At 61.1% G+C, this 56,398-nt stretch carries 51 protein-coding genes and 5 pseudogenes (1 of these 56 cut by a window edge); 32 read left to right on the top strand and 24 right to left on the bottom strand.

All coding sequences use genetic code 11. From position 1 onward, the window contains the following. Positions 1–458, top strand: a pseudogene (gene tnpC / locus KRX52_RS10330) (IS66 family transposase) (its annotated part extends 469 nt beyond the left edge of the window); the annotation flags it as partial. A gap of 17 nt (positions 459–475) precedes the next feature. On the opposite strand, the pseudogene KRX52_RS10325 reads toward tnpC, so the two are convergent. From KRX52_RS10325 to KRX52_RS10315, 3 genes and pseudogenes are all read right to left on the bottom strand, one after another. After that, positions 476–1,432: pseudogene (locus tag KRX52_RS10325) on the bottom strand (IS1182 family transposase); the annotation flags it as partial. A 119-nt stretch (positions 1,433–1,551) separates the two neighbouring features. Then, positions 1,552–2,811, bottom strand: coding sequence for a translesion error-prone DNA polymerase V subunit UmuC (gene umuC / locus KRX52_RS10320; RefSeq protein ID WP_217681656.1), 1,260 nt, complete (start codon positions 2,809–2,811; stop codon positions 1,552–1,554). A gap of 1 nt (position 2,812) precedes the next feature. After that, the gene (locus KRX52_RS10315; protein ID WP_217681655.1) at positions 2,813–3,241 is read right to left on the bottom strand and encodes a LexA family protein; all 429 of its coding nucleotides are present in this window, start codon (positions 3,239–3,241) and stop codon (positions 2,813–2,815) included. A 108-nt stretch (positions 3,242–3,349) separates the two neighbouring features. Here KRX52_RS10315 and KRX52_RS20750 point away from each other — a divergent pair, with 108 nt between their 5' ends. Both KRX52_RS20750 and KRX52_RS10305 read left to right on the top strand, forming a co-directional pair. Then, a complete protein-coding gene (locus KRX52_RS20750; RefSeq protein ID WP_367890531.1) occupies positions 3,350–3,559 on the top strand; it encodes an antitoxin Xre/MbcA/ParS toxin-binding domain-containing protein in 210 nt (69 codons plus the stop codon). Positions 3,560–3,584: 25 nt separating this feature from the next. After that, complete coding sequence (locus KRX52_RS10305) at positions 3,585–4,013, top strand: hypothetical protein (protein WP_217681654.1); 429 nt, start codon at positions 3,585–3,587, stop codon at positions 4,011–4,013. A gap of 49 nt (positions 4,014–4,062) precedes the next feature. On the opposite strand, the pseudogene KRX52_RS10300 reads toward KRX52_RS10305, so the two are convergent. The 12 genes and pseudogenes from KRX52_RS10300 to cadR form a co-directional block, all read right to left on the bottom strand. Further along, a pseudogene (locus KRX52_RS10300) lies at positions 4,063–4,245 on the bottom strand (helix-turn-helix domain-containing protein); the annotation flags it as partial. Between the two features lie 728 nt (positions 4,246–4,973). Then, positions 4,974–5,396 carry a hypothetical protein gene (locus tag KRX52_RS10295; RefSeq protein ID WP_217681652.1) on the bottom strand — a complete coding sequence of 141 codons (423 nt, stop codon included), beginning with the start codon at positions 5,394–5,396 and terminating at the stop codon, positions 4,974–4,976. Positions 5,397–5,587: 191 nt separating this feature from the next. Next, positions 5,588–6,373 (bottom strand): inositol monophosphatase family protein, encoded by a 786-nt coding sequence (locus tag KRX52_RS10290; protein WP_217681651.1) that lies wholly within the window; start codon positions 6,371–6,373, stop codon positions 5,588–5,590. A gap of 216 nt (positions 6,374–6,589) precedes the next feature. Continuing rightward, a pseudogene (locus KRX52_RS10285) lies at positions 6,590–6,781 on the bottom strand (type II toxin-antitoxin system HicB family antitoxin); the annotation flags it as partial. Positions 6,782–6,785: 4 nt separating this feature from the next. Next, positions 6,786–7,139: an AbrB/MazE/SpoVT family DNA-binding domain-containing protein gene (locus tag KRX52_RS20745; RefSeq protein WP_254797504.1), complete on the bottom strand. Its 354-nt coding sequence runs from the start codon at positions 7,137–7,139 to the stop codon at positions 6,786–6,788. A gap of 599 nt (positions 7,140–7,738) precedes the next feature. After that, positions 7,739–8,251: a hypothetical protein gene (locus KRX52_RS10275; protein WP_217681650.1), complete on the bottom strand. Its 513-nt coding sequence runs from the start codon at positions 8,249–8,251 to the stop codon at positions 7,739–7,741. A gap of 135 nt (positions 8,252–8,386) precedes the next feature. Continuing rightward, complete coding sequence (locus KRX52_RS10270) at positions 8,387–8,746, bottom strand: copper-binding protein (RefSeq protein WP_217681649.1); 360 nt, start codon at positions 8,744–8,746, stop codon at positions 8,387–8,389. Next, a complete protein-coding gene (locus tag KRX52_RS10265; RefSeq protein ID WP_217681648.1) occupies positions 8,743–11,916 on the bottom strand; it encodes an efflux RND transporter permease subunit in 3,174 nt (1,057 codons plus the stop codon). The genes KRX52_RS10270 and KRX52_RS10265 overlap by 4 nt, the downstream gene beginning before the upstream one ends. Further along, the gene (locus KRX52_RS10260) at positions 11,913–13,394 is read right to left on the bottom strand and encodes an efflux RND transporter periplasmic adaptor subunit (RefSeq protein WP_217681647.1); all 1,482 of its coding nucleotides are present in this window, start codon (positions 13,392–13,394) and stop codon (positions 11,913–11,915) included. Before KRX52_RS10260 ends, KRX52_RS10265 begins: the two co-directional genes overlap by 4 nt. Then, positions 13,391–14,647 (bottom strand): TolC family protein, encoded by a 1,257-nt coding sequence (locus KRX52_RS10255; RefSeq protein WP_217681646.1) that lies wholly within the window; start codon positions 14,645–14,647, stop codon positions 13,391–13,393. Before KRX52_RS10255 ends, KRX52_RS10260 begins: the two co-directional genes overlap by 4 nt. A gap of 91 nt (positions 14,648–14,738) precedes the next feature. Beyond that, on the bottom strand, positions 14,739–15,089 hold the full coding sequence (locus tag KRX52_RS10250; protein ID WP_217681645.1) for a hypothetical protein: 351 nt from the start codon (positions 15,087–15,089) through the stop codon (positions 14,739–14,741). Between the two features lie 87 nt (positions 15,090–15,176). After that, positions 15,177–15,659 carry a Cd(II)/Pb(II)-responsive transcriptional regulator gene (gene cadR / locus KRX52_RS10245; RefSeq protein WP_217681665.1) on the bottom strand — a complete coding sequence of 161 codons (483 nt, stop codon included), beginning with the start codon at positions 15,657–15,659 and terminating at the stop codon, positions 15,177–15,179. A 112-nt stretch (positions 15,660–15,771) separates the two neighbouring features. Here cadR and KRX52_RS10240 point away from each other — a divergent pair, with 112 nt between their 5' ends. From KRX52_RS10240 to KRX52_RS10200, 9 genes are all read left to right on the top strand, one after another. Continuing rightward, positions 15,772–18,171, top strand: coding sequence for a heavy metal translocating P-type ATPase (locus KRX52_RS10240; protein WP_217681644.1), 2,400 nt, complete (start codon positions 15,772–15,774; stop codon positions 18,169–18,171). Positions 18,172–18,232: 61 nt separating this feature from the next. Then, complete coding sequence (locus KRX52_RS10235; RefSeq protein ID WP_254797502.1) at positions 18,233–18,679, top strand: DUF2946 domain-containing protein; 447 nt, start codon at positions 18,233–18,235, stop codon at positions 18,677–18,679. Positions 18,680–18,813: 134 nt separating this feature from the next. Then, the gene (locus tag KRX52_RS10230; RefSeq protein WP_217681643.1) at positions 18,814–20,103 is read left to right on the top strand and encodes a TolC family protein; all 1,290 of its coding nucleotides are present in this window, start codon (positions 18,814–18,816) and stop codon (positions 20,101–20,103) included. A 30-nt stretch (positions 20,104–20,133) separates the two neighbouring features. After that, the gene (locus KRX52_RS10225; RefSeq protein ID WP_217681642.1) at positions 20,134–20,679 is read left to right on the top strand and encodes a hypothetical protein; all 546 of its coding nucleotides are present in this window, start codon (positions 20,134–20,136) and stop codon (positions 20,677–20,679) included. A 9-nt stretch (positions 20,680–20,688) separates the two neighbouring features. Further along, positions 20,689–21,798 carry an efflux RND transporter periplasmic adaptor subunit gene (locus tag KRX52_RS10220; RefSeq protein ID WP_217681641.1) on the top strand — a complete coding sequence of 370 codons (1,110 nt, stop codon included), beginning with the start codon at positions 20,689–20,691 and terminating at the stop codon, positions 21,796–21,798. Positions 21,799–21,812: 14 nt separating this feature from the next. Continuing rightward, positions 21,813–24,932: an efflux RND transporter permease subunit gene (locus KRX52_RS10215; RefSeq protein WP_217681640.1), complete on the top strand. Its 3,120-nt coding sequence runs from the start codon at positions 21,813–21,815 to the stop codon at positions 24,930–24,932. Between the two features lie 145 nt (positions 24,933–25,077). Continuing rightward, positions 25,078–25,404, top strand: coding sequence for a DUF2790 domain-containing protein (locus KRX52_RS10210; RefSeq protein ID WP_217681639.1), 327 nt, complete (start codon positions 25,078–25,080; stop codon positions 25,402–25,404). A 272-nt stretch (positions 25,405–25,676) separates the two neighbouring features. Beyond that, entirely contained in the window at positions 25,677–26,111 is a 435-nt protein-coding gene (locus tag KRX52_RS10205; RefSeq protein WP_217681638.1) for a disulfide bond formation protein B, read from the top strand. After that, complete coding sequence (locus KRX52_RS10200) at positions 26,108–26,782, top strand: DsbA family protein (RefSeq protein ID WP_217681637.1); 675 nt, start codon at positions 26,108–26,110, stop codon at positions 26,780–26,782. Before KRX52_RS10205 ends, KRX52_RS10200 begins: the two co-directional genes overlap by 4 nt. A gap of 138 nt (positions 26,783–26,920) precedes the next feature. Here KRX52_RS10200 and KRX52_RS10195 read toward each other — a convergent pair whose 3' ends face one another. Further along, positions 26,921–27,880, bottom strand: coding sequence for an arsenic resistance protein (locus KRX52_RS10195; RefSeq protein ID WP_217681636.1), 960 nt, complete (start codon positions 27,878–27,880; stop codon positions 26,921–26,923). A gap of 290 nt (positions 27,881–28,170) precedes the next feature. On the opposite strand from KRX52_RS10195, the gene KRX52_RS10190 reads away from it, so the two are divergent. Continuing rightward, positions 28,171–28,731, top strand: a complete 561-nt coding sequence (locus KRX52_RS10190) for a recombinase family protein (RefSeq protein WP_217681635.1) — start codon at positions 28,171–28,173, stop codon at positions 28,729–28,731. Between the two features lie 46 nt (positions 28,732–28,777). Continuing rightward, positions 28,778–29,143: a histone-like nucleoid-structuring protein, MvaT/MvaU family gene (locus tag KRX52_RS10185; protein WP_217681634.1), complete on the top strand. Its 366-nt coding sequence runs from the start codon at positions 28,778–28,780 to the stop codon at positions 29,141–29,143. A 50-nt stretch (positions 29,144–29,193) separates the two neighbouring features. Here the strand turns inward: KRX52_RS10185 and KRX52_RS10180 are convergent. From KRX52_RS10180 to KRX52_RS10170, 3 genes and pseudogenes are all read right to left on the bottom strand, one after another. Further along, positions 29,194–30,212 (bottom strand): annotated as a pseudogene (locus KRX52_RS10180) (type I restriction endonuclease); the annotation flags it as partial. Between the two features lie 58 nt (positions 30,213–30,270). Next, a complete protein-coding gene (locus KRX52_RS10175) occupies positions 30,271–31,656 on the bottom strand; it encodes a heavy metal sensor histidine kinase (protein WP_217681633.1) in 1,386 nt (461 codons plus the stop codon). Continuing rightward, positions 31,653–32,336 (bottom strand): heavy metal response regulator transcription factor, encoded by a 684-nt coding sequence (locus tag KRX52_RS10170; protein ID WP_217681632.1) that lies wholly within the window; start codon positions 32,334–32,336, stop codon positions 31,653–31,655. The genes KRX52_RS10175 and KRX52_RS10170 overlap by 4 nt, the downstream gene beginning before the upstream one ends. A gap of 204 nt (positions 32,337–32,540) precedes the next feature. Here KRX52_RS10170 and KRX52_RS10165 point away from each other — a divergent pair, with 204 nt between their 5' ends. The 9 genes from KRX52_RS10165 to tatA all read left to right on the top strand — a co-directional run bounded on the left by KRX52_RS10165 (position 32,541) and on the right by tatA (position 39,385). Further along, the gene (locus KRX52_RS10165) at positions 32,541–32,900 is read left to right on the top strand and encodes a co-regulatory protein PtrA N-terminal domain-containing protein (protein WP_217681663.1); all 360 of its coding nucleotides are present in this window, start codon (positions 32,541–32,543) and stop codon (positions 32,898–32,900) included. Positions 32,901–33,070: 170 nt separating this feature from the next. Continuing rightward, entirely contained in the window at positions 33,071–33,634 is a 564-nt protein-coding gene (locus KRX52_RS10160) for a cupredoxin domain-containing protein (RefSeq protein WP_217681631.1), read from the top strand. A gap of 147 nt (positions 33,635–33,781) precedes the next feature. Next, on the top strand, positions 33,782–34,303 hold the full coding sequence (locus tag KRX52_RS10155; RefSeq protein ID WP_217681630.1) for a cupredoxin domain-containing protein: 522 nt from the start codon (positions 33,782–33,784) through the stop codon (positions 34,301–34,303). A gap of 341 nt (positions 34,304–34,644) precedes the next feature. Continuing rightward, positions 34,645–34,851: a co-regulatory protein PtrA N-terminal domain-containing protein gene (locus tag KRX52_RS10150; RefSeq protein ID WP_217681629.1), complete on the top strand. Its 207-nt coding sequence runs from the start codon at positions 34,645–34,647 to the stop codon at positions 34,849–34,851. 198 nt (positions 34,852–35,049) lie between these two features. After that, the gene (locus KRX52_RS10145; protein ID WP_217681628.1) at positions 35,050–36,906 is read left to right on the top strand and encodes a copper resistance system multicopper oxidase; all 1,857 of its coding nucleotides are present in this window, start codon (positions 35,050–35,052) and stop codon (positions 36,904–36,906) included. An 11-nt stretch (positions 36,907–36,917) separates the two neighbouring features. After that, the gene (locus KRX52_RS10140) at positions 36,918–37,295 is read left to right on the top strand and encodes a hypothetical protein (RefSeq protein WP_217681627.1); all 378 of its coding nucleotides are present in this window, start codon (positions 36,918–36,920) and stop codon (positions 37,293–37,295) included. Next, positions 37,285–38,334: a copper resistance protein B gene (locus KRX52_RS10135; protein ID WP_254797501.1), complete on the top strand. Its 1,050-nt coding sequence runs from the start codon at positions 37,285–37,287 to the stop codon at positions 38,332–38,334. Before KRX52_RS10140 ends, KRX52_RS10135 begins: the two co-directional genes overlap by 11 nt. Positions 38,335–38,347: 13 nt before the next feature. Next, positions 38,348–39,085 carry a c-type cytochrome gene (locus KRX52_RS10130; protein ID WP_217681626.1) on the top strand — a complete coding sequence of 246 codons (738 nt, stop codon included), beginning with the start codon at positions 38,348–38,350 and terminating at the stop codon, positions 39,083–39,085. A gap of 81 nt (positions 39,086–39,166) precedes the next feature. Further along, positions 39,167–39,385 (top strand): twin-arginine translocase TatA/TatE family subunit, encoded by a 219-nt coding sequence (gene tatA / locus KRX52_RS10125; protein ID WP_217681625.1) that lies wholly within the window; start codon positions 39,167–39,169, stop codon positions 39,383–39,385. A 78-nt stretch (positions 39,386–39,463) separates the two neighbouring features. Here tatA and KRX52_RS10120 read toward each other — a convergent pair whose 3' ends face one another. Then, positions 39,464–39,796, bottom strand: a complete 333-nt coding sequence (locus tag KRX52_RS10120; RefSeq protein WP_217681624.1) for a DUF2790 domain-containing protein — start codon at positions 39,794–39,796, stop codon at positions 39,464–39,466. A 311-nt stretch (positions 39,797–40,107) separates the two neighbouring features. Here KRX52_RS10120 and KRX52_RS10115 point away from each other — a divergent pair, with 311 nt between their 5' ends. Next, positions 40,108–41,448, top strand: a complete 1,341-nt coding sequence (locus tag KRX52_RS10115) for a type II restriction enzyme NmeDI-related protein (RefSeq protein WP_254797500.1) — start codon at positions 40,108–40,110, stop codon at positions 41,446–41,448. A 45-nt stretch (positions 41,449–41,493) separates the two neighbouring features. On the opposite strand, the gene KRX52_RS10110 is transcribed toward KRX52_RS10115, so the two are convergent. From KRX52_RS10110 to KRX52_RS10095, 4 genes are read right to left on the bottom strand one after another with little or no spacing between them, the layout of a single operon-like run. Then, positions 41,494–41,988, bottom strand: coding sequence for a copper-binding protein (locus tag KRX52_RS10110; RefSeq protein WP_367890530.1), 495 nt, complete (start codon positions 41,986–41,988; stop codon positions 41,494–41,496). Beyond that, the gene (locus KRX52_RS10105) at positions 41,985–45,107 is read right to left on the bottom strand and encodes an efflux RND transporter permease subunit (protein WP_217681623.1); all 3,123 of its coding nucleotides are present in this window, start codon (positions 45,105–45,107) and stop codon (positions 41,985–41,987) included. The genes KRX52_RS10110 and KRX52_RS10105 overlap by 4 nt, the downstream gene beginning before the upstream one ends. Further along, positions 45,104–46,570 (bottom strand): efflux RND transporter periplasmic adaptor subunit, encoded by a 1,467-nt coding sequence (locus KRX52_RS10100; RefSeq protein WP_217681622.1) that lies wholly within the window; start codon positions 46,568–46,570, stop codon positions 45,104–45,106. Before KRX52_RS10100 ends, KRX52_RS10105 begins: the two co-directional genes overlap by 4 nt. Further along, a complete protein-coding gene (locus KRX52_RS10095; protein ID WP_217681621.1) occupies positions 46,567–47,829 on the bottom strand; it encodes a TolC family protein in 1,263 nt (420 codons plus the stop codon). The genes KRX52_RS10100 and KRX52_RS10095 overlap by 4 nt, the downstream gene beginning before the upstream one ends. 905 nt (positions 47,830–48,734) lie before the next feature. Here KRX52_RS10095 and KRX52_RS10090 point away from each other — a divergent pair. From KRX52_RS10090 to KRX52_RS10055, 8 genes are all read left to right on the top strand, one after another. Next, on the top strand, positions 48,735–49,391 hold the full coding sequence (locus tag KRX52_RS10090; protein WP_217681620.1) for a methyltransferase family protein: 657 nt from the start codon (positions 48,735–48,737) through the stop codon (positions 49,389–49,391). A 29-nt stretch (positions 49,392–49,420) separates the two neighbouring features. Then, positions 49,421–51,838, top strand: a complete 2,418-nt coding sequence (locus KRX52_RS10085; protein WP_217681619.1) for a heavy metal translocating P-type ATPase — start codon at positions 49,421–49,423, stop codon at positions 51,836–51,838. 10 nt (positions 51,839–51,848) lie between these two features. Next, positions 51,849–52,067 carry a hypothetical protein gene (locus KRX52_RS10080; RefSeq protein WP_217681618.1) on the top strand — a complete coding sequence of 73 codons (219 nt, stop codon included), beginning with the start codon at positions 51,849–51,851 and terminating at the stop codon, positions 52,065–52,067. Further along, positions 52,064–52,573, top strand: coding sequence for a hypothetical protein (locus tag KRX52_RS10075; protein ID WP_217681617.1), 510 nt, complete (start codon positions 52,064–52,066; stop codon positions 52,571–52,573). The genes KRX52_RS10080 and KRX52_RS10075 overlap by 4 nt, the downstream gene beginning before the upstream one ends. A 19-nt stretch (positions 52,574–52,592) precedes the next feature. Continuing rightward, entirely contained in the window at positions 52,593–52,958 is a 366-nt protein-coding gene (locus tag KRX52_RS21060) for a DUF2933 domain-containing protein (RefSeq protein WP_201487027.1), read from the top strand. Next, positions 52,955–54,310, top strand: a complete 1,356-nt coding sequence (locus KRX52_RS10065) for an MBL fold metallo-hydrolase RNA specificity domain-containing protein (protein ID WP_217681616.1) — start codon at positions 52,955–52,957, stop codon at positions 54,308–54,310. Before KRX52_RS21060 ends, KRX52_RS10065 begins: the two co-directional genes overlap by 4 nt. A 20-nt stretch (positions 54,311–54,330) precedes the next feature. Beyond that, positions 54,331–55,461, top strand: a complete 1,131-nt coding sequence (gene cfa, locus KRX52_RS10060; RefSeq protein ID WP_217681659.1) for a cyclopropane fatty acyl phospholipid synthase — start codon at positions 54,331–54,333, stop codon at positions 55,459–55,461. A 34-nt stretch (positions 55,462–55,495) separates the two neighbouring features. Beyond that, on the top strand, positions 55,496–56,398 hold a 903-nt coding region (locus KRX52_RS10055), incomplete at its 3' end, for a methionine adenosyltransferase (protein WP_217681615.1).

Raw genomic sequence — 56,398 nt, 5'->3', positions numbered from 1 at the left:
ACATCGAGCGCGAGGTGCGCGACCTGCTGCCCGATGAGCGACAGCGAATACGCCAGGAAAAAGCCAAACCCATCGCCGCTGCCCTGCACAGCTGGATGCTCGCCCAGCGCCAGTTGGTACACGAAGGCACGGCCATCGCCAAGGCGCTCGACTACAGCCTCAAGCGCTGGACGGCCCTGGTGCGCTATCTCGATGACGGCATGTTGGCCATCGACAACAACTGGTGCGAAAACCAGATCCGCCCGTGGGCCATCGGCCGCTCGAACTGGCTGTTTGCCGGCTCGCTGCGCAGCGGTAAACGTGCGGCTGCGCTGATGACGCTGATCCAGTCAGCGCGACTGAACGGGCATGACCCGTATGCCTACCTGAAAGATGTGCTGACTCGGCTACCGACGCAGAAGGCCAGTGAGCTCAGCGAGCTGCTGCCGCACAACTGGATCCCCGCCAGCAAGGTGTGATGCCCGCTCGCTTACGTCTTGGGTACGAAAACAGTGATTCCAGCTTCATGGCACGCCAGGATTTCTTCGCCTTTGAAATACCCTCTGTCTGCGACCGCCGAGAGCTCCTCGACGCCCATGGCTTCTCGGGCTTGCTTGGCCATTGAACTCAGTTGGTCTCGATCGACTCCGTCGTTCGTGACCTCATGCGTCACGATCAGGTGGTGCTTCGCGTCGACCGCCGCCTGCACGTTGTAGCCGACCATTCCGGTGCCACGCGTCTTCATTGAGCGGGCATCGGGATCGGTCAGGGAAATCTGTTTATCCGGTGCTTCGTTGAGCTGAACCTCGATTTCCTTGAGCTCCTGCATCTTGGTCTTCAAGGTCGCGATCTTGTCGTGGAGGCGTTCGGCTTTGACCTGAGCAACGGCAGGTTCCTGACGATCTGCGGTATCGAGCGCCGTCAGATAACGATTGATGCTGGACTCAATCTCCGCCATTCGCCGCTGAAGCTTGGCGCTGGTGAAGTTGCGGTCGCGATTGTTGACCGCCTTGAACTTGCTGCCGTCGATGGCCACCAGCGCTTCGGAGAACAAACCAAGCTGTTGGCACAGCACCACGAACTGCCGACAGACGCCGCGGATTGCCTTGCCGTTATCCTTGCGGAAGTTGGCGATGGTTTTGAAGTCCGGCATCAAGCGCCCGGTCAGCCACATCAGCTCGACGTTGCATTGCGCTTCGCGCTCGAGGCGTCGACTGGACTGGATCCGATTGAGGTAGCCGTAGATGTAAATCTTCAGCAGGACGCTGGGATGGTAAGCGGGCCGGCCGGTTTCCGCCGGGACGATACCCTCGAAACCCAGCCGGCCGAGGTCGAGTTCATCGACGAACACATCGACCACCCGCACCGGGCTGGTGTCCGCCACGTAATCATCCAGGCTCTCGGGCAGCAGAGTGCTTTGACCTCGACACTCTCCCTGGATGAAACGCTTCATGGGCAGCCCCCGCTATGAAACCTGCCGGCAGCATAGCAAGGTCTCTGGCCACGTTTTTACACACTCTGGGCCGATAGCAGCCTCTACTGACCAACAGCAGTCGATCCAGGCTGTGGTGGTCAGGTCACACAGCGCAACTCACTCCAGCGGCTCACGTAACCGGGCGATTTGAGCTCCTGACGCATCCCCCAGCCCGGCGTCGCTGGCACCCGTGCGAGGTGAATGGTGCCGCGGCCCATGCGCGCGTTGATGCGGTCGAGGGTGGCCATCAGCGCCTCGCTGCCAGGCCGTGGTGGCGGGGCGAACAGGTCGCCCTGGAGCCGGCCGGGGCTGGCGAATTCCATCAGCACCACGCCGGCCTTCTGGTAGCGGTAGCCGGGGACATAGATCGAGGCGAGTCCGGCGAGGGCGGCCTGCACCAGATCGCGGGTGTCGTGGGTGGGGCAGGCTAGTGGCACGCTCGCCGTTCGGCCATAGCGCGGTTCGTTGGGGTTGAAGACGCCGGTGCGGATGTAGACCTGCAGCAGCTGGCAGTAGTCGCCCTGGGCACGCAATTTCTCCGCGGCGCGGCTGGTGTAGCTGGCCACCGCCTCGCGAAGGTCCTCGAGGTCGGTGACCCGCTCGGAGAATGAGCGGCTGCAGGCGATCATCTGCTTGGGCTCAACGCTTTCACCCAGGGCCAGGCAGCTCTCGCCGCGCAGCTCGCGCACAGTCTTCTCGACAACGATGCTGAAGGCCTTCCGGATGAATGCCGGGTCCTGCTGGGCGAGGTCCCAGGCGGTGGCCACGTTCATGGCTTCGAGCTTCGCGGACAGCTTGCGGCCGATGCCCCATACCTCACCGACTGGAGTCAGACGCAGCAGCTTTTCCTGGCGTGCCGGATCGGAGAGGTCGACCACGCCGCTTCGGGTGTGCTTCTTGGCGCACCAGTTGGCCAGCTTGGCGAGGGTCTTGGTCGGCGCGATACCGACGCCGACCGGGATGCCGGTCAGGCGCTGAACCTCGGTCTTCACCTTACGCCCGAAGACCGGGAGTGGCTCGCGCAGGCCGGTGAGGTCGAGGAAGGCCTCGTCGATGCTGTAGACCTCGATGCGCGGCGCCAGGTCGCGCAGCACGCTCATCACGCGCGCTGAGAGGTTGCCGTAGAGGGCATAGTTGGAGCTGAACACCTCGATGCCGTGCAGGGCGATCAGCTCGCGCAGCTTGAAATAGGGCTCGCCCATGGCGATACCCAGCGCCTTGGCCTCGTTGCTGCGGCTCACCACGCAGCCGTCGTTGTTGCTGAGTACCACCACCGGCAGGCCGCGCAGGTCGGGCCGGAACAGGCGTTCGCAGCTGACGTAGAAGTTGTTGCAGTCGACCAGGGCGAAGGTCGGCATGTCAGCCTCCCAGACGGCGAACGGCGGCGACCACCACGCCGAACACCTCCAGCTCCTCGCCCGGTGCGATGCGGATGTCCGGGTAGCGCGGGTTCTCGGCGCGCAGGACGGGTTGCCCGGCTTTGGCCTCGAGGCGCTTGCAGGTGAAATCGCCGCGCACGGTGGCCACCACGATCATGCCGGCGCGCGGCTCGATGGAACGGTCCACCACCAGTACGTCGCCGTCGAAGATTCCGGCGCCCTGCATGCTGTCGCCGGCGGCGCGCAGCAGGTAGGTGGCGGCCGGGTGCCTAATGCACAACTCGTCCAGAGACAGTGTGGCTTCGATGTGGTCCTCGGCCGGCGACGGGAATCCGGCCGCGACCGGATTCGAGAACAGGGGCAGCCGCTGGACGGACGCGCACAGCGGGCCGAGCGGTGTCAAACTCATGATGATGGCCTCAAATAGTACTGTATTTATATGCAGTAAATCAGAGGCGGTGCCCGAGAGCAATGTGCAGAATCTGCACATTGCCGTGAGCGAGGAGGAGGCCCCGAAGTGGAGGACCGCGAAACCGAGTCCCGGGTTCGGGAGGTGCAGACCCTGGCCGAGAGTGTCTTTGAAAACCGCTCGATCGCGCTCGACTGGCTGGCCAGGCCCAACGCGGCGCTGGGGGATGTCACCCCGCTGAGTTGCTGTGCGACGGCGGCGGGGGCACAGCAGGTCAGGCGGATTCTGCGGGCCATCGAGTCCGGCGGGGTGGCTTGATCACGGCTGGAGCTGGAGGTGCGGCATGTGCGGAGGTGTCGAGGTGGCGGGCCGCTACACGGAAAGCGGCAAGCCGGTGCGGGTCTACTTCCCCAACCCGAAAGCGGCCCTGCCGATGCTGCAGGCCGACGGTTCGGTGGAGTGGCTGCCCTGGGGGCGGCGCCAGGAGCAGGAGGGAAAACTGCCGGCGACCGGCTGGGCGCGGGTGGACTCGATCAGTGCGGGAAAATGGGCGCGCTTCCATCCTCGGGAGGTGTGGATCGTGGCGGAGCGCTTCATGGAGAAGGATCCTGCCGGCGTCTCGCACTGGTTCGATCTGGAGGAAGGCCAGGCCATCGAAGGCTTGCTGGTGGCAGCCGGCGAGGAGCGACGGGTCTACGTGGTGACCTCGTTGCCGCCGCCGGGATGTGAGTCTATCCATGGCCGCTGGCCACTTGTTCGACTCGCTGAATGACTTCTGGCCTGGCTGAGTCACCTTCCGTTGGTCCATGCGGAATTTAGTCAATGATCTCGATGGGATCTGCAGGTGGCATCGGGTAGTGCTTGGCCTCGTACATCTCGATCAGCGACGACAGAGCATCCAGCTCATTGCCCTCGGGTGTACCGATCTCGGCCCCCCACAGCTGCTCCATACGGGCAAGGGCTGCAGCTAGGTCTTCCTCAGAGCGAATCGACTTGATGTTCATTGTCCTGCCTCCGCATCGATCTGGTCGTACTGGCCATACCTGCGATGGCGTCCGTGTATGGCCGCTCGCCAAAAATGGGGACCAGCTTGGATCGCCTGAGCATCAACGAAAGCGGGCCCGCATGGTTTCTAGGGATAGCAGCTCGGAGGCATGTACGGTGACTATACGATCACACGCAACACGCTCGATACGGAGATCCTCCAGCTCGTCGAGGAGCGCCTGGTAGGCCTCGGCGCTAAGGGGGACGGCTTCTTGCTTGGACTGGTCAGACATGGCTGCACACCCTGTTGGCCCCCGCGAGGCAACCTGCAGGCTCCATCGTTTTGCCATGGGCAAGAGCTGCCTTTATGAAGTGGCGTTGGTTGGGTGGAACACCGCCGCCCAACCGTAGGGCCTCTCCCGTGAATTTCGCGATCATGGCGTGCTTGTCAGAGACTTTCTTGTGCTTCATGCCTGCCTCATCCGGGGTTGTGTCCCGAGATGTTAAGTGTCACTGCGCGATCTCCGCCGAAGCGGGACGTGCACAGTACGCCGCGTACTCGGCTTAACCATCGAACCACTGCGGTTCAGTATGCCGTTGCCGGTCCATGACTTACTGGCATTGTCCCTATTGCAGGGTGCTGTCTGTGTTAGCCGGATCGCCGTGCTTTTGTGTGAGTATCACTCCCGCTTCAGCGGATCGCCCACCGCCGGACCGACAGCGTATCCAGCTCACCGTCGACCTCCAGTCACGGCCGATCCAAACGATATTCATGCAATTGCTCATGCTCGAGTCGCCAGAGCCTCAGGAACGTCCGCCAATCATCGACGTAGTAGCCTGGGAAAGCACTGCACATCGTCGAGCCGATGCTCGCTGTAGCCATACGGCTGCGCCATGGCTCGGGTATGTCGTCCGGTCGCACGACCTCGAGCGGCGGATTGTCACGCCGGGAGACCGGTACGAGACGAGCCACATCCCCCAGCGTCCAGGTTGCCGCTTCGCCAATCGGCGCCTCATGGTCCAGCCGTTCGATGAGATCGAGGCAAGCCAGCGCATGGGCCCGCCGCTCTCGATGGGTCATCGCCCAAAGGGCTTGGCGGCGTAGCTTTTCGCGCGAGTAACTATCGGCTTTGATGGCTGTCAGCTCGGCCTTGGTGATCAGCTCTGTCACTTGAAACCCCGCTCTTCCTGTCTGGTCGCATTCGACTTCAGCTCACGCTTCATGTAGTGGTCAAGCCACCCCGGACAGTGGGTTAAGTTTTTTTCTCGGTCACAGCGCTCTCTAGCTCAGTCTGGAAGTGTGTTTTTAGAGGTGCCCCAAGGCGGGTGGATTACCGTCATGCAACATGGGCGATCAGGGCGTCAGGAGATCGAAAGCTGCTGCCGCCAGGGGCGGGCGGCCAGGCGTTGACAGGCCGCCAGATTGCCACCGAAACAACTTTGGCACAGCGGCTTGTCCAGATCGTCGTAACTAATCGGCCGACCATCCTGGTCAAGCAGGTCGCCGCCAGCAGCCTTGAGCAGGGCATGGCCAGCGACCACGTAGTGTGGAGAAACGGGGTAAAGCGAAACCCCCGCAATGCCGTCGCCGGCGGCCACCCGGGCGAGGCGGTAGGCGATGCTGGGCATCGGGTTGAAGCGCGCTGGAGCACAGAGCGTGGTGTTCAGCTCTGGTTGCTGGTCGGCGGCCGTGCTGACGAACACCACCGAGTTAGCGTCGAGCTGCCGTGCGTCCAGGTTGGGGCAAATGTGTCGGCCATTGCGCAGCAGGCCAGTCATGCTGAGCTCCCAGGCAATGCAGTCAGGCCCGCGCGTGGTAACTGGCGCATAGACGACGCCCAGCACCGGTACGGCATCTTTCAGTAGGCCAACGGAAATGGCCGAGCCAGGCCTACCCGCCAGGAAATCCGTGGTGCCATCGTTCGGGTCCACCACCCAGCAATGGCTCGCCCCAGTCAGCGCGCTTCCCGTTTCCTCTCCCCAGAAGTCTCCCAGCTGCAGTCGCAGCAGCCCATCGCGCAGCAGGATCTCCACTTCGACGTCGATATCCGCCTTGTCTCCCGCCCCGCGAGGGCCACCTGGCCGTGCAACTTCGGCGGCGATGAGCGCTCCGGCGCGCAGAACCAAAGAGATGACTTCATTCAGCATCAGCTTGTCTCGAGATTGATGTTCGGCGCTGGGACTGCACTGTCCGGCGTACTCGGCAGCGGGAACGGATGGCAGCGTCACTCCAGGGAGCAGATTGAAGGCCCTATTTCAATAGATCGGCAGGTCATTTTCAGGCGAAATCGAGGGGGGGCGTTTTTGACCCTGCATTCGGTGGTGGCACGCATCGAGACGCCATACGATCGGTGGCACCCACTATCTCCCCAGCTCTTGGTAGGTGGCCATGTAGTTGTTCACCGCCTCGCGGAAGGCGGCCTGCAACTCGGCTATCGTCTCACCTTCGTAGTTGACCAGTGCGCGAATGAAGAGCAGCTTGCCGAACAGGCAGTTGTCCTCGATGCTGGCTTCGATGGAGCCGTAATACCCCCGGTGCAGCAGCAGATTGTTCACGAAATCAGTCCTCCTGCCCTGAGTCAGGATCGTCGTCGAACATATGGTTAACCCAGTGCGCGCGCTTGAGCGTGGCCATTGCATAGCCGAAGCAGGACCTACACAGCTGCATCCTTTCGGGCTCGCCATCGCGCCACTGGGCCTGTAGGACGCCATGCCCCATTTCGGTTGTACTGGCGTCGCACACGTCGCACCGCACGACCTTCTTCAGCCGGATCGTCGAGCAGTCTGGATCGGGCTCCAGCTCCAGAGTGTCGCCCTCGGTCCATCCTGCGGCCTGGAGCAGATCGTCCGGCAGATCCAGTATCGCGTCGCCGCTGCCGTCCCCAGCGTCACGGCAAGTCAGCTTCCATCTCATCCAAGTCCCTCCGCTGTCAGCACCGCCCTATGCCAGAGTGCGCATAGTCCGCGTCATTCTGGGGCAGGTTGAAAAGCCTATTTCAGCAGATCTGCAGGTTTTTGGGGGGGGCGGCTGTGGTTTTCAGCCACGAGGGTGCGCAGTCGCTGAAGTCAAGCGCACGGGGGATCGGCTTTTGCTTCCTAGATTTGCTTGATCAGGCTCTGGAGCGGTTGAAAGCGCCGGCTTGCGAAAATCCGCACTGGTAACTCAAGACCCGATTGCCGGTTGTGGCAACAGACGAGGAATCCTCGGCAGTTGAGGAGGAGGCGTCCGCGGGGGGAGGCGACGGCGAGCCGCCGCCCACGGATCCCACGGCACAGGCGTTCAGGGTAGCGAGCCGGCCGCAGGCCGGAAAGTGACGATAACGGATTTTATCGTCACTTTCTGGCCATGGGAGGGAAGCTTGGGCTATGCACGAAAGTGCCTGTGCTCGGTGAGGTCGCGTTTAAAAGTGGTTCGGAATGCTCCATTACGGCCAGTACATTCCGTGCCATCGTCACTTTTCGCTTTGCGTGACCTTCATTCAGATGACTTTTCGGCAGGGCCCAGAGTCATGCCTACGGAGCGGGTTTAGCTGACGGCATCCCCATGTAGTGTTGGTGCCACATCATGTGGTCCATCATCATCTGCTGCATCCCCATATACCTGTCCATCATGTACTGACGCTGTGCTTTCTGCTCCGGGGGCAAGTTCGAGTAGTCCTGCCAGCCCATCATGTGGCCGCCACCCATCATGCCGCCGCCCATCATGTGCCCGCCCATCATGCCGCCTCCCCACATGCCCATGCCATGCATCATTCCCATATTTCCTTGCATCGTATTCCAATGCTCCTGAAGGAGTTTTTGCCGTTCCTTCGGGTCTTGGGTCTGACGGATTTTCTCCATCTGGGCCTGCATCTTCTGGAGGTTTTCCTGCGCCTGAGCCATCTGTTTGTCGAACTCAGCAATATTCGGAGTTTGCTGCTGCGCCTGGGGCGTAGAGCTTTTGGCTGGGGTTGGGTCTGCCGCCAGCGCCCATGCGGGTGACAGTGATGCGGCGAGGAGGAGTGCCGCCAGCTTGGTGTTTTTCATGTCGAGCTGCCTTTGTGGTGGTGAGCTGAACCAACATACCTACGAGCCGGGTCATTGCGTTGACAACATGGCTTTCGTCTAGAACTGTAGCGTCCCTTGGCTGGATTGCCCCATCGTGAGTCAAGGGGGATAGGCTCAATCAGCTTTCCGAATGGAAACGATCCTGGCTGCCATGCCCTGGCTCTGGAATTCGAAATTCACTTTGTCACCGACCTTCAGCCCCTTCAACTGCTCGGGCGTTGCGGTAAAGCCCATGGTCATTGGTGGCCATTTCAAGCTGGGAACGGGGCCGTGCGATAGCGTGATGGTCCCTTTGGCTGCGTCGATCCCCTTGATCGTGCCGCTGGTCTTGGCGGTGGGGGCCACGCTGTCCGGCTGTTCCATTGGCGTGGGCTGTTCCATTGGCATCCTGTCCATGGGCTTGTCGTTCATGTCAGCCGCTGTGGCGGTCTGGATGAGCGTGGCGGTCAGGATGGTTGCGAGGACTTGTTTCATGACTGGGCTGCTCCTGTGGAGTTGGATGGTTGCACAGCTGATGCTTTGGGTAGATGCGAGCGGCGAATCAGCCGATAGGCCGCCGGGATGACGAACAGGGACAGCAAGGGCGCGCTGAGCATGCCGCCAACCATGGGAGCGGCGATGCGGCTCATGATCTCGCTGCCGGTGCCGCTGCCCCAGAAGATAGGCAGCAGGCCTGCGACGATCACCGCCACGGTCATCGCCTTGGGACGCACGCGCTGCACGGCGCCCTGGTGAATCGCCTCCAGTAGTGCCTGTTCGCTGTGCTCGCCGGCCGCCTCACGCTCGGCCCAGGCGTGCTTCAGATAGAGCAGCATGATCACGCCGAACTCGGCGGCCACCCCCGCCAGGGCGATGAAGCCGACGCCAGTGGCCACCGACAGGTTGTATCCGAGCAGATAGAGGAACCACACCCCGCCGGTGAGGGCGAATGGTAGCGTCGCCATGATCAGCAAGGCCTCGTCGATGCGGGCGAAGGTCAGGTAGAGCAGCACGAAGATGATTGCCAGGGTCGCCGGCACCACCAGCTTGAGCCGGGCGTTGGCCCGTTCGAGGTACTCGAACTGTCCCGAATAGCTCAGGCTCATCCCCGGTTGCAGGCTGACCTGCGCACCGATGGCCTGGCGCAGATCGGCGACCACCGCGGCGATATCCCGACCACGCACGTCGATATAGACCCAGCCGGATGGTCGAGCGTTCTCGCTCTTGAGCATCGGTGGGCCATCCTTGACCACAATCCTGGCCACGGTGCCCAAGGTGATCTGGCTGCCTTGCGGTGTATAGATCGGCAGCTCCTCGAGAGCGCTGAGCGAGTCGCGCCACTCGCGGGGGTAGCGCACATTGATCGGGAAGCGCGCCAGGCCATCGACGGTTTCGCCGACGTTTTCGCCGCCGATGGCACTCGCCACTATCGACTGCACGTCGGCGATGTTCAGCCCGTAGCGGCCGGCCGCACGACGGTCGATGTCCACGTCGACATAACGCCCTCCGGTCAGCCGCTCAGCCAGCGCCGAGCTGACGCCGGGCACGCCTTTGGCCACCCGCTCGACGGCCAGGCTGGCGGCGTCAATGTCCGCTAGGTTGGTTCCGGCAATCTTGACCCCAATGGGGCTCTTGATCCCGGTGGCGAGCATGTCGATGCGGTTGCGGATCGGCGGAATCCAGATGTTGGTGAGGCCCGGTATCTGCACCACGCGGTCCAGCACCTCAACCAGTTTCTCGGGCGTCATGCCGGGTCGCCACTGCTCGCGCGGCTTGAACTGGATGGTGGTTTCGAACATCTCCAGAGGCGCCGGGTCGGTGGCGGTTTCGGCTCGTCCGGCCTTGCCAAAGACGTGCTCGACCTCCGGTACCGTCTTGATCAGGCGGTCGGTCTGCTGTAATAGCTGCGAAGCCTTCTGCGCCGAGAGTCCGGGTAGCGCGGAAGGCATGTAGAGCAAGTCACCTTCATCCATCGGTGGCAGGAACTCGCCGCCGAGGCGGGAAATCGGCCACAGCGCGCTGAGAAACACCAGCAGTGCAGCCATCAGGGTGGCTTTGGGGCGGCGCAGCACCGCGTCCAGGGCCGGCCGGTAGAGGCGGATCAGCCAGCGATTCAGCGGATTGCGCTCCTCCCGGGGGATCTGCCCGCGAATCCAGTAGCCCATCAGTATCGGCACCAGGGTCACCGACAACCCGGCCGCGGCCGCCATGGCGTAGGTCTTGGTGAAGGCCAGTGGGCCGAACAGGCGGCCTTCCTGGGCCTCCAGGGTGAACACAGGGATGAACGACAGGGTGATGATCAGCAGACAGAAGAACAAGGCCGGGCCGACCTCGACGGCGGCAGCGGTTATCACCTGCCAGTGGCGTTCGCCTGTCAGCGTCTCCCCGGGGTGAGCCGCGTGCCAGGCCTCGATCTTCTTGTGGGCGTTCTCGATCATCACCACCGCTCCATCGACCATGGCGCCAATGGCGATGGCGATGCCGCCGAGGGACATGAGGTTGGCGTTGATCCCCTGCTGGTGCATCACGATGAACGCGATGAGCACGCCAACCGGCAGCGAGATGATGGCGACCAGGGATGAGCGCAGGTGCCAGAGGAACAGCGCACAGACCAGGGCGACGACGATGAACTCCTCGAGCAGCTTGTGGCTGAGGTTGGCCACCGCGCGGTCGATCAGCTTGCTGCGGTCGTAGGTGGTGACGATTTCCACCCCGGCGGGCAGGCTGCCCTTCAGCTCGTCGAGTTTGCCCTTGACCGCGGCAATGGTGTCGCGGGCGTTCTTGCCGCTGCGCAGGATCACCACGCCGCCGACCGTTTCGCCTTCGCCGTCGAGTTCGCCGATGCCGCGGCGCATCTCCGGACCCAGCTGGATGCTCGCCACGTCGCCGAGGGTCACCGGCACGTTGCCGGCGCCGAGCCTGAGCGGGATGGCGCGGAAGTCGTCGAGCGTCTTCAAGTATCCGGAGGCGCGCACCATGAACTCGGTCTCGGCCATTTCCAGCACGGCGCCGCCGGTTTCCCGGTTGCCCTGGCCGATGGCCGCGATCACCTCGGACTGGGTGATGCCCAGGCTGGCCAGCCTGACGGGATCGAGCAGTACCTGGTACTGCTTGACCATGCCGCCGACGGTGGCCACCTCGGCGACGTTGGTCAGAGTCTTCAGCTCGAACTTGAGGAACCAGTCCTGTAGGGCGCGCAGTTGCGCCAGGTCGTGGCGGCCACTGCGATCCACCAGGGCGTACTGGTAGATCCAGCCGACCCCGGTGGCATCCGGCCCCAGCGCGGGTTTGGCACCCGCCGGCAGGCGGCTCTGCACCTGGCTCAGGTACTCCAGAACCCGCGAGCGCGCCCAGTAGAGGTCGGTGCCGTCCTCGAACAGCACATAGACGTAGCTGTCGCCGAAGAAGGAGTAGCCGCGCACCGTTTTCGCCCCCGGCACCGAGAGCATGGTGGTAGTCAGCGGATAGGTCACCTGGTTCTCGACGATCTGCGGCGCCTGCCCCGGATAGGGGGTGCGCACGATCACCTGTACGTCGGAGAGGTCCGGCAGCGCGTCGAGCGGGATGCTGCGCACCGACCAGACGCCCCAGGCGGTAGCGAACAGAGTGGCCAGCAGGACCAGGAAGCGGTTGGCTACCGACCAGCGGATCAGCGCGGCGATCATGGCTGGTCTCCCAGTTTTTCCAGATGCTCGACCACCAGCCCAGCGTCGCTCTCGCGCACCGCGAAGCGCACTCGGTCACCAACCTTGAGTCCTTGCAGCAGGGCCGGATCGGCCAGGGGGAAACTCATGGTCATGCCGGGCATCCCCAGCGTGCGGAACGGACCATGGGCGAGGGTCACGTGCTGGTCACCGATCTCGACGATTTGCCCCTCGGCCTCATGCAGGGGCGGAGCGCTGGCGGCAGGCTCCGGTCTTGCCGCAGCCTCCACGACCATGCCCTTGAGGCTGGCCTCGGAATCGAGCAGGAACTGCCCGGAGGCGACCACCTGCTGGCCTTCCTCCAGGCCGCTCAGTATCACCGTCCGGCCGTCGCTTTCTAGACCTGGTTGCACCTCGACGGGGCGGAAGCGCCCTGCGCCTTCGGCGAGCATGACCAAGGCGCGGCGGCCGGTGCGGATGACAGCCTCGCTCGGTACTGACAACACGCCTTGCTCGCTCGCCCGATTCAGCCGTACCTGCGCCGTCAGCCCCGGCCGCAAGCGCCCGTCAGGGTTGGGCAGTTCGACTCGTACGCGCAGGGTACGACTGTCGGCGTTCACCTCGGGCAGGATGGTGGCGACCCGGCCCGTCAGCACCTCGCCAGCGAGCGCCGGCAGGCGCGCCTCGACCGCCTGGCCGGCGTCTAGTGCCCCGGCTTCGGCCTCCGGTACGGCCAGCTCCAGCCAGACGCTGTCCAGACCGTTGATGCGCGCCAGGGTATTGCCGGCCGCCATGCTCATGCCCGTCCGCACAGCCAGCTCCTGCAACACGCCACCGATGGGGCTGGTGATGGTCAGGGTCGGCTGGGCCTTGCCGCTGCGCTCCACCTTGGCGATCAGCGCCGCCGGCATCCCCGTCAGGCGCAAGCGCTGGCGGGACGCCGCCAGCAGCTCGGCATCGCCGCTGCGCCGGAGGGCGAGAAACTCTTCCTGGGCGGCGGCCCACTCGGGCACCAGGAGGTCGGCCAGCGGGGCGCCGGCCGCCAGCACGTCGCCCGGCGCGCGGGCGTAGACCCGCTCGACGAAGCCGGCAGTACGCGCCTGAACCACCGCGACATCCCGTTCGTTGAAAGCCAGCATGCCGGTTACCTCCAGACTGGAGGCGATGGCCCCACGGCTGACGGTCGCCAGGCGCAGGCCGAGATTCTGGATCAACCGCGGATCGATGCTGACGGCGGCGCTGTCCGCGGCGGCATCGGCATAGCGAGGCACCAGCTCCATGTCCATGAAGGGCGACTTGCCCGGTTTGTCGAACCGCTGCTGCGGATACATCGGGTCGTACCAGTACAGTACCTGCCGCTCATCCAGCGCGATGGCTGCGGGTTCGGCTTTGTCGGCCACCTCGGGCGAGCGCTGCTGGGCGAACCAGTACCCCCCGCCAGCGCCTAGAACGAGCGCCAAGCCGCACAGTGCGGCTGTCGGGCCAATTCGCATGTTCATGGGTGCTCCTCCCCGTAGGCAAAATGCAGCCGTGCAGCGGTCTTGGCGCCCTGTGCCTCCAGCTCGACCTGGCGCAGGCGAGTCTCGATCAGCTCCTGACGGGCGGTGATGACGCTGAGCAGATCGCCCTTGCCGGCGCGGTAGCTGGCCAGGCTGAGCTCCACCTTCTCCCGGGCCAGCGGCACGAAGCTGTCGCGGTTGCGATGCAGTGCCCGCTGTAGTCGCTGGTATTCGGCGAGATCCTCTTCCAGTTGCTGGGCATGCTCGCGCAGCAGGGCTTCGCGCTCGGCCTCTAGCTGGTCGAGTTCGGCATGTCGGGCGGCGATTTTTGGATCCTGCCGAGAGCCGGGGAACAGTGGCAGGTCGAAACTGACCTGCACACTGACCATGTCGCCAAACTCGCGGCCACGACGCTGGTAGTCGAGCTCCCAACTCCAGTCGGACTTCTTCTCCGCCTGCGCCTCGCGCACCTTGGCTTGCGCTTCGCGCGTCATCGGCTCGAAGGCGGCCAGCGCCGGGTGGCGTGGCAACTGGTGGCCGTAGCGGGCGTGATCGACGGGCCATTCTGGCCAGTCGCCAGCCAGCGGCTGGTCGGCGGCCACGCCTATCCAGCGACGTAGGGCAGCGCGCGCGCGAACGTGTTGCTGGGCCAGTTGGTCCTGCTGTTCGTCCAGGCGGGCTGCCTCTTGTTTCGGCCGCACAGCGTCGGCAGCCTGCCCACGTCCGCCGGCGATCTGCGCCTGCACGGCGGCAGCGAGCAGACGGTTCTCGCGGATGAAATCGGTGAACAGCGCCTGCTGGCGTTCCACCGCGAGGCGGTCGATCCAGGCCAGCGCGGTGGCCTGGCGGACGCTCAGTCGTTCGACCGCGCTTTCGGCGGCGGCGCGCTCTACCGCAGCATCGGCTACCTCAATCCGAGCCCGGCGCTTGGCGCTGTTGGGCATCTCCTGCATGACTCCGACCATCTGCATGGTCATGAAATCGCGGTCGATGCTCCAGCGGTCGGGGCCGCCGACGGGATAGTTCTGCACCCCCAGCCGCAGCTGAGGATCGGGCAGTTCTCCGGCGGGAATGGCGGCACTACTGGCGGCTTGCAGTTTGGCTTGCTCGGCGGCCAGCGAAGGGGCGTTATCTTCAGCCAGGCGCAAGGCCTCGGCGAGGGTCAGCGAGGCTGCCTGGCTCGGCAATGCCAGCACGGACGCCGCCAGGGCGGCGGCGAGGGGCCAGCCCGGACAGTGACGTGGGATGTTCATGCTCTCGATTCCTGTGATGTTCCGTGTCGCGCGAACGCGCGCAGCCCTGCTGTCCCGACCAGGCGGGATAGCGTTCAGTGTGGGGCAGGAATCAGGCGCAGGGTGGTCGCCAGAGCCCGGATGGGGGGCGCTCGGGCAGCAGATCGCAGGTGTAGGATGCCGCTATAGGGGCGGACAAGGGGATGGGGGGCTTGATGACTGCCACTTGCAGCAGGCTGGCGGTCTTGCATTCCTGCCCCGGTTTGCAGGGCTTGCCAGGCTCGGCTGGACCGCCCATGTCCTGGCAGCAGTCCGGAGGCACGGCCAGCATGTCGGCCATCGCCGCCATGTCGGTCGCCTGCATCGGACAGGGTTCTGCCGGTGGCTGGACCCCCGCCATCCCGGTGAGGGGAAGCGTCAGACTGAGCAGGAAAACCAGGCAGAGCCGCAGGTGGCGTTTCATGGACGGGAGTCTAGTCCTGCTCGGTGGGGTACACAATTGCAGGCGCACCACCCGGCACAGTAGTTAAGGAGCTTCGAGCAGAGCTCGTTATTGCGTGGTCCCGGTTTGCCGCTGATGGGAGGGGCCGCCTGAATGTGCGCAGCGCAGGTGATTGCCCTCGCTCGTTGCGCCTTCGCACAACGGCTGCGACAACTCGTGGAGGATGCCGCAGTGGGCGGCGCTACTCGGCTCGTTGCAGCGTTCACGCAAGCTCTTGAGCTGTTGTTCCAGCTGGCGGAGCTCCTCGATGCGCGCGGTGACATGGCCAATGTGCGCGTCCAGCAGGGCGTTCACATCGCCACAGTGTTCGCTGGGGGCATCCTTGAAATGGAGCAGCCCCCGAATCTCGGCGTGCGTCATGTCCAGCATGCGGCAACGGCGGATGAAGGACAGCCTTTCGACATGCGCTTCGGTGTAGATGCGAAAGTTGCCGTCGCTGCGTGCTGGCGAGGCGAGTAGCCCCTCGCGCTCGTAGTAGCGGATGGTTTCGACCTGGGTGCCCGTAGTTCTGGCCAGTTGACCTATTTTCAAGGTGTTCTCCCAATAGTCGGGTCTGGTGACGTCTACTTGCAGCATAGGGGCTTGACTCTGTAGCCGCTACAGGTTGTTTACTCGTGCCCAACGTCAGGCTTGGGGGTACAACATGGGTGAGTGCAACGCTGTTGGGTGCGGGTGTTCCACTGCGTCGTCAGCGGAACCGAAGACGCTCTCCGCCGGAGCGGGAAAGATTGCGCAGTACCGCATCGACAACATGGACTGCCCCACCGAGGAACGGCTGATTCGCGGCAAGCTGGAGCCGCTCGCAGGAGTGACCGGGTTGGAGTTCAACCTGATGCAGCGCACGCTGACGGTGAACCACCAGCTCGATTCGCTGGAGCCGGTCGAAGCCGGATTGCGCGCCATCGGCATGCAGGCCCAGCGTCTTGCCCCTCCAGCCGAGCAGGTGTGCACGGTGTTGCTCATCGCGAAGATGGACTGCCCTACCGAGGAACGGCTGATTCGCGACAAGCTGACCGGAATGCCCGGGGTCGAGTCCCTGGACTTCAATCTGCTGCAACGCCGTCTGACGGTCACGCACAGTCCCGAGAGCCTGAATGCCATCCTGGGCGCGCTGACATCCATCGGACTCGAAGCCAGTGTCGAACCGAGTGTTGCCAACGACAGCGCCAAGCCGTCTACCAGCACCCACCATTGGTGGCCACTGGCCGTGGCGGGCGTGAGTGCGACCCTGGCCGAGGTCGTGCACTGGTTGAACAGCGGTAATCACTGGTTGGTCGTGGCGCTTTCCATGATGGCGATTGGCGTAGGTGGACTCTCGACCTACAAGAAAGGCTGGATTGCCCTCAAGAACCGCAACCTGAACATCAACGCGCTGATGTCGATTGCCGTCACCGGCGCGATGCTCATTGGCGAGTGGCCGGAGGCGGCCATGGTGATGTTCCTGTTCGCCCTGGCTGAGGTGATCGAGGCCAGATCGCTCGACCGTGCGCGCAATGCGATTCGCGGCCTGATGGAGCTCGCCCCGCAAACGGCCACCGTCCAGCAGCCGGATGGCAGTTGGCTGGCTGTGCCCGCCAAGCAGGTGGCGGTGGGAGCCACGGTGCGTCTGCGTCCAGGTGAGCGCATCGCGCTGGATGGTGTGGTGACCCAGGGGCACTCGACTGTGAACCAGGCTCCGATCACTGGCGAAAGCCTGCCGGTGGACAAGGCGGAAGGTGACAGCGTGTTTGCCGGTACGATCAACCAGACGGGCTCTTTTGAATATCGGGTGACGGCAGAGGCCAGTCACTCGACGTTGTCGCGGATCATTCATGCCGTCGAGTCCGCCCAGGGCAGTCGTGCGCCGACGCAACGCTTCGTCGACCAGTTCGCGCGCATCTACACCCCGGTGGTGTTCCTGCTGGCGTTGCTGACGGCCGTCATACCGCCGCTGCTGTTTGCCGGGGCCTGGATGGACTGGATCTACAAGGCCTTGGTGCTATTGGTGATTGCCTGTCCGTGCGCGCTGGTGATCTCCACCCCGGTATCCATCGTCAGTGGTCTGGCTGCGGCTGCCCGCAAAGGCATCCTCGTCAAGGGCGGTGTGTACCTGGAGGAGGGGCGCAAACTGGCCACTCTGGCACTCGACAAGACCGGCACCATCACCCATGGCAAGCCGGTGCAAACCGACTTCATCGCCTTGAATGGCGAGGAAGTCCAGGTTCGCACTCTGGCGGCAAGCCTTGCGGCACGCTCGGATCACCCGGTGTCCCAGGCCGTCGCCCATGCGGCCTGCGAAGCCGGTTTGGCTTTGCGCCCGGTGAGCGATCTGGCCGCCATTCTTGGCCGGGGCGTCCGGGGCCGCATCGACGATCATCTATACCAGCTGGGCAACCACCGGCTGATCGAGGAGCTGGGGCTTTGCTCGGAAGCCATCGAGGCGCAGCTGTTTGCCCTGGAGCGTCAGGGCAAGTCGGTGGTGCTGCTGGTCAACCAGCACGAAGTTCTGGGCATTTTCGCGGTGGCCGACACGGTGCGGGAAACCAGTCGCGAGGCTATCAGCGAACTGCACGCCCTCGGGGTGAAAACCCTGATGCTCAGCGGCGACAATATCCATACCGCCGAAACCATTGCCCGCTCGGTCGGCATCGACGAGGCTCGCGGTGGGCTGCTGCCGGAAGACAAGCTCAAGATCATCGAAGGGCTGATGACGAGCGACAAGGCGGGTGCGGTCGGCATGGTGGGGGACGGGATCAACGATGCGCCCGCCCTTGCCCGAGCGAGCATTGGCTTTGCGATGGGGGCGGTTGGTACGGATACCGCCATCGAGACGGCAGATGTTGCGCTGATGGACGACGACCTGCGCAAGATTCCCGCGTTCGTCCGGCTGTCGAGGGCGACCGCAGCGGTGCTGCGGCAGAACATCGCCTTCGCCCTCGTGATCAAGGCGGTCTTCCTGCTGCTGACGTTCAGCGGGCAGGCCACCTTGTGGATGGCGGTATTTGCCGACATGGGGGCTAGTTTGCTGGTGGTGGCCAACGGGCTGCGGTTGCTGCGCAAGTAGTGGGTTTGCGTGCTCCTGCGGTCCACTAGTGCCGATCCATGGGTGCAAGCCAGGCTGGAAAATGCGTGCCGTCGGTCCCGTCAGGTTTTCTTGCCAGATTGCAGCTGTTAAGATTTCATATAACCAATCCATCTACGATCAAGTACTTATGCGCCGTTGGCTAACGATTCTCTTGCTGGTGATGATGCCGCTGCAGCTCGGTTGGGCTGCACTGGGCAGCTATTGCCAGCACGAATCGGGAAGCCAGACGAAGCATTTCGGCCATCACGCTCACCAGCACAAAAGCCAGGTGGGGAACGAGGACGACGACGGTCCCGATCCCCAAAGCGGCAAGAACCTGCATGGCGATTGCAACGCCTGCGTTTCCGCTGGCGTCACGCCGATCTTTTCCGCTGTAGCCTTGTTTGATGTGAACAGCTCGTCAGCTGGCGAAACAGGGCACCAGGCTCATCCGCTGGCCCGACCATCCTCTCCGCCTGACCGCCCTGCGTGGGCCCGCCTCGCCTGATCGGCGAGGCGACTCCTCTCTCCCTGACCCGCTCAAACGACCATCGTCACCGACGATGAGCGTTGGCGTGCTGCGAGCCAGCTGATTGCGTCTCGCCGATTCCCTGTGAGCTTTTTCATCACTGGAGAATCGGGATGTTCCCAAGCAAAACCAGAAAATGGCTGCCCTGTGCCTTGCTCGTGCTGGCCACCGGCAGTTCCTTGGCGCAGACAGCGCCAAGCGCTTCCAGCCTGCAGTCGGTCACTGCCGGTCCTTTATCGCTGAAGCAAGCCTTCGATACCGCTTGGGCGCGTCAGCCCGAAGCGGAGTCCTCGTCTGCGCGTCGTGAGGCGGCCTCCGCCCGTCGCGCCTCCGCCGACAGCTGGACCGCCGAGCCCATGGCCCTGGAGCTGTCGAGCAAAGGCGACCAGCTCAATGGCAACGATGGTAGCCGCGAGCACAATGTCGGCCTCGCCATCCCCCTGTGGCTGCCCGGTGAGCGCTCGCGTACGGGCGCCGTGGCCGAGGCCGAGGCCCAGTCCACCGCCAGTCGCGCCTCGGCTGCGCAGCTGCGCACTGCTGCTGAAGTGCGCGAGGCGTACTGGCAGTGGCAACGCAGCCGGGTCGAAGCGAGCCTGGCCAGCGAGCGCGAGGGCAATGCCCGGCAGCTCGCTGCCGATGTCGCCAAACGGGTCAAGTCGGGCGAGCTGGCCCTGGCCGATCAGCACCAGGCCGAGGGTGCTGCGGCGTTGGCCGAGATCGAGGCGGCGCGAGCCAGGAGTGCGCTGGCGACGGCTGCACAGCAGTTGCGCAGCCTGATCGGCACCCTGCCGGGTGATAGCGAAGAGACTGCGCCTGGCGTAGTTGCCGGTGAGCCGGTGCCCGCTTTGCCCGCCGACTTCGCTGGTCTGGATACTCAGCATCCGGCGGTGGCCGCCCTGCTCGATCAGGCCGAGGTCGCGCGCCGCTCGGCCGAACTGGCCCGCGTGCAGACCCGGGCCAATCCCGAGTTGACCTTGTCTACCACTCGCGAACGCGAGCCTGGGGAGTCCTATGACGAAAGCCTCACCCTGGGCATTCGCATCCCCTTCGGCTCGGGCAGTCGCAATCGCGCCAAGCAAGCCACGGCCGAGGCCGAGGCCATCGAAGCCGAGGTGCAGGCGCGTCTGGCGCGTGAGCGCCTGCTCGGCGAGCTGGAAGCCGCCCGGCTGGAGTTCGAATCCGCCCGCGCTCAAGTGACGGCTGCCGAGAAGCGTGCCCGGCTGGCCCAGGAGTCTCGCGGTTTCTTCGAAAAATCCTTCCGCCTCGGCGAAACCGATCTGCCGACGCGCCTGCGTATCGAGCTCGAGGCGACCGACGCCAAGCGTCAGGCTGCCCTGGCCCGACTCGATCAGGCGGCGGCGACCTCTTCACTGCGCCAGGCGCTGGGTCTGCTGCCCGAATAGGGCCAGAACGAACCTACAAGGACTGCAAAGATGACACTGTTTCCAAGGCTGACAGCCTTCACTGTGGCGACCTTGATCGCTGCCGCCCCCCCGGCTACTCAAGCCGGCGAGGGGCATGACCATGGCGAAGCGCCGGCCACTCCGACTGGACAGGCCCTGCCGCGCTTCGCGGCGACTTCCGACACCTTCGAGCTGGTCGGCGTGCTCGATGGCCACGACCTCACTCTGTGGCTCGACCATGCCGCCGATAACAGTCCGGTCGAGGGCGCGAGCCTTGAACTGGAGATTGGCGGCGTCAAGGTCGAGGCCGAGCAGCACGAAGCCGGCGAGTTCGAGGCCGAGCTGGCGGAAGAGCCCGAGGAAGGCGAGGTCGCTATCAAGGCCAAGGTCGTCGTCGGCCAGCGCACGGAGCTGCTGAGCGGTGATCTGGATATCCATCACGAAGAGCACGCCGAAGAGTCTGCGTCTGGCGCGTCCTGGGGCACCTACGGTGCCTGGGGTGCCGGCGGGCTGGTTCTGCTCGCCCTGCTGGGTTGGGCTATGCGCCGCGCCCGTGTCGCTCCTCGTCATTCGTGAAGGTGTTCCATGAAAGCTAATTTTCTGATTTCTGCGGTATGCCTGGCTCTGCTGTCCCTGACCGCGCCCGCTTGGGCTGGCGAAGGGCATGACCATGGCGAAGAAGCGCCTGCAACCAACAGCAACGGCCCCCAGCGACTGCCCGACGGCAGCGTATTCCTGCCCAAGCCGGCGCAACGCCAGATCGGTGTGCGCACCTTGCCGCTCGAGACGGCCGAATTTCCGCGCTCGCTGGAGTTGGCCGGCAAGGTAGTGATGGACCCCAATGCCGGAGGCATGGTGCAGTCCGTGCTGGCTGGGCGCCTCGAGGCCGGCCCGCGCGGCTTTCCCAGCGTTGGGCAGGCGGTGAAGAAAGGTCAGGTGCTGGCCTATGTCGTGGCGACCGGCGATGTCCTCGAACGGGCCAATCAGGCCGCGCAGCTGGCCCAACTGCGGGCGGCCAAGGGTCTTGCCGACCAGCGCCTGGCGCGCTTGCGCGAGCTGGCCGATACGGTGCCGCGCAAGGATATCGAGGCTGCGGCCAGCGAGGCCGCGAGTCTGGGGGCGCAAGTCGCTGCGCTGAGTTCGGGCGTCAATGCGCGGGATGCACTGGTTGCGCCGGTTTCCGGGGTGATTGCCTCGACCAACGCGGTCGCCGGCCAGGTGGTCGATGCCCGCGAACTGGTGTTCGAGGTGGTCGATCCCACCCGTCTGCGCATCGAAGCGCTGGCCTACGACCTGAACCAGGCCGCCGATGTGGCGGGAGCCACTCTGGCGGTGGGTAGCGAACGGGTGCCGCTGACCTTCATCGGCGCGGCGCGCAGCCTGCGCGAACAGGCCCTGCCGATGCTGTTCCAGGGCGAGGGCAGCGCCTTGTCCCGGCTGGCCGTGGGGCAGCCGGTCAAGGTCTTCGTGCAGACCGCCAGTCGTACCCAGGGCATCCGGGTTCCGGCAGCGTCGCTGATGAAGAATGCCGCTAACCAGAATGTCGTTTGGGTCAAGACCGCGCCGGAGCACTTCGTGCCGCGCCCGGTCACCTTTGCCGCGCTGGACGGGGTATCCGTGGTGGTGACCAATGGGCTTGCCGCTGGGGATCGTGTCGTGACGCAGGCCGCCAGCCTGATCAACCAAATCCGCTGAAGGGAGCCTGACTCATGTTCAAGTGGCTCCTCGACAACAGCCTCGGCAACCGTCTGCTGGTGATCATCGCCAGCCTGGTGCTGATGGCCTACGGCGCATTCACGCTGTCACGCATGCCCGTGGATGTTTTTCCCGATCTGAACAAGCCCACGGTCACCATCATGACCGAGGCTGGCGGCATGGCCTCCGAAGAGGTCGAGCAACTGATCACCTTCCCGCTGGAGACCACGATGAACGGTCTACCCGGCGTGGAGAGCGTGCGCTCGGTCTCCAGCAGCGGGCTGTCGTTCATTTACGTCACCTTCGACTGGAGCACTGAGATTTTCCGGGCCCGGCAGATGGTGTCGGAGCGGCTCTCCGCGATGGAGGAGGGTTTGCCACCGGGCGTGATCCCGCGCATGGGGCCGATCAGCTCCATCATGGGCGAGATCATGCAGATCGCGATTCCCATCGATGCGGACAAGATCACCCCGATGCAGGTGCGCGAGTTCGCCGACTGGGTGCTGCGTCCGCGCCTGATGGCAATCCCCGGTGTTGCCCAGGTGATCCCGATTGGCGGCGAGGTCCGCCAGTTCCAGGTCCAGCCCGACACGGCGCGCATGGCCGAACTGGGTATCAGCCATACGCAACTGGAAGAGGCGCTCAAGGGCTATTCGTCGAATACCTCCGGGGGCTTCCTCGAGCTCAATGGCCGCGAGTACCTGATTCGCAACCTGGGGCGGACGTCGAGTCTGGAGGATCTGTCGAACCTGGCCATCACGGCTCGTAACGGCCAGCCGATCCTGCTGCGGCAGATCGCCGAAGTGACCTTTGCCGCAGCCCTGAAGCGCGGTGACGCCGGCTTCGAAGGCAAGGCAGCGGTGATCCTCGGCATCCAGAAACAACCGACGGCCGATACCATCCAGCTGACCCGCTCCATCGAGGCGGCGCTGGGGGAAATGCGCAAGTCGCTGCCGACCGGCATGGAGGCCCCCCAGGTCACCTTCCGCCAGGCCAGCTTCATCGAGGCCTCGATCAGCACCCTTCAGGGCAAGCTGATCGGCGCCTCGGTGTTCGTCGCGGCGATCCTGTTCTTCTTCCTCGGCACGCTGCGCCCCACCATCATTGCGCTGACGGCCATTCCGGTGTCGATCTTCATCACTGGTCTGGTGTTCAAGTACTTCGGCCTGTCGATCAACACCATGACCCTCGGTGGCCTGGCCATCGCTATCGGCGGATTGGTCGACGATGCCGTGGTGGGCGTGGAGAACGTGCTGCGCCGGCTCAAGGTGGAGCGGGCCAAGCACCCCGAGCACCGCCTGCACCCGCTGGAACTGGTGGGGCACGCGACCATGGAGGTGCGTTCGGCCATCCTCTACGCCACCATCATCATCGTGCTGGTGTTCCTGCCGCTGTTCGCCCTGCCGGGCATGGAAGGGCGACTGTTCGTGCCGCTGGGGATCGCCTTCATCGTCTCCACCCTGGCCTCGCTGGTGGTTTCGGTGACCGTCACCCCGGTGCTGTCCTTCTACCTGCTGCCGCGCATGAAGTCGCTGGAACATGGCGACACCAAGCTGCTGGCCTGGCTCAAGAGCCGCTATCGCAGCAGCTTGCAGGCCGTCCTGCAGCGTCCGAAGGCGGCTGTAGTCGTTGGCGGCATTGCCGTGCTGGTCGCGGCGGCGAGCGTGCCGTTCTTCCCGAAGACCTTCCTGCCGCCGTTCAACGAGGGCACCTTGCTGATCGGCCTGCGTCTGAACCCTGGTGTGACCCTGGCGGAGTCCTCGGCGCTGGCCCAGCAGGCCGAGCAGTTGGTCATGCAGGTGCCGGAAGTGACCCACGTCGGCCGCCGCAGCGGCCGCGCTGAGCTGGATGAGCACGCCGAGGGTGTGCACGTAAGCGAGCTGGATGTCGGCCTCAAGCCGGCATCGGAGCTGACCCGCTCGATGGATGAGATCACCGGCGACATTCGTTCGCGGCTGGTCAACCTGCCGGCGGCCATCGGCATCGGCCAGCCGATCTCGCACCGGATCGACCACATGCTGTCGGGCGTGCGCTCGCAGATCGCCATCAAGATCTTCGGCGAGGATCTGGACACCCTGCGCGGCCAGGCGGATGCCCTGCGCGGCAGGCTGGCGGCGATTCCCGGCATCGCCGACCTGGAGATCGAGAAGCAGGTGCTGGCTCCGCAGATCAAGGTGCGAATCGACTACGCCGCCGCCGCCCAGTACGGCGTTCCCGCGCCGCAGATCCTGGCGACGCTGGAGAGTCTGGTCGAGGGCGAAAAGGTCACCCAGATTGTCGAGGGTGGCCGGCGTTTCGCTCTGGTGGTGCGCCTGCCCGAGACGGCACGTTCGGCGGAAGGCCTGGGCAACATCCTGTTCGAGACCCCGGCCGGTCGGGTACCGCTGTCGAGGCTCGCCAGCATCGAGGACGGCGACGGCCCGAACCAGATCAGTCGCGACGACGGCAAACGGCGCATCGTGCTGTCGGCCAATGCTCAGGGGCGCCCGCTGTCGGAGATCGTCGAAGACATCCGCAAGGTGGTCGACGAGTCCAAGCTGCCGGAAGGCTACTTCATCACTCTGGGTGGCCAGTTCCAGGCCCAGGAGGAAGCGTCACGTCTGGTCGGCCTGCTGTCCATCGTTTCGCTGATTCTGATGTTCGTGGTGCTCTACAGCCGCTACAAGTCGGCAACCCTGTCGGCGCTGATCATGGTCAACATCCCGCTGGCCCTGGTCGGTGCAGTGCTCGGCCTGTGGTTGTCGGGGCAGCCGCTGTCGATTGCCGCGCTGATCGGCTTCATCACCCTGGCCGGCATCTCGGTGCGCAACGGCATCCTCAAGGTCAGCCACTACATCAACCTGATGCGCATCGAAGGGGAGAACTTCGACCACTCGATGATCCTGCGTGGCTCCCTCGAGCGCCTGAGTCCGGTGCTGATGACCGCGCTGGTCACCGCCTTTGCCCTGGCACCGCTGCTGTTCGAGGCCGAGCGGCCGGGCACGGAAGTGCTCCACCCGGTGGCGGTGGTGATCTTCTCCGGCCTGATCAGCTCGACCCTCCTCGATACCTACCTGACCCCGGTGATGTTCTGGTTGTTCGGCCGCAAGGACACCGAGCGATTGATGGCTGACCGCGAAGCGGGGGCTTTCTGATGGTTTGCCGCATTTCTCAGCGCAAATCCGCCCCTCAGGGCGGGATTGCGCACCACAAAACAACCGTGCTGGCCGGCAAATGATCCGGAAGTTGAAGTCACTGAAGCAGCACTCAGCGAATTACCGCAGTGATAGAGGAATTCAAATGAAAGCTCTGAAAGCAATCTTGGCCATCTCGATGTTTGCCGTCTCTTCCATCGCAATGTCGGCTGGTTTCGACAAGGATCCGGTCAGGATCCTCCAGGAGAACCAGCGCGCCATGGACGCGTACGCCGCAGAGCTCGGGAAATCCGCTCCGAAAGTCGAGATGTATCGCTATGGCATGGAGCTCGATGTAGCCAGGGTGATCAGCGTGACACGCAAGGCCAAGGTCTGTGGCGTGATACCTGCGCGGATGACCTTCCTCGACTCGAAGGGTGAGCTCCGGACGGTCGAGTACCAAGCAGTCGGTGGGGGATGCCGGCGCGGCTGAGTGGCGACCGGCTGACCAGCCGCAAAAAATGCCTGCACCTAAAGTAAGGAGCGGCTGACTGCAGCCGTGTGGTTGAAAGTGCTTTCGCCTGGGCCTTGCCCCTTTCCAGGCTATCGGCGTCCCAGTGGCGCCGTTTTTTTTAGGGAATCTCCTATGGAATTTATGGTCCCGACAATCCCTCCTGAAAACTGCCAATCTGGGAGGAATCGTCATGTTTCAAGTCAATGGGATGGTTGTCCGCTGTTGTCTCGTTACATAACGAGGAGTAGCCAATGAGTACGTCATCATCTTCCGGATTGTGGTCACTGCTTCTAGTCGCCTGGCTGGTGGCGCTGCTGTCGAGCCTCTCCGCGCTGTTCATCGGCGAGGTGATGGGGCAGGCTCCCTGCGTACTGTGCTGGTTCCAGCGCGCCTTCATGTTCCCGCTGACGGTGATCCTGACCATCGCCTGCTACCGCTCGGACTTCGCCATCTGGCGTTACGCACTACCGTTGGCCGGCATCGGCGCAGGACTAGCTCTCGCCCACACGCTGCTCTATGCCGGGCTGATTCCCCTGCCAATCCAGCCCTGCACGGCTACTGGACCGTCCTGCTCGGGCGCCGGCATGACCATCTTCGGTGGTGTGCCGCTACCGATGCTGGCCCTGTTTGCTTTCGCTCTGATTGCCATCCTGCTCCTCGTTATTCGCCGGAGAACTGCCCCATGAATCGCCGTACCCTGGTTCTGATCATCTGCGTGGTGATCCTTGCCGTGTTCGCCGCAGCCGCCTTCCTCTACCCGCGGGTGATACCGCCGCAACCGTCGCAGCAGGCCCAAGCACCCGCGCAGGTGCCGGCGGAAGCGCCCAAGGGCAGCAACCTGGTTCGCTTCCACTCGCCGGTATTCGGCCCGGCGCAGGCGCCGGTGACCATCGTCGAGTTCTTCGACCCCTCCTGCGAGGCGTGCCGAGCCTTCTACCCGTATGTGAAGAAGATCCTCGCCGAGAACCCCAACGACGTGCGGCTGGTGTTGCGCTACGTACTGTTCCACCAGGCCTCAGAGGAGGTGGCTCGCATGCTGGAGGCCGCGCGCAAGCAGAACCTTTACTCGCAGGTGTTGGAGGCTGTTCTCGATGCCCAGCCGGACTGGCACGACGACCCCAGGGCGGCCGCAGCCTGGGCCGCCGCCGAGGGCGCCGGTCTGGACGTGGGGAGGGCCCGTGCGGACATGCACACGCCCAGCGTCGACGCCGTGCTGGAAACCGACATGCAGGACGTCAAAGCGCTGGGCATCCGGGGCACCCCGACCTTCTTCGTCAATGGCCACGCACTGGACAAATTCGGCCCCGAGCCACTGCGCGATCTGGTGCGCAGCGAAGTCGCCAAGGCCAGGAACTGACACCAAGGGTGCGCTGATAGAGCTTACAGTCCACTATCTGCCGGGAGTCGCGTCGGTGCGAGTGGTGTTGCCGGAATGGCACCGACGCTCGCTGGAGTGCTGTTTACGTCCGCTACCAAACACTGACAGGTACAGGCTCTAGTTCCCCCTTACCAGCGCCGGGATGGTGCGCAGGTAGATCAGCTCACCGACCAGCTCCACAAGGGTCTGGGTGATCACTGCGGCCGCCGCCAGCCCCCTGATCGGCTCGGGCAGGGCCAGCGCCAGTGGCAGTACCACCAGCGAGTTGCGAGTGGAGCTGCTGAAGGCCACCGCCCGCGCCGCCGGCGCCGCCAGACGGAACAGCCTGGCGCTGAACGCTCCGAGTGCAGGGGCGAGCAACATGAACATGGCATAGACCGGCAACAGCGGAGCGAGCACTTCCAGTTGCCGGGCCACCGCGGCGATCTGCGAACCGATCACGGCCACCAGTACCATTGCCATCGCCGGCACGGGCAGCCAGGCCCAGCCGGCGCTCCAGATGCGCACCGCTGCGGAGCGGCTTGCGCCCAGCTCTGTGGCGACGGCCAGTACCAGGGGCGCGACGATCAGCAACAGGAAGGCCTCGGCAAAGGGCCGGATGGCGATCACCGTGTCCACCTGCGTGCCGAGCATGAGCTGCAGATAGACAGGCAGCATCAGCAGCTGGAGCAGCAGCAGGAGTGGCGTGGAGGCCAGCACCAGTCTCGAGTCGCCCTTGCCCAGGTGGGTGAATACCACCACGTAGTCGATGCAGGGCGTCAGCAGGACCAGCAGGGCTCCGGCAAGCAGGGCCTTGTTGGCCGACAGCGGCAGGGTCAGAAGCCAGACCAGCAACGGCACCAGCACGAAGTTGGCCAGCAACAGGGCGCCGACGAAGCGTCGGTTGGCAAATGCTTGCCGAAGCTCAAGGAATGGAATCTGCAGGAACATGGCATACATCAGCATGGCAATCGCTGGTGTGATGGCCATTGCCGCCAGATCAGCCATGCCTTCAGAGGCCAAGCCTGCGACAGCTGCGATGGCTACGGCGACGAAATACAAGCCTATCTGGTGATGCTCCAGCCAGTCTCGCGACATCCTCAATCTCCCATGTTTGTGGTGCAGGCATTCTCGCACCTTGAAAGGCGTTATATCTGGGCTGAGGTGTTTTCAAGCGCCAGGAGACAATTCAGATAAAACAGAAGATAGGTGTGACAGGGCTTCTGATCGATAACTGACGCCACTCATCTGTCCGGGTGAGTTATACCCTATCAAGACGCCCAGAAAGCCCGCCTCTGAGTGTCTGGATGGGGTCATTTCATGCATTGTTTGACAGGTGTCTGGAAGCGCCATAGGGTTCATCCATGCACACTCACTCTGGAGGCGGCATGCGCGGACAGCGGATCGGCTACATCCGGGTCAGTACCCTGGACCAGAACCCAGATCGGCAACTGGAGGGTGCCCAGGTGAGCAAGGTGTTCACCGACAAGGCCTCCGGCAAGGACACCCAGCGCCCACAGCTCGACGCTCTACTCGGCTACGTGCGCGATGGTGACACCCTGGTGGTGCACAGCATGGATCGCCTCGCACGCAATCTGGACGACCTGCGCCGCATGGTGCAGCAGCTCACCGGACGCGGTGTGCGCATCGAGTTTGTTAAGGAAGGGCTGACCTTCACCGGCGAGGATTCGCCGATGGCCAACCTGCTGCTGAGCGTCATGGGTGCCTTCGCCGAGTTCGAGCGCGAGCTGATCCGCGAGCGGCAGCGCGAGGGAATTGCCCTGGCCAAGCAGCGTGGGGCCTACCGGGGTCGAAAACGAGCTTTGAACAGCAGCCAGGTCGCCGAGCTGCGCCGACGAGCCGAGGCCTGCGAGCCGAAGGCTGCCCTGGCCCGCGAGTTCGGCATCAGCCGGGCCACCCTCTATGAATACCTACGCACCGGCGAGTAGCCGGTCGTATCCAACTTGATTTCGTTACAAAACTAAAGGAGAGAGCATGTCCAAACTAGCCGAATTTCGCCGCGCCGAGCGTGAACTGCAGGAGCAACTGGCTCTGCTGGAGAAGCTCCAGGGCGACAGCGGCCTCAAGCGCGAAATGGAGTTCGAAGACAAGCTGAAGGCGCTGATGGCGAGCTACGGCATGGATCTGGCGAAGGTAGTCGCTATCCTCAATCCGCAGCCTGTCGAGCTTGAGCCGGTTGCACCGGCTGCGGTGAAGCAGCGCCGTCCCCGTCAGGTGAAGGTCTACGTGCAGCCGGTCACTGGCAAGCGCATCGAAACCAAGAGCGGGAACCATGCCCTGCTCAAAGCCTGGAAGGCGGAGTTCGGGGTTGAGGTAGTGGAGAGGTGGCGTCAGCCCTGATGGTGGGGCTTGGTGGGAGAAAAGGATGAGTTTGCCCCGCCAAGGCTTCTTGCTGCGTACAGCGCGGCCAACTGGTGCGCGGTCCAGGCGATGGAATTGGACTTGCCAGAGCCCGCGCTGTGCTGGATCAGGTAACGCTGACCGGAGCCTTCGCTGCGGGTGCTGTCGATCAGCTTGTTGACCACTTCCCACTGATGAAAGCGCGGTAAGATCAGGGTTTCCCTGGTGGTCAGCTGGCCTTCGAAGCCCTCGCTGGTCTTGCGTTGCAGATGCAGGAAGCGGCTCAGCACCTTGAGCCAGGCATCTGGCTGGAACACCCGCTGCCACAGGTAGCCGGTGGCGTACTGGCTGTCGTCGGCCGGCAGCGGGTAGCCGGCGCCGCCTTCCTCGCTGCCCATGTTGAAGGGCAGGAAGAAGGTGTCCTTGCCGGCCAGCTGGGTGGTCATCGCCACCTCTTCCTGGCTGACGGCGAAATGCACCAGCGCGCCGCGCTTGACGGTCAGCAGCGGCTCGGGCTTGCGGGTCAGCGGGTCTTTCAGCGGGCGGTCGTGGCGGTACTGCTGCTTGGCCTTCTCCACCGACTGCTTGAGCTCGCTCTTCAGCTCCAGGGTCGCCACCGGCAGGCCGTTGACGAACAGCACCAGATCCAGGCGCGGGTTGTACTTACCCTCCTGGAAGTGCGGCGAATAGGACACCTCTGCCACCACGCGCAGGTGATTGCACTGGTAGCGTCGCAGGGAGTCCGGGTTCATGCCATGGTCGGGCTGGAAGCTGCACAGCTCGACCTTCACCCCCGGCAGCTTGAAGCCGTGGCGCAGCACCTCCAGGGTGCCGTCCTGCTCCAGAGCGCGTACCACCTTCTGCACCAGCACGCCTTCCGGGGCGTTGGGGTTGGCCTTGGCGAACCTGTCCCAGCGCTCCGGTCAGGCCTCCTTGAAGTAGGCCAGCAGGTCTTCGGTGTACAGCGCGCTGCGCCGGGCGTAACCGCTGGCCGGGCCGCTGAGCCAGCCTTGGGTGGTCATGCCTTGATGATGTCCTGCTGAAATTGAGCTTCCTTGCTGTCGGCCATTACGCGGTCTCTTGTTCGCGGATGGGGGAAGGCGTGCTGGCTGCCGTCGATCAGCGACTCAAGAACTTTGATTTTGTAACGGAAACTCCATATGAAAAGCCGTGATCCCATTTTCTGAAGTACACCAAATTTTGCCTTTGTGTGCTTCAATGATGGATCTTGTAATGGCCAATCCAAGTCCTACATTGCTCGGGTTTCCTTCGCGTCGGGCCGGGTCGGCGCGATAGAAGCGGTCGAAAAGTTTGTCTAGGTGATCTGGGCTTATGGATTCTCCTGGATTTTCTACGGTCAGCGAGACGGCTTCACCGCTCGTGTGAATTTTAACTGAAATCCTCTCGCCTGCCGGCGTATAGCGCAGAGCGTTAGATAGCAGGTTAGAGATCGCGCGATCTAGCATCAGTCGGTCGCCAGAGATGGCTCCTGATCCCGATACGGTGATGGTGATGCCGGCTTCATCTGCAAGTAGGTGGTAGTATTCGACAAGCTTTGTTACGAGTTCTTTGAGTTCAATGCAGGTGTTTTCTGGTGTGATCAAGCCATTGTCGGATTTAGCCAAAAACAGCATGTCATCAATCATGCGTGACATGCGCTTGAGATCTTCGAGATTTGAGCAGAGATTCTCTTGGTAGTCTTCAATGGTGCGCTTTTTGGTGAGCACCACTTCAGTATGGGTCATCAGGTTGCTCACTGGTGTTCGCAGTTCATGTGCAATATCGGCTGAAAAGTTAGAGAGCCTGACAAAGGCGTCATCGAGCCTGGCTAGCATCGCATTGAATGATGCGACCAGTTGTTGAAGCTCAGGGGGGGCCGACTCTAGGGGGATTCTCTCCTTCAGAGACCTCGCTGACATGGAAGCAGCTACCTGAGTGATCTGTTGCAAGGGGGCGAGCCCGCGCCTGGCTACCACCCACCCGAGGGCAGCGCTGGCAATGGCGCTTATGAGCAGTCCAATCCAGAACCATCGTTGCAGCGTCTCAAAAAAATGCGTATGAGTAGTTACATCAAGGATTAATAGCGCTGTCAGAGGGTCAGCTTGACCGGGTATCGAAATTATCTCAGTCATGCCACGATACATGCGTTCGCCGTCCTGCCATTCCCACATGTCTCGTACAGCCGATGCTCGGTATCTTTCTGGAATATTGGCTGCTTTAGGGTCAGAAAACAGTACTGAGCCATCTCCGGCGAGGATAGAGGCTGCCATATCCTGGTGCGCCCCAAGCAAGGCTTGTAACTGCGGAAGCTCTTCCGAGAGGCTTTCTCTATTGGATTTGCTTTTGAGAATGCGCTTGGTGGATTCGAGTTTTTCGAGCAGAATCTGCTGGTCTAATATCACGAAGTGATGCTGGCTGAGCATATTGACGCTCAATCCGGCGACCGTAAGAACGGCGATTGCCGCAGACATGAACATCAGGCTCATACGAACGGTCAGGGAGAGTCGCTTCATTCCGGCTCCGGCGCGTCAAGCATATAGCCCATGCCGCGAGCAGTATGGATCAGCTTGACCTCGAAGTCGTCATCTATCTTCGCGCGCAGTCGTCGAATGGCAACCTCAATGACGTTTGTATCACTGTCGAAGTTCATGTCCCAGATTTGAGAAGCAATCAGAGACTTCGGCAGCACTTCTCCGCGTCGTCGCAGCAGGAGCTCCAGCAAAGAGAACTCCTTAGCCGTAAGGTCTATTCGCTTTTCGCCGCGTCTGGCTCGGCGTTTCAGCAGGTCGACTTCAAGATCGGCAATTCTCATGGTGGATTGGGTGGCCGAACTGTGACCCCTCCGTAGCAAGGTTCTGACTCTGGCCAGTAGCTCGGAAAAGGCGAATGGTTTGACCAGGTAATCGTCTGCACCCAGCTCCAATCCTTTGACCCGCTCATCAACCCCATCGCGTGCGGTCAGAAATAGCACGGGAACATCCTTGCCGGCTGCTCGTACCATGCGCAGAACCTCCCAGCCATCCAGCCCGGGCATCATCACGTCCAGGATCAAGAGGTCATAGACTTCGCTCAACGCATGCTGAAGCGCATCGGTACCTGTCATGACCCGGTCAACATTGAACCCGGCTTCGGAGAGGCCTTGCTGCAGGTATGTCCCGGTTTTTGGTTCGTCTTCAGCTACCAGTAGTCTCATGTCGGCAGTTTCCTTGAATCAGGCTTGCTCAGTGTGCAGGGAAATAGCTCACTTAGCCTTAACATTACGAAAATGTAATTCTGGCTTAAGTGTTTCGTAAGGTGGCTTTGTCTAAGGTGAGGGTGTAGGCGTCATGCCCTCGCACTCCTGCCGGAAAATAATCAGGGGGTGCCAACTATGGCTTCTTTTAAAGGAAATTATGCCATGAAATCAATGAGGAGTTTGCTCCTGATAGGCGCTCTGTTACTGTCTTCTGCTGTTTTGGCGGAGGGTGGCGGCGATCGTGTCTTTGAACGTATCGAGCAGATGCGAGATAAAGCTGAAGCTGCGCTAGTTCAAGCAGAAAAATCTTCACCTGGCGAGCGTCATATGCATATGAAAGAGCATATGCACATGTTGGAAAACATCATGAGTCAACTACATAAAGAGCACCCTGCTCCCGGCATGGCGACTGCAGAGCATCTGGCTTGGATGGAGAGGCATGACAAGCTGGTAGACGACGTGCTGGGTCAGATGATGCGTGAGCACAAGCTGATGATGGCTGACAAGGAGTGCCACCCGTAACGGTTATCCCATCTTGCAGGCCTTACGCCCCTATCCCCCCCCCTTGGGCCTGACGGCGCCTTCACGGCGCCGTTTTTTTATCTGACAAAATTGTAGTTTTGGGGTCAGCTTATTGGCAGGTAGCGGGGAATAGAATGAGATCTCCAAACACCATACTGCGAGGTCTCATCATGAACAGATCAGGTTTAAAGCTCCTGGCTTTTGGGTTGCTGATCGGCGCTGCTTCTCAGGTCTTCGCTGCAGCAAGCAGCAGTAGTACTAATGACATCGGCCAGCAAGCAAAGCCCACGCCAACCACCCGAACCATCTTCGTCAAGATGGAAGACATCGGTTACAGCCAGAGGATGATTGAGGTGAAGCCTGGGGAAACCGTGCGCTTCGTGCTGAAAAATGAAGGGGCATTGATGCATGAGTTCAATATCGGTAGATCCTCCGCCCAGCTGGAGCACCAGCGCGAGATGGCAGCCCTATTCAAGGATGGCACGCTGACGCCGACGGGGATGGCGAAGTCGATCACTTGGCGCGAGCGCTGGTCCGGTTCAGGAGATTCCAGCCCTCCCGGATATCCGGAAGTTGTTGAAGCCAAGCATGACGATCCAAATGCCATCCTCGTTGAGCCAGGAACAACGAAGGAGTTCGTCTGGACTTTTACCGATGGAGCTAGTTTGAACTTTGCTTGTACCCTGCCAGGGCACTATCAAGCTGGCATGGTTGGCGAGTTTGTAATGCGTTGATTCGGCGGTCGGTGCTTCACCTCATGCATCACCGGAGGAGCGCCGATCTCCGCTAAATCTATACGCTTCTAGCCTGCGTGCTTGCTTTGGTTGAGATTTTAAAAGCGGCAGAGGTGTTTCTGGTAGCGCAATCCTGAGGGTCTGATCATGCGAACCAAGTCAGCATTACTATCCTCTCTAGTCGGTCTCGTGATTTCTTCTGTAGCTATTGCTAGCCCTGTCCAGGGTAACGCCGACCGGCCCGGAGATATCACTACGATTGATCGTACCATTGAGGTAAAAATTGGGGAGATGTTTTTCTTGCCGGGCAGCGTTGAGGTAAAGGCGGGCGAAACCGTTCGCTTCTTGCTGAAAAATGAGGGTGCGCTGCTTCATGAGTTCAATCTTGGCAGTCCGGACTCTCATGTGGCTCACCAGAAGGAAATGGCTGCGATGTTTCAGAGTGGAGCCTTATCCTCAAGTGGCGCGCACGGTATGGAGGCGATGGGGCATATGAACGGCATGAGGATGGCCGGCATGAAACATGATGATGCTAATAGTGTCTTAGTCGAGCCGGGAGCCACTGCAGAACTTGTATGGCGGTTTTCAAAAGCCAATGACTTGGAGTTTGCATGCAATGTCCCAGGGCATTACCAATCGGGAATGCTCGGCAAGGTCAACGTGCGCTGAAACTGGTTTATTCGCTAACCGTCCCGGCGTATATGTTTCGTGGCGCCGGGGTGGTTGGCTTCAGATCTGTTGGGGTTGTTGTCTTGTCGTATTCTCATCCGCTTGGATGGGGCGGGGGGTTCGATGGTCGGGCCAGTCGTGGAGCGGGCAAAACACCAGACGAATTGGTTGGGTCTTGAACGACACGCACGTTCAGATAGTCATATGGAAACTGACGGAATTGTAATATTCATCTCAGGTTTTTGACAGCCTCCCTGCGTTAAAGTTGCTCTATGAAAATGTTCGCCTCCCTGTAGACATCCTGATTCAGGCGGGGCAATCCAACTGGCGAGGAGTCCCAGATGAAAGCGCTCAAAATCCTGTTCGTAGTCACTGCATTGACCACCTCTTCTTTGGCGCTGGCCGAAGGTGGGGCAGACCGTACTTTCGCCCGTATGGAGCAAGCTCGCCAAGCCTCAATGGAGGCTTATCGGGTAGCTCAGCAGCAGAACGAAAAGCCCACAGTTGTTGGCGGAAAAGAAAAGTCAGCCAAGCACACCAACTGCTGAGCGTTCAAAATCTTACAAGAATGTAATCTTTCGATTGGGTTAAGTGTGGTGAACTCCTTAACCCAGCTGCCGAGCTGCACGGTGAGTTGACGACAGTGAATCTGGCAATGGGGGATAGCCTCCAAGAACAGCTGCCGACTGCCGTCTCATGCGGATCAGGCAGCCCTAAGCCTCTTCGGATTGAGTGGACGTAACGGCATGCAAAGCAAAACTTCAAGACGAACTTTCATCAAAGGCTTGGCGGTAGGCGGGGTGCTCGCGGGCCTGGGGCTGTGGCGGCAACCCGTCTGGGCGCTGACAAGCCCGGGCCAGCCAACGGCCCTGAGCGGTACTCAGTTCGACCTGACCATCGACGCACTGCCGGTCAATATTACCGGTAAAGCGCGCACCGCCATGGCCATCAATGGCTCGATTCCCGGCCCGCTCCTGCGCTGGCGTGAAGGGGATACTGTGACCCTGCGGGTGCGCAACCGCCTTCCGCAGGACACCTCTATCCATTGGCATGGCATTCTGCTGCCGGCCAACATGGACGGCGTGCCGGGCTTCAGCTTCGCCGGCATCGCCCCGGATGGCATGTATGAATACAAGTTCAAGGTTAAGCAGAATGGCACCTACTGGTACCACAGCCACTCAGGCTTCCAGGAGCAGCTCGGTGTTTATGGTCCGCTGGTGATCGACCCACTGGAGCCCGAACCTTTCCAGTACGAGCGCGACTACGTGCTGATGTTCTCCGACTGGACCGACGAGAACCCGGCCAGCGTGCTGGCCAAACTGAAGAAGCGCTCCGACTACTACAACGAGCACCGTCGCACGGTTGGCGACTTCATCAACGACGTCTCCGACAAGGGCTGGAGCGAGACGGTCAGTGAGCGTTGGGCTTGGGCGAAAATGAACATGAGCCCCACTGACCTCGCCGACGTCAGCGGTGCCACCTACACCTACCTGCTCAACGGCCAAGCACCGGACGGCAACTGGACCGCGCTGTTCCAATCCGGCGAACGTATCCGCCTGCGTCTGATCAACGGCTCGGCGATGACCTACTTCGACTTCCGCATCCCCGGTCTCAAGCTGACCGTAGTGGCTGTGGACGGCCAGTATGTCGACCCGGTGGAGGTTGACGAGTTGCGTCTTGCCGTAGCGGAAACCTACGACGTCATCGTCACCCCGGATGGGAGCCAGGAGGCCTACACCCTGTACGCTCAGTCCATGGACCGCAGCGGCTACGCACGCGGTACCCTGGCTGTCCGCGAGGGGTTGAGCGCCCCAGTGCCCACGCCAGATTCACGCCCGACGCTGAGCATGGATGACATGGGGCACGGTGGACATGACGCTCATGGCGCCCAAGGCGACTCGGACATGAGCGGAATGGCCGGCATGGATCACGGAGCCGGCCGCCAGGCGGGGATGGACCATGCGGGCATGGCCGGTATGGATCACAGCCAAATGCCTGGGATGGATCACGGTCAAATGTCTGGGATGGATCACGGACAGATGGCCGGTATGCAGCATGGTGCTGCCGGAGCTATGGCTATGCAGAGCCACCCGAGCAGCGAGAACGGCAATCCGCTGGTGGACATGCAGACCATGATGCCGGTGGCCAAGCTGGACGATCCAGGCCTTGGCTTGCGCAACAATGGTCGTCGAGTCCTGACCTATGCCGATCTGCGCAGCCGTTTCGCCGATCCTGACGGCCGGGTGCCAAGTCGGACCATCGAGCTGCACCTGACCGGTCATATGGAGCGTTTCGCTTGGTCCATCGACGGTGTGGAATTCGCCCACGCCCAGCCGATCCGGCTGAAATATGGTGAAAGGCTGCGCATCGTGCTGGTCAACGACACCATGATGCACCACCCCATTCACCTCCATGGTCTGTGGAGTGACCTGGAAGATGAAAATGGCAACTTCCTGGTCCGCAAACACACCATCGACATGCCGCCTGGCTCGAAGCGCAGCTACCGCGTGACTGCCGATGCCTTGGGCCGCTGGGCCTACCACTGCCACCTGTTGATGCACATGGACCTCGGAATGTTCCGTGAAGTCCGCGTCGAAGAATGAGGAGAGCTGAGATGACCACCTTCCAATTGCGCAAAACCCTGTTCGCCAGCGCCTTGGCCTTTGGCCTGCTTGGTGCTCTGTCGAATGCGATGGCACAGAGCGAGCACGAAGGACATCACCCGCAGAATACCCAAACCGGCAAGCCGGCCGCTCAGAAGCCCCAGCCTGGTGAGATGAAGAGTCAGGGCAACATGAACATGGGGAGTGGCCAAATGCCGCAAGGCGGCATGATGGACCACAGCCAGATGATGGACCATGGTGGCATGGACCATGACCAGATGATGAAGCAGATGCACGACCAGAACATGGGGCAAGGGCAGATGAATCATGACGGTATGTCCCCGGCAAAAGCCGCGTCTGGCGCCAAGGACGGGAAAAATGGGCAATAAGTTTCCCCTCGTATTCGCCCTGAGTCTTGGGATGATCGGTGCCGCTCAAGCGGTCGAGGTCGAGGACCACTCGGCTCACGCTGGTCATGGCGGAAGCGCTTCGCCGTCGAACGGCCAACCTAGTGCACAAAATCCACAAGCCGAACCTCAAAAGGCTGCCACATCGGAGCAAGGCATGCCGATGATGAATCACGGCAGCATGGACCATGGCCAGATGATGCAGCAGATGCATGGTGGCCAGATGAGCCATGAGCAGATGATGCAAATGCATCAGCAGCACATGGAGATGCGGCCGACGAGCCAGGCAAGTCAGCCTCAGCGTCGGTACCAGGGCGCTCCGGTGCCACCGCTGACTGACGCTGACCGCGCCGCAGCCTTTCCGCCGTTGCCACCACACGCCATGCACAAGGACGGGATCAACTACCTGTTTCTCGCCGATCAGTTGGAGTGGCAGGATGCCGACGACGGCAGCGCGCTGAGCTGGGATCTGAGTGGTTGGGTCGGCGGCAATATCGACCGCCTCGCCTTCCGCTCCGAAGGCGAGCGCCTCAATGGTCACACTGAAGAGGCCGAACTGCAGCTGCTGTGGAGCCACGCCATTGGTCCTTGGTGGGAAACCGTGGCCGGGGTACGGCAGGACTTCAAGCCGGGTTCGCCGCAGACCTGGGCCGCCTTCGGCGTGCAGGGCATGCCGCTGTATGGGTTGGAAACCGAGGCGACCGCCTTCCTGGGTGAAGGGGGGCAGAGTGCTGCACGCCTGAGTGCCGAGTACGACATCCTGCTGACCAACCGCCTCATCCTGCAGCCAGTCGCTGAAGTCAATCTGTTCGGCCGCAATGATGAGGAGCGCGGCGTCGGCTCGGGCCTCAGCGACACCCAGCTTGGCCTGCGCCTGCGCTACGAGATTCGCCGCGAATTTGCTCCATACATTGGGGTGAACTGGACCCGCGCCTACGGCAACACCGCCGACCTGCTGCGCGACGAGGACGAGGATGTCAGCGAGGCGCGTTTGGTGGCTGGTGTCCGAATCTGGTTCTGAGAGATCAAATGAAATGAAAAGAACTATAAAAACCCTGACGCTGGCCAGCCTTGCTGCAGCAGTAGTTGGTGCCGGCGTCGTGTATTCCGGCGTGATCAACGTGGGGGCTGATGACCCGCATTTCCCAGCAATACATGCGCTGCTGAACACTGCGCGCGAGCGTTCGATTGCTGTGCGAGCCAGGGATGTCGAGGTTCCCAATCTCGCCGATGAAAAGATGATTCGATCAGGCGCCGGTAACTACAACTCGATGTGTATCGGTTGCCACCTAGCGCCCGGGGTGAGTGAAACCGAACTCAGCCAGAGCCTTTATCCAGCTCCACCCGACTTGAGTAAGGTGGGAGCTAATGGCAACCCCGCAGCCACATTCTGGATCATCAAGCATGGGATCAAGGCTTCGGGCATGCCTGCCTGGGGCAAGAGCATGGGCGATGAGTATATATGGGGAATGGTGGCCTTCCTGGAACAGTTGCCGAAGCTTGATGCGCAGGAATACCAAGCATTGGTGGCGAGCAGCGCCGGTCACCAGCATGGCGGTGGCGAAACCATAATGCACGATCATGAAGGGCAGCATAACGCTCAGGATACCGGCGCCCAAGGGCATCATGAGGTAAGCCAGGAGGGGCATCATGTTGGAGAAATGACTGCTCCTCATCATGGCTCAGAGGATGCAAGCAGCTCTTCCGCCGCCATGCCTCCGCCAATGGTCCATACCCACGCCGATGGGAAAGAGCACGTCCATGGACACTAGTCGCCAGATCCAGTAACCGCTGGATCTGCCTTGGCGTTCCTATGAGGTATGTGAGAGTCCGTCAATAATGAGGTTTCAGCGATGGGTTTTGGTGGAATCAGTATTTGGCAGTTGCTGATTATTCTAGTGATTGTGGTAATGCTTTTTGGAACGAAGCGCCTAAGAACCTTGGGAGGGGATCTTGGCGGAGCCATTCGATCTTTTCGGAGCTCGCTTGAGGAGGGGAAAGACAATCCCAGTGGCACATGCCCCTCAACAGAGGCAGATGGCCAGAAGTTCCTGGATGTCAAAAAAATCTAGAGGTTTTAACTTGAGAGCGGGGCAGCTATTTGCCCCGCTCTTTTTTGCTAATTACCAAAAGAATTCGGTAGATAAAACTCAGCCGTCGTTCCTGCAGCCCGTGCCCATGACTAGATACTCAATCGTGTTCAAGGAGCCCTGTGGGTCTTCGTAGGTGATTCTTGCCGGAACGACACGACAGACCTCGGCTGGACGGCTTACGCTGACAACCTTGGTGATGTCCATTTCCATTCCGTATTTGTATTTTATTACTTGCGGAGCAGGCTTTCCCTGGTCCTCCGCATACTTCTGAACCAGTGCCTGATATTTATGCAGGATCCGGTCCGACTCCTTGTCGGCAAGATCGCTCGCCATGGCGAATGGCATTGCCATCGTTGCGGCTATAATCATGGCCAATTTTATATGTTTCATTTGATTTTTCCTCGTGGTGAGCACGGAGTTAATTGTGCCGCATGGATGCTGTCACAAGCATGACCGGAAAATTAAATAACGGTAATTTTGTTGGTGGGGCTTGGTTGGCAAGGTTGTTGTCTGGGATGGTTGATCATAAAAGGAAATGTAGTATTGGGCGGTATTCAGCTGCGGCGGATAATTTTCCTCGGATCGACAGTTGAATAACATGCGTGGTCCGCGTCACTGCCAGCGATGCAGGCTGACCATGTTCTTCACAATTTCATGAGGCGGGCTGACGCTGAGAGGTTGATTGTTTCTACGTGTATCATATGCTGAATGGCCAGCAAGGGGCTGACCAGGTTCGGTTTGCAGACTTTCAGGATTTCCTCATGGCAGAGCACGGTGTGTCGTCCGCAAAGATGCGGGTTTTGATTGAGCAGTGGCGTGCCGACGCGGGAGGCACCTATCAGAGCTGGTTTCTGTGGCCAGAGCGGATCAAGAACTTCCGCTCCATCAGGCGGGGCCTGGAGGCTGTGGTCGCTGAGATTGAGGCTGGCACCTTTGGCAATCAATACAAGCAGTCGTCTTTGGAAACCGTGGTGGGCTCCATTGCTGAGCAACGTCAGATCTTCAAGGGGGCCGATCATGCCTTTTTGTGGAAGCCCAAGCTTCGCATCCCGGACATCTATGAAAATCGGGATAACCAGCGTGCTTTTGGGCGGTTCCTCGATCATTGCGCCTGCTGCATTAATGAGGAGATGTTGGTTCAGGCAATCCGGACGCTGGACTCGCAGGCAATCAAAGGACTCGGCCCTGCTGCGGCCAACCTCTTGTACTTCCTCCACCCGACACTGATCCCGCCATTCAATACCGCGATAGTCAAGGGTTACAACCGTTTGACCGGTGCTGCTGTCAAGCTTGGTAGCTGGCAACAATATCTGGCGATGCGTCAAGGCATCCTTGCGCTTAACCGCGAGAGTCGAGACCTGCTCTCTAATGACTTGGGTGCTATTGGGGGATTGTTGTTCGATATAGGTAGCGAGCGCTATTCCTTGCCGCCGGCAGAAAATTCTGCTGAGTCGCTTGCGCTGTGGCGGGCGGAGCTCGATCGTATCCGTGAGGAGTCAGCCAAGGCGCTCAAGGCCCTGGCCCGAGCTCAGGAGAGTGATGAGACCCATACCCAGATTCAGGGGTGGCTGCGTGATCTGGGCAAAGCTCTCGGCTTCAACGTATGGATTGCTTCCAATGACCGTTCCCGTCCCTACGCCAACGGACGGCTTTCGGATGGTTGTCTGGATAGCCTGCCAGGCGCAGTGGGTGCGGCGGATACGGTGCGGCTGATCGATGTTCTATGGCTTCATGCCGATTCTGGCCGCGTTTCGGCAGCATTCGAGGTTGAGCACAGCACCAGTATCTATTCAGGGATTGTCAGGATGCTGGATCTTGCACTTGCAGCACCTGAACATGAAGAGGCCAGTTACTTTCTGGTCGCCCCTGACGAGCGCGAAGGTGAGGTCAGAGACCAGTTGCGCCGACCGGCGTTCCGTCGCATTGGCCGGCTGGCCCCACGCTATCTACCCTACAGCGAGCTACGCACGCATCGTGAGGCCATCGCTCGGTTTGGTCAGGGTTTACGCCCCATAGAGTCTCTAGCCCGGCAATTGACTTGAGATAGCAGCCTGACTGGGGCGCTGAGTGGCACTAATAGGTCCGGTTTACTTTGATTTCTGGATTGAAACAATAATGGCCGCCATATCCTGACTACGGAATTCAAAGTCTACCTTGTCGCCGACTTTCAACCCTTGCAGCTGCTCGGGTTTGGCTTGGAAGCCCATAGTCATAGGAGGCCATTTCAGGCTGGGGACCGGACCGTGGGCTAGGGTGACGATCCCTTTGGCTGTGTCGATAGCCTTGATCGTCCCGCTGGCCTTGGCTGTCGGGGTAGAGCTGTCTTTTTGCTCCATTTTCATGGGTTGTTCCATCGGCATCTGGCCCATGGGCATCTCCTGGCTGTCTGCCGCCAGAGCGATCTGACTGAAGGCAAGGGCCAGAGTGGTAGTGAGTGCGTACTTCATTGCAAGTTTCCTTCTTGGCTCGATGGTTGACTGGATAAGACCGTGTTGTCTGCAATCGGTGTTGCTCAAGGCGATCGCTCTCCTGGCCAGGCCGCCTTGAGCCGATCCTGGGTTCTGCCGCTTGCCATCGATCACGGCGCTTTGCGCCGCATCAGCCAATACGCTGCCGGCAAGACCAGCATGGAGAGCAAGGGAGCGGTAATCATGCCTCCGACCATGGGTGCGGCGATCCGTTTCATCACTTCTGAGCCAGCGCCACTGCCCCACAGGATAGGCACGAGGCCGGCAATGATCACGGCGACCGTCATGACCTTCGGTCTGACACGCAACACTGCGCCTTCACGGATCGCCTCAAGCAAGGCGGGGTTGTCGTCGCGGCCGGTGGCGATTCGAGCGTGCCAAGCGTTTCTGAGGTAGATCAACATGATCACCCCGAACTCCGCGGACACCCCTGCCAGAGCAATGAAGCCGACCCCTGTGGCGATCGACAGGTTGAAGCCGAACCAATAGAGCAGCCAGATGCCCCCGGACAGCGCAAAGGGCAAGGTGACCATGATCAGCAACGCTTCGCTGAGGCGGTTGAAGGTGAGGTAAAGCAACACGAAGATGATCAGTAGTGTGGCCGGGACCACCCATGCCAGCCGAGCGTTGGCGCGCTCCAGGTATTCGAACTGCCCGGAGTAGGACACCGTCATGCCTGCCCCCGGCTTCACGGTTTCGCCAACCCGCTGTTGCAGCTCGCGTACCGTCGACGCCAGGTCCCGCCCACGGACATCGACGTACACCCATCCAGAAAGGCGACCGTTCTCGCTACGCAGCATCGGTGGCCCCTCGCTCAGGCGGATGCTGGCCACCATTCCCAGTGTGATCTGCTGCCCAGCGGCGGTGAGAATCGGTAATAGCCGCAGCGCCTCGGGACTGTCTCGCCATTCGCGCGGGTAGCGCAGGTTGATCGGGAAGCGTGCCAAGCCCTCGACGGTTTCGCCGATGTTGCTGCCGCCGATGGCGCCTGACACCACGGCCTGCACCTCGGCGATGCTCATTCCGTAGCGCGCCGCGGCGAGGCGATCGATCTGGATGTCGATGTAGCGCCCGCCGGTCAGCCGTTCCGCCAGGGCCGAGCTGACGCCGGGTACCTGCTTGGCTACGGTTTCGATTTCCTGGCTGACCCGCTCGATTTCATCCAGGGAAGTCCCTGAAACCTTCACGCCGATCGGACTCTTGATCCCGGTGGCAAGCATGTCGATACGGTTGCGGATCGGTGGCACCCAGATGTTCGAGAGGCCGGGGACTTTCACTGCACGATCCAGCTCCTCCACCAGTTTCTCCGCAGTCATGCCTGGACGCCATTGGTCGCGAGGCTTGAACTGGATCGTGGTTTCGAACATCTCCAAGGGCGCGGGGTCGGTGGCGCTTTCCGCGCGTCCAGCTTTGCCGAAGACCCGCGCGACCTCGGGCACCTTGTGAATCATGCGGTTGGTTTGCTGCAGGAGCTGCGTCGCCTTGCTCGCCGGCAAGCCGGGAAGCGCCGATGGCATATACAACAGGTCGCCTTCATCCATTTGTGGCAAGAACTCCCCTCCCAAGCGGCTCAACGGCCAGAGGCTGGACAGGAAGACCAACAAAGCCAAAGCCAGGGTGGCTTTCGGCCAGGCCAGTACCGCCTCCAGTACGGGTCGATAGGCCGCGATCAGCCAGCGGTTCAACGGGTTCTGCTGCTCGCTGGGAATCCGCCCGCGAATCCAGTAGCCCATCAGTACCGGAACCAGAGTGACCGACAAGCCGGCGGCAGCCGCCATGGCATAGGTCTTGGTAAAGGCCAGGGGGCCAAACAAGCGGCCTTCCTGGGCTTCCAGGGTGAATACGGGGAGAAAAGACAGGGTGATGATCAGCAGGCTGAAGAACAGCGCCGGGCCGACTTCGGCGGCGGCTTCACCGATCACCCGCCAGTGCTGGTCGCCCTGCAGGGGCTCGTTTGGGTAGCGCTCCTTCCAGGCCTCGATGTGCTTGTGAGCGTTTTCGATCATCACCACGGCCGCATCGACCATGGCGCCAATCGCGATGGCGATTCCGCCCAAGGACATGATGTTGGCGTTCACACCTTGGTGGCGCATGATGATGAACGCCACGAGCACGCCGAGCGGCAACGTGATGATCGCCACCAGGGACGAGCGCAGGTGCCAGAGGAAGATCAGGCACACCAGCGCGACCACCACGAACTCTTCCAGCAGTTTGAAGCTGAGATTGTCGATGGCGCGATCGATCAACTGGGAGCGGTCGTAAGTCGTCACCACTTCGACATCGGCTGGCAAGCTTTCTTTAAGCGCCTCAAGTTTCTCTCGCACTGCCCGGATGGTGTCGCGGGCGTTTTTGCCAGAGCGCAGAATGACCACGCCGCCGACCACTTCGCCTTCGCCATCCAGTTCGGCGATACCGCGGCGCATTTCCGGCCCCAGCTGGATGGTGGCAACCTGACCGAGCAGAACGGGCACCCCAGCGGGGGTGGCGCGCAGCGGCACATTACGGAAGTCCTCCAGGCTCTGCAGATAGCCCGAGGACCGCACCATGTATTCGCGCTCGGCCAGTTCGAGAACGGCACCGCCGGTTTCCTGGTTGGCGCTCTTCAGGGCTTCCTCGACGGCTTGCTGCGTAATGCCGTAGGCGACGAGCTTCTGCGGGTCGAGGACAACCTGGTATTGCTTGACCATTCCGCCAAGCGTGGCGACTTCCGCCACATTGGGCAAACTCTTGAGCTCGTACTTCAGGAACCAGTCCTGTAACGCACGGAGCTGTGAGAGATCATGCTGCCCACTGCGGTCGATCAGAGCATATTGATAGATCCAGCCCACCCCGGTGGCGTCGGGGCCCAGGGTCGTCGTGACACCTTCCGGTAACCGCTCCTGGGCCTGGTTGAGGTACTCCAGCACACGCGAGCGTGCCCAGTAGAGATCAGTGCCGTCTTCGAACAGCACGTAGACGAACGAGTCGCCAAAGAACGAATAGCCGCGCACTGTCTTGGCGCCGGGCACCGAGAGCATGGTTGTGGCTAGTGGGTAGGTCACCTGATTCTCGACGATCTGTGGTGCCTGGCCAGGGAAGCTGGTGCGGATGATCACCTGTGTGTCAGACAGATCCGGCAGTGCATCCAGGGGTGTGCTGCGCAGGGACCAGATGCCCCACGCGGTAATGAACAAGGTCGCCAACAGAACTAGAAAGCGGTTGCCGATCGACCAGTGGATCAGTCGCGCGATCATTGGCTATCCCCTTGCTTGCTGAGTCGTTCGATGATCAGCCCCGAATCGGTCAGTTGGGCGCCAATTCGCACGCGATCTCCAACCTTCAGTCCGGCTGCAACCTCGGGTTTTGCCAGGGGAAATGCCATGGTCATACCGGGCATGTTCAAGCTCTTGAACGGCCCGTGTTCCAAGGTGACCTCTTGTCCATCGAGCCCGCGGATCACCCCTTCCGACTCATGCAACGGCGTGGGCGGCGGCATATCTGCAGCGGCTCGCGCCACCACCCCCTGCAGGCTTGCTTCGGAGTCGATCAGGAACTGTCCGGAGACCACTATCTCTTGGCCTTCAGACAGCCCGGAGATCACCTCCACACGGCCCTCCGACTCGCGGCCGATTTGCACTTCAATGGGCTGGTAGCGGCCTTCGTGCTCGGCCAGCATGACCAGGGAGCGCTTGCCGGTACGGATGACCGCTTCACTGGGAACCAGTAGGGTGGGCTGCTCGATCCGGCTGCTCAGGCGTACCGAGGCGAACATGCCGGGGCGCAGCTTGCCGTCAGGATTGGGCAGTTCGCTGCGCACCGTCAGAGTGCGGGTCTGCAGATCGGCGCTGGGCAGCAGGGCGATCACGCGCCCCTGCAGGGGTTGGCCAGGAAAGGCGGTCAAGTTGGCGCTCATTGCCGCCCCGACTTGAATGGTTGCCGCCTGGGCCTCTGGAATTGCGGCATCCAGCCAGACAGTGGAAAGCCCGTTGATACGGGCTAGATCCTGCCCGGCCGAAACGACCATGCCGGCGCGAACTTCCAGCGACTGCAGCTCTCCAGTCATGGGAGTGGTTACGGTGTGCACGGCGTTTGGTTTGCGCGTGCGTTGCACGCGCTCGATCATCCCCAGTGGCATGCCCAGCAAACGCAGACGTTCCCGAGACGCCTCGATCAGGCGCGCATCGCCACTTTCAAGTACCGCGATGAATTCCAACTGGGCTGCCGACCACTCGGGTATCAGCAGATCTGCCAGAGGTGTTCCAGCGGGCAGGACATCGCCGGGGGCATGCCCATACACGCGCTCGACGAATCCGCCCGAGCGGGCCTGCAGCGTGGCCACCTGCCGCTGGTTGTAGGCCAAGGAGCCCACGGCTCCGATGCTGGCTGGCAGCACCGCGCGGACCACCTTTGCGGTGCGCATGCCCAGGTTCTGCACGGCTTGCGCCGGCACGCTGAGTGTGGAGGAATCCTGCTCCGCTCCAGCGTACTTCGGCACCAGTGGCATATCCATGTACGGCGACTTGCCAGGTTTGTCGAAGCGTTGCTCAGGCTTCATGGGGTCGTACCAGTAGAGAATCTGGCGATCATTCGGATTGGCATTGGTCATGGGCGAGTCGCCATGGCTGACACTTCGTTGCCCTAGCCAGAAACCGCCCGCAACGCTACCTGCCGCAATGGCTATGGCCAACAGGGAATATCCGAGTACGGAGATTTTCATTTGAGGGGCTCCACGTAGGCGTAATACAGGCTTGCGGAGAGCTGGCTCAGCTTGCGCTGTTGTTCGATTTGGCGAAGTTGCGCCTCGATCAGCTCGCGGCGTGCGGCGATGACCGTGGTCAGTTGGCTGTTCCCCGCTTTGTAGGCGGTGAGTTCCAGGTCGGCGCGTTTGCTCGCCAGGGGGATGAAGATGCGCTCTGTACGATCCAGCGCCTTGCGCAGTTGTTCGAGCTCGGCCATGCCACTTTCCAGCTCTGCCTGGTGTGCTCGAAGCAGCGCTTCCTGCTCTGCCTCCATTTGGGCAACGCTGTGCTGTTTGGCATTGATCCGGGGGCCTTGGCGACTGCCAACGAACATCGGCAAGTCGAAAGTGAACTGCAACATCGCCATGTCGCCGAACTGGTTGTCGCGGTTGTTGTAGGCGAACTCGACGCTCCAGTCGGGCTTCTTCTCAGCGACAGCCTCGGCCAGTTCGGCATTGGCTTCGCCGACCCGCGCGGAGGCGACGTGCAGCTCTGGGTGTTCGGCCAATCGATGCGGCAAGTCCGGAATGTCCAGGCTCAGCGGGGGAGGTGTGCCGGCTAACGGCAGGCGAGCTTCATCGCCGATCCAGCGCCGCAGTTTGGCTCTGGCGATCGCTGCGTCGCGGCGCAGCTCATCGCGCCGATCCGCCAGGGTCAGGGCCTCCTGATCCGCCTGGAGCAGCTCGCCGGCCTGCGCCGAGCTGCCGGCGATCATTGCCTGCACGGTCGACCGCAGGAGAGCGACCTGCTGATCCAGCTGGTCGAACAACGCCACGCTGCGCTCGGCGTAATGGACGTCGAGCCAGCTCTGGGCAGTTTGTCGCTTGGTTTCCAGCACCATGGCGCGTTGCTCAGCCTCGGCCCGGGTCAGCGTGGCGGTGGCCAGTTGTCGACGGGCCAGTCGCTTGTCCCCGTTGGGGACTTCCTGCATGAGGCCAATACGGCGCATGGTCATCACGTCGCGGTTCAGGGTATAGCGATCCGGGCCCTCAATGGGCAGGTTATCGATGCCAAGGATCAACTTGGGATCCGGCAGAGCATCTGCCGGCAGCAGCGCTTGGTCAGCAGACGCAACCTGCGCCTGTTGGGACAGGTTTTCAGGGGCTGTGCGCTCGGCCAGAGTCAGAGCGCGTTCGAAGGTCAGGGTGGCTTCCTGCGCAGCGAGGGCGGGGGTTGCCCAAAGTACAACAGCCAGCACGCCAAGATAGCTGTTGCGAGTCAAAAGGAAAGCAGGCATGTGCGCCTCCAATGCGATTAATCGATGTCGCTGAAGAAATGGCTGACAGCAACGGCTCCCCACACAATTGGGGTGCCTCAGGCCTGGGGCATCAGGCGACGCAGGGTGGGCGCCAGAGGGGCGTTGGTTCTTGCTGAATGGGTTGCTGGGCGAGCGGTGTGCCAGGGACGGGATGCTGAAGGGGGGCCGGCTTGATCACGACAGCCTGGAGAACCCCGCTGGTCTTGCATTCTTGTCCAGGCTTGCAGGGGGATTTGCTGAGCGAGTCGACAGCATCCTCCATGTGCTCGCAGCAGGGCGCCTGCAAGGGGGAGGTGTGATCTTGGTGAGGCAATGAACTTTGCATCGGGCAGGGTTCGGTGGGCCGAGCCGAGGCCGTGCTGCCGAAATAAGGCAACACGATGCTGAAAGTCAGCGCCAGAATCAATGAAAGCCGAAGCATCTAGGGTAACCCCACTCGAGTCTCTCAGAACGATAGCAGGTGAAATTTATTGGCGGCAATTGCCTGTCGAGGAAGTTCAGCTTTTACTTGATGGGAATTGACGGGGGTCAGTGTTTTTCGTGTGCCTTGCGCAATGTGTTGTTTTTCTCTTGACTGTAGCTGTCCGGTGGTTGGAGATTGTTATTTTGATTTCCCGCAAATAGTTTGCGTATTTTTCTGTTTGTCAACGGGAAGAGCATTTCTGACAGAATTGTAATTTTGGGGTAAGCCCAATGTCAGCTTTTTAGGTCTAGCATCAAAAGTAAGGGTTGCCACCGGCTTATTATCGAATGTCATTAAGTGACATCCGTTACCGTCTTAGGGATCTTAAGGGGGACGACGATAGTGATGGCATGTTGATTTTCTCGAAGGGTGGCAGGGCGCAGGTTTTGGACTTTACTGATAATTTCAAAGGAGAACCCTCATGACACACGACATGCCAGCCTATGGCCTGTGGGGATTGGTGATCATCAACTCATTGGTGTTCATTATCTTCGCGTTCAGCTTTTTTAAACCAAAATCAGCCCGTGATTGGCGAAGTTTTGGTGCCTTCAGCGCATTCCTGGTGGCGCTGTTCACCGAGATGTATGGCTTTCCGCTGACAATTTATCTGCTGTCGGGCTGGCTCGGCACCCGCTATCCCGGCATCGATTTTTTCTCGCACGATGCGGGCCACCTGCTTGAGGTCTTGTTCGGCTGGAAGGCCAACCCGCATCTGGGGCCGTTTCACATCGCCAGCAGTGTCTTCCTTATTGCAGGTTTCTGGTTGCTGGCCTCTGCCTGGCGAGTGCTGTACGAGGCACAAAGGTCCGGCAAGCTCGCCACCACTGGACCTTATGCGAAAGTCCGTCATCCGCAATATATCGGTTTCGTGTTGATCATGTTCAGCTTTCTGTTGCAATGGCCGACTTTGATAACAATTGCCATGTTTCCGATTCTCGTGTTCATGTATGTGCGTTTGGCGAAATCGGAAGAGCGTGATGCGCTAGCTCAGTTTGGTGATTCTTATCGTCGATACATGAGTGAGGTCCCCGCTTTCATTCCTCGTTTTGGTGGTCATAAAGTGCAAGCCAAATCGTAATTTCGACTTAGTGAGATGAGTGATGAAATATGGAAAAGTATAACGGCATGCGCACTGAAGAGTCGAGAAAGTCGGGGGGGTCTATGAAGGCGGTAACTGATCCAGTCTGTGGCATGGAGGTCAATCCAGAGCCAACAACGCTCAGTCAGGAGTACCAGGGGCAGCGTTTCTGGTTCTGCTCGAGTCGCTGCCAAGGGGCGTTTGCCAAGGCGCCAGAGCGCTATATGGGCAAGATTGAGCATGAAGGTTGCAGTCACGAGCATACCCATGATGGTCCTCACGGAGGCAGCTCCTCGGTGGCGCCCCCTCGCGCCAATGAACATGGTGTGGAGGGCAAAGCCAAGGATCCCATCTGCGGCATGCTGGTGAACAAGGCTACGGCCCTGAAGAGTGAGCGCGGCGGGCGCACTTACTACTTTTGCAGCGAGAGCTGTAAACAAACCTTCGAGTCCCCCGAGACTGAGCTCAAGCGGATGAAAACACGGGTGACCATTGCGCTCACCGGTGTGCTTGCTCTTGCCATCCTGCGCGCGGGAGCATTCATTGGTCTCGCTACTGGCGCCACCATCCTGACCTGGGTGCCGATTGACGCACTTCCCTTCTTCACCTGGGGCGTATGGTTGTTTCTGCTGGTAACTCCGGTGCAATTCATCGGTGGCTGGAGCTTCTATAAGGGTGCGTGGAATGCCATTCGCACCCGCAGCATCAACATGGACTTCCTGATCGCGCTCGGCACAACGGTTGCCTACTTCTATAGTGTCGCCGTGTTGTTCTTCCCTGATGTCCTGCCGATCAAGGTCGATGAGCGAGACGTCTACTTCGAGGTTTCGGCAGTTATCATCGCCTTCGTACTGCTGGGCAAGTACATGGAGGAGATCATCAAGAAGAAATCCTCTGCTGCCGTGCGGCGGCTGTTGGACCTGAAGCCGGCTACGGCCCACGTGCTACGCGACGGCAAGGAAGAGGAGATCCCGGCCGAAAGCATCATGGTCGGTGAGATCGTGGTGGTGAGGCCTGGCGAGAAAATTCCCACCGATGGTGAAGTCACCGAAGGTGAAACGAGCATCGATGAATCGATGCTGACCGGCGAGTCGATGCCGGTGGAAAAGAAGCCTGGCGCAGCAGTGATCGGTGGCACGCTCAACCGTTCGGGGCTGTTCCGCTTCAAGGCTACCAAGATCGGCAAGGAAACCGCTCTGGCGCAGATCATCAAGATGGTGGAAGACGCCCAAGCGAGTACGGCACAGATCCAGCGGCTCGCGGACAAGGTCACCGGCTATTTCGTCCCGGCAGTGGTTCTGGTTGCCCTGCTTGCCTTTTTCGGTTGGTGGGCCTTTGGCTTCTTCCCCCAGGGCCTGCTCGCCTTCATTGCCGTACTGATCATTTCCTGCCCGTGTGCACTCGGCGTTGCAACGCCGGCTGCATTGATGGTTGGTGTCGGCAAAGGTGCGGACATGGGCATCTTGATACGGGGCGGCGAGGTGTTGGAGCGTGCTGAAAAGCTCTCGACCGTCGTCTTCGACAAGACCGGTACGATCACGCGTGGCGAGCCGACGGTGACCGACATAGTGCCACTTAAAGACATCGATGAAGCGGGTGTTCTGGCGCTGGCTGCAGCCGTTGAAATTGGCTCTGAGCACCCCCTTGGCGAAGCCATCGTGCGTGCCGCTCAGCATCGTGGTTTGGTGCTTGAGGCCGCTCGCGGCATCAAGGGCATCGCAGGTCACGGCATCCAGGGGGAGTTGCACGGCAGCTTGGTGTGGCTCGGCAATCGGCGCCTATTCCAGCAGCAGAACATCGGGATCAGCCATGCGGAACAAGCCATGGCCCAGCTGGAAGCCCAAGGCAAAACCGCAATGCTGGTTGGTCGGGGGGGGGATCTGCTGGGCATCATCGCGGTGGCAGACACGCTCAAGCCGGAAGCCGCCGAAGCCATTAGTGAACTCAAATCGCGTGGTATTCAGGTGGTTCTCTTGACCGGTGACAATCAACGCACGGCCAAGGCGATTGCTCAACAGGTTGGAATCGATCGTGTCATCGCCGAAGTATTGCCCGAAGACAAGGTCTCAGTGATCCAGAAGTTGCAGCAGGAAGGTCAGGTCGTAGCGATGGTTGGCGATGGCGTAAACGATGCGCCGGCGCTCGCCACTGCTGATATTGGTATCGCCATCGGTTCCGGCTCCGATGTGGCCAAGGAAACCGGGGGCATCATCTTGATCAAGAATGATGTCCGAGATGTGGTCACGGCAATCCTGCTTTCCCGTGCGACCATGCTCAAGATCAAGCAGAATCTTTTCTGGGCGTTCATTTACAACGCTATTGGCATCCCGGTTGCGGCCTTCGGGCTGCTCAATCCGATCATCGCCGCTGCTGCCATGGCGCTCAGCTCGCTGTCGGTGATCGTCAACTCCGCACTGCTCAAACGCGCCCGTATAGGCGCAAGGTAGGGGTGAGATCATGAAGCGCAACATTCTGACCATTTGCACTGTTGTCAGTGCCATTGGTATCGTGACAGTACTTTACCTGTACGGTATTAGCATTAAGTCGCTGGTTGTTTCTCTGATCTTCTTGATATGCCCGGTCTTGGTCATGATCCAGACCGCACGTGGTGTCCGACAGTTCGATAAGGATATTGGCGAAGCTGGCCGTAAACTGCAGAGGAAGGATTTGCCATGATGACGCATGTGGTTTTGAATCATAGGGTGTCAGCTTCATGGATGCGTGTGCACTTCTTCTGGCTTGCAATGCTGGTAATCCTCTCCGGTTACTCGAACGCGTATGCCGAGGTTTCTGGGCAACCGGTGCGTAAGGACGGACTGACGATCTACTATGGCGTATTGCCGGCTGAAATGGTTGCCCAGCAAGAGCATAAGTCCGGCAAGCACATGCAGCCCACTAATGCAGCGGGGGTCGATACTCATCACTTGGTGGTGGCCATTTTTGAAGAGCAGACGGGCAAACGCCTTTCGGAAGCATCAGTGCGGGCGAGAGTTGAGCCTCTCGGAGGCGCATCTCAGGAAAAGCTTCTGGAACCCATGAAAATTGCCGACACCGTGACCTTCGGTAATTTCTTCCGCATGGAGGGGGATATTCCTTATGTCATTCATTTGCGCATCCGTCGCAATGAGGGAGGGCCATCCGATGTGGAAGTAGCCTTGCCCTATCGTCACCCATCCCGCTAATCGCCAGGGAGCGCATACCATGCCCAGACACGACAGTCGATTTCGCAACGCAGGCCGTGCCAATTGGTTCTTTCTTGGATTTCTTGCCATCGCCGGATATTTTCTGCTCACCGAGCATCGGGCCCACGTCATACCCTATCTCCCATTTTTGTTGTTGTTGGCCTGTCCCTTGATGCACCTGTTCATGCATGGAGGTCATGGTCATGGAGGGCATGAAGGACATGAGGGTGGGCAGCGTGAAGGGCATGGTGCGCACGGTGGCTGTGGCGGCCATCGGCACACAAGTACAGGCGATAAGCAACAGCAGGCGCACAAGCACGGGCAAGAAGAAAAATCAGGTAGCGAAACTCCGCGGCAAGATCAATCTCAGGAGCGAAGGTCGTGAAACTACAGTTTCTTGGCGCCACTGGCACGGTGACCGGCTCTCGGTATCTTGTCACGGAGGGGGATACACGAGTGCTGGTCGACTGCGGGCTCTTCCAGGGAGTCAAAGCCCTGCGTCAGCGTAACTGGAAGCCCTTTCCAATCGCTCCGGCCGAGATCGACGCTGTTGTGTTGACGCACGCTCATCTTGATCACAGCGGTTACCTGCCTCGACTCATTCAAGACGGATTCAGCGGGCCGGTTTATTGCACGCCCGCCACGCGCGCCCTGGGCGAGATCCTGTTGCCGGACAGCGGCAAGCTGCAGGAGGAGGATGCTCTGCGTGCCAATCGTTACGGCTACAGCAAACATACCCCGGCCGAGCCGTTATACACGGCTCAGCAGGCAGAGCGAGCACTGAAGGCGTTCGATACACGTGACTTCGATGAGGTGTTCGAGATTGGAGGGTTGCGCGTGCACTTCACTCCAGCTGGGCACATTCTCGGGGCCGCATGCGTGCATGTTGATAATGGCACGCGCACATTGTCCTTCAGTGGGGATCTGGGCAGGCCGAATGATCCTGTGATGAAGCCCCCGTTGCCGATCAAGCATGCGGACTACCTTGTTCTCGAGTCCACATATGGTGACCGGCGCCATACGGTCGTCGACGTAGCCGAGCAGCTAGAGAAGATCGTCAACGCAACGGTCGGCAGGGGCGGGACTGTCATGTTGCCGGCTTTCGCCGTCGGGCGCGCGCAGAATTTCATGCATCTGCTGACGCAGTTGCGCGCAGCAGGCCGTATTCCAGATGTGCCTCTTTACCTGGATAGCCCCATGGCTATCAATGTGTCACATGTGTTCTGCCACTTCCGGGCCCAGCATCAGCTCAGCGACGCAGAGTGCCATGCCATGTGCGAAGGCGTGACCTATGTCCGTACCAGGCAGGATTCGGAGGCGCTCAGTGCAGACTCATATCCGAAGGTAATTATTGCCGGCGCCGGCATGCTTACCGGTGGGCGAATTCTGCACCACCTCAAGGCCTTGGGTGGCAACCATCGCAACACCTTGCTGATAGCAGGCTATCAGGCTGAGGGTACGCGCGGCCATGCATTGATGAATGGTATGCGCACACTAAAGATCTATGGCGAATATGTGCCTATCACCTGCCAGGTTGAAGAGATCTCCAGTCTCTCCGGGCATGCCGATTTTAGCGAAATTGGTGATTGGCTAAGCCACTTTGAGCAACCACCGCGGCAGGTTTTTCTAACCCATGGCGGGGCATTGGCTGCTGACAGCCAGCGCCGTTATCTGGAAGAGCGCCTGGGGTGGAATGTCATGGTTCCGGAAATGCTCGACGAGTTCGTTCTGGATTGATCAGGAGCGCGCGGATGGGCATGACTCGAATTTACGAAAACCACAAGGACAGAGGCCTGCAAGCTGTGCTCGATGCCGCCGGAGTCCACCTCGGCGGCAGTCGACCCTGGGACTTACGGGTGCACGATTCGAGGCTGTTCGGACGCCTGCGCCGACAGGGCAGCCTCGGGCTCGGCGAAGCGTACATGGACGAATGGTGGGACTGCGAGCAACTGGACGAGTGCGTCGCGCGCCTGTTGCGCGCGGGTGCCGATCGCCGGCTCACCGGCAGTTTACTCGGGCGCTGGTACGAGTGGCGGGCGCAACTGCTGAACCTCCAGTCGCGTTGCCGTGCCTGGATCGTTGGCGAGCGACACTACGACCTCGGCTATGAGCTGTTCGCACGCATGCTGGATCGCCGCATGACCTACACCTGTGGCTACTGGCAGGACGCGGGTAGTTTGGAGGAGGCGCAGGAAAGGAAACTGGAACTGGTGTGCCGGAAACTCGGCCTAAAGGCGGGGGACCGCGTGCTTGACATCGGCTGCGGCTGGGGCAGTTTCGCCGAGTATGCCGCTTCCCGCTACGGCGCTCAGGTAGTCGGCGTCACCATTTCCCGGGATCAGGCGCGTTACGCTGCCGAACGCTGTCGCGAACTCCCGGTGGAAATTCGCCTCCAGGATTACCGCGACGTGGACGGCTGCTTCGATCACCTCGTGTCGCTGGGGATGTTCGAACATGTCGGCGTAAAGAATTACCGCATTTACATGGCGACCGCGCACCGTCTGCTGCGCGACGACGGTTTGTTCCTGCTGCATACCATCGGCAGCAACACCTCGGTGCATACGACCGATCCCTGGATCGGCCAATACATCTTCCCGAACGGCATGCTGCCTTCGATTGCGCAAATTGGCCTGGCCATCGAAACACGTTTCGTGATGGAGGACTGGCACAACTTCGGCGCCGATTACGACAAAACGCTGATGGCTTGGTACTCCAACTTCGAATGCCGCTGGCCAGAGTTGGCTGGGTACTACGACCAGCGCTTTTTCCGCATGTGGCGTTACTACCTGTTGACCTGCGCCGGTTCGTTCCGGGCGCGCAAGAACCAATTGTGGCAAATCGTGTTGAGCAAGCACGGCTGCGCGGGCGGCTACGGCCGCCTGCGTTAGGGCATCCACCAATCGAGGTGACGCGGGAGGGTACATGGGCGACGTGACCCGGTTCGTCATTACCACCTACAAACACTTGCACCGGATGAGCGAAGCCGAGATGTGCGAGCACAAGGGCATCGGTCATCCGGACAGCCTGTGCGATGGTGTCGCGGAGGCCGTGTCGCTGGCACTCAACCGCGCGTACCTGCAAGCCTACGGACGCATCCAGCATTACAACGTCGACAAGGCCTTGTTGATCGGTGGCGAGAGCCTGCCGCGCTTTGGCGGTGGACAGGTGCTGACGCCGATGCGCCTGATCCTGTGCGGTCGAGCCAGTCCCCTGCCGGACGCCGGGCTGGCTGAATTGGTGAGGGGCGCTGCATACCGCTATTTATCCGAAAACCTGCGCTGCGATCCGGCATTGTTCGAAATCGAATGTGCGGTACGCACCGGCAGCCCCAACCTGCAGCAGGCATTCGCACGCGGGATGTCCCACGCCCTGGCCAACGATACCTCCTTCGGAATCGGCTTCGCACCATACTCGCCCCTCGAGAAACAGGCGCTGCAACTGGGGACGCTATTGCACTCGGCCGAGTTTCAAGCGCGATTTCCGGCAGCGGGCGACGACTACAAGGTCATGGGCGCGCGGGTTGGCGACAGGATGACGTTCACCGTCGCGTTGGCGCTCATCGATCGGGAGATTCGTCATGCGGCAGACTATTTTGCGATCAAGCACGCGATTGCCGAGCATCTACGCGCGACCCTGGTGAGCCCCTGTGATCTCGCCATCAATACGCTCGACGATCCGAACGCGAGCGGTGTGGAGGGGATTTACCTGACCGTATCCGGATTGAGCGCGGAGCAGGGCGACGACGGCCAGGTCGGGCGCGGCAACCGCATGAACGGCCTGATCACGCCCTGCCGCAGCATGTCACTTGAAGCCGTAGCAGGGAAG

It is taken from the genome of Geopseudomonas aromaticivorans (assembly GCF_019097855.1).
Lineage (GTDB): Bacteria > Pseudomonadota > Gammaproteobacteria > Pseudomonadales > Pseudomonadaceae > Geopseudomonas > Geopseudomonas aromaticivorans.
The sequence above is the reverse complement of the archived record's forward strand: the minus strand, read 5'-3'. Positions and strand labels throughout refer to the sequence as shown.

Excerpts from the sequence above, each read along its gene's own strand:
- KRX52_RS10240 (WP_217681644.1), top strand. The coding sequence starts at position 15,772 with ATGGGTGAGTGCAACGCTGTTGGGTGCGGGTGTTCCACTGCGTCGTCA.
- KRX52_RS10305 (WP_217681654.1), top strand. The coding sequence starts at position 3,585 with ATGTGCGGAGGTGTCGAGGTGGCGGGCCGCTACACGGAAAGCGGCAAG.
- KRX52_RS10185 (WP_217681634.1), top strand. The coding sequence starts at position 28,778 with ATGTCCAAACTAGCCGAATTTCGCCGCGCCGAGCGTGAACTGCAGGAG.
- KRX52_RS10145 (WP_217681628.1), top strand. The coding sequence starts at position 35,050 with ATGCAAAGCAAAACTTCAAGACGAACTTTCATCAAAGGCTTGGCGGTA.
- KRX52_RS10270 (WP_217681649.1), bottom strand. The coding sequence starts at position 8,746 with ATGAAACAAGTCCTCGCAACCATCCTGACCGCCACGCTCATCCAGACC.
- KRX52_RS10265 (WP_217681648.1), bottom strand. The coding sequence starts at position 11,916 with ATGATCGCCGCGCTGATCCGCTGGTCGGTAGCCAACCGCTTCCTGGTC.
- KRX52_RS10275 (WP_217681650.1), bottom strand. The coding sequence starts at position 8,251 with ATGAAAAACACCAAGCTGGCGGCACTCCTCCTCGCCGCATCACTGTCA.
- KRX52_RS10165 (WP_217681663.1), top strand. The coding sequence starts at position 32,541 with ATGAAATCAATGAGGAGTTTGCTCCTGATAGGCGCTCTGTTACTGTCT.
- KRX52_RS10155 (WP_217681630.1), top strand. The coding sequence starts at position 33,782 with ATGCGAACCAAGTCAGCATTACTATCCTCTCTAGTCGGTCTCGTGATT.
- umuC (WP_217681656.1), bottom strand. The coding sequence starts at position 2,811 with ATGCCGACCTTCGCCCTGGTCGACTGCAACAACTTCTACGTCAGCTGC.
- KRX52_RS10250 (WP_217681645.1), bottom strand. The coding sequence starts at position 15,089 with ATGAAACGCCACCTGCGGCTCTGCCTGGTTTTCCTGCTCAGTCTGACG.
- KRX52_RS10090 (WP_217681620.1), top strand. The coding sequence starts at position 48,735 with ATGACACACGACATGCCAGCCTATGGCCTGTGGGGATTGGTGATCATC.
- KRX52_RS10105 (WP_217681623.1), bottom strand. The coding sequence starts at position 45,107 with ATGATCGCGCGACTGATCCACTGGTCGATCGGCAACCGCTTTCTAGTT.
- KRX52_RS10230 (WP_217681643.1), top strand. The coding sequence starts at position 18,814 with ATGTTCCCAAGCAAAACCAGAAAATGGCTGCCCTGTGCCTTGCTCGTG.
- KRX52_RS10260 (WP_217681647.1), bottom strand. The coding sequence starts at position 13,394 with ATGAACATGCGAATTGGCCCGACAGCCGCACTGTGCGGCTTGGCGCTC.
- KRX52_RS10225 (WP_217681642.1), top strand. The coding sequence starts at position 20,134 with ATGACACTGTTTCCAAGGCTGACAGCCTTCACTGTGGCGACCTTGATC.
- tatA (WP_217681625.1), top strand. The coding sequence starts at position 39,167 with ATGGGTTTTGGTGGAATCAGTATTTGGCAGTTGCTGATTATTCTAGTG.
- KRX52_RS10235 (WP_254797502.1), top strand. The coding sequence starts at position 18,233 with ATGCGTGCCGTCGGTCCCGTCAGGTTTTCTTGCCAGATTGCAGCTGTT.
- KRX52_RS10220 (WP_217681641.1), top strand. The coding sequence starts at position 20,689 with ATGAAAGCTAATTTTCTGATTTCTGCGGTATGCCTGGCTCTGCTGTCC.
- KRX52_RS10210 (WP_217681639.1), top strand. The coding sequence starts at position 25,078 with ATGAAAGCTCTGAAAGCAATCTTGGCCATCTCGATGTTTGCCGTCTCT.
- KRX52_RS10095 (WP_217681621.1), bottom strand. The coding sequence starts at position 47,829 with ATGCCTGCTTTCCTTTTGACTCGCAACAGCTATCTTGGCGTGCTGGCT.
- KRX52_RS10200 (WP_217681637.1), top strand. The coding sequence starts at position 26,108 with ATGAATCGCCGTACCCTGGTTCTGATCATCTGCGTGGTGATCCTTGCC.
- KRX52_RS10290 (WP_217681651.1), bottom strand. The coding sequence starts at position 6,373 with ATGCTGAATGAAGTCATCTCTTTGGTTCTGCGCGCCGGAGCGCTCATC.
- KRX52_RS10115 (WP_254797500.1), top strand. The coding sequence starts at position 40,108 with ATGCTGAATGGCCAGCAAGGGGCTGACCAGGTTCGGTTTGCAGACTTT.
- KRX52_RS10215 (WP_217681640.1), top strand. The coding sequence starts at position 21,813 with ATGTTCAAGTGGCTCCTCGACAACAGCCTCGGCAACCGTCTGCTGGTG.
- KRX52_RS10315 (WP_217681655.1), bottom strand. The coding sequence starts at position 3,241 with ATGAGTTTGACACCGCTCGGCCCGCTGTGCGCGTCCGTCCAGCGGCTG.
- KRX52_RS10075 (WP_217681617.1), top strand. The coding sequence starts at position 52,064 with ATGATGACGCATGTGGTTTTGAATCATAGGGTGTCAGCTTCATGGATG.
- KRX52_RS10175 (WP_217681633.1), bottom strand. The coding sequence starts at position 31,656 with ATGAAGCGACTCTCCCTGACCGTTCGTATGAGCCTGATGTTCATGTCT.
- KRX52_RS10150 (WP_217681629.1), top strand. The coding sequence starts at position 34,645 with ATGAAAGCGCTCAAAATCCTGTTCGTAGTCACTGCATTGACCACCTCT.
- KRX52_RS10170 (WP_217681632.1), bottom strand. The coding sequence starts at position 32,336 with ATGAGACTACTGGTAGCTGAAGACGAACCAAAAACCGGGACATACCTG.
- KRX52_RS10080 (WP_217681618.1), top strand. The coding sequence starts at position 51,849 with ATGAAGCGCAACATTCTGACCATTTGCACTGTTGTCAGTGCCATTGGT.
- KRX52_RS10160 (WP_217681631.1), top strand. The coding sequence starts at position 33,071 with ATGAACAGATCAGGTTTAAAGCTCCTGGCTTTTGGGTTGCTGATCGGC.
- KRX52_RS10190 (WP_217681635.1), top strand. The coding sequence starts at position 28,171 with ATGCGCGGACAGCGGATCGGCTACATCCGGGTCAGTACCCTGGACCAG.
- cfa (WP_217681659.1), top strand. The coding sequence starts at position 54,331 with ATGACTCGAATTTACGAAAACCACAAGGACAGAGGCCTGCAAGCTGTG.
- KRX52_RS10100 (WP_217681622.1), bottom strand. The coding sequence starts at position 46,570 with ATGAAAATCTCCGTACTCGGATATTCCCTGTTGGCCATAGCCATTGCG.
- KRX52_RS20745 (WP_254797504.1), bottom strand. The coding sequence starts at position 7,139 with ATGAGATGGAAGCTGACTTGCCGTGACGCTGGGGACGGCAGCGGCGAC.
- KRX52_RS10255 (WP_217681646.1), bottom strand. The coding sequence starts at position 14,647 with ATGAACATCCCACGTCACTGTCCGGGCTGGCCCCTCGCCGCCGCCCTG.
- KRX52_RS10085 (WP_217681619.1), top strand. The coding sequence starts at position 49,421 with ATGGAAAAGTATAACGGCATGCGCACTGAAGAGTCGAGAAAGTCGGGG.
- KRX52_RS21060 (WP_201487027.1), top strand. The coding sequence starts at position 52,593 with ATGCCCAGACACGACAGTCGATTTCGCAACGCAGGCCGTGCCAATTGG.
- KRX52_RS10195 (WP_217681636.1), bottom strand. The coding sequence starts at position 27,880 with ATGTCGCGAGACTGGCTGGAGCATCACCAGATAGGCTTGTATTTCGTC.
- KRX52_RS10120 (WP_217681624.1), bottom strand. The coding sequence starts at position 39,796 with ATGAAACATATAAAATTGGCCATGATTATAGCCGCAACGATGGCAATG.
- KRX52_RS10130 (WP_217681626.1), top strand. The coding sequence starts at position 38,348 with ATGAAAAGAACTATAAAAACCCTGACGCTGGCCAGCCTTGCTGCAGCA.
- KRX52_RS10205 (WP_217681638.1), top strand. The coding sequence starts at position 25,677 with ATGAGTACGTCATCATCTTCCGGATTGTGGTCACTGCTTCTAGTCGCC.
- KRX52_RS10140 (WP_217681627.1), top strand. The coding sequence starts at position 36,918 with ATGACCACCTTCCAATTGCGCAAAACCCTGTTCGCCAGCGCCTTGGCC.
- KRX52_RS10135 (WP_254797501.1), top strand. The coding sequence starts at position 37,285 with ATGGGCAATAAGTTTCCCCTCGTATTCGCCCTGAGTCTTGGGATGATC.